Source organism: Mesorhizobium sp. WSM4845 (assembly GCF_055811455.1).
Genome location: NZ_JBVVQA010000033.1, coordinates 1 through 53,754, shown reverse-complemented (window position 1 = coordinate 53,754; position 53,754 = coordinate 1). Strand labels below are relative to the sequence as shown.

General features: G+C 63.3%; 56 protein-coding genes, 1 tRNA gene, 3 pseudogenes and 1 riboswitch (1 of these 61 only partly in view). Of the genes and pseudogenes, 28 read left to right on the top strand and 32 right to left on the bottom strand.

The features are described 5' to 3' along the window. A protein-coding gene (gene lysA, locus AC0L2C_RS28330; protein WP_473524965.1) for a diaminopimelate decarboxylase crosses the window boundary here: on the top strand, positions 1–276 show its final stretch. It extends 993 nt beyond the left edge of the window; 276 of the gene's 1,269 nt are visible here — the last part of the coding sequence; the start codon falls outside the window, past its left edge; its stop codon occupies positions 274–276. A 75-nt stretch (positions 277–351) separates the two neighbouring features. Here the strand turns inward: lysA and AC0L2C_RS28325 are convergent, their stop codons facing one another. Continuing rightward, positions 352–654 carry an ArsR/SmtB family transcription factor gene (locus tag AC0L2C_RS28325; RefSeq protein WP_128176068.1) on the bottom strand — a complete coding sequence of 101 codons (303 nt, stop codon included), beginning with the start codon at positions 652–654 and terminating at the stop codon, positions 352–354. A gap of 50 nt (positions 655–704) precedes the next feature. Here AC0L2C_RS28325 and AC0L2C_RS28320 point away from each other — a divergent pair, with 50 nt between their 5' ends. After that, positions 705–1,646 carry a threonine/serine dehydratase gene (locus AC0L2C_RS28320; protein ID WP_128176070.1) on the top strand — a complete coding sequence of 314 codons (942 nt, stop codon included), beginning with the start codon at positions 705–707 and terminating at the stop codon, positions 1,644–1,646. A gap of 173 nt (positions 1,647–1,819) precedes the next feature. Next, complete coding sequence (locus tag AC0L2C_RS28315) at positions 1,820–4,468, top strand: TIGR02302 family protein (RefSeq protein WP_473524964.1); 2,649 nt, start codon at positions 1,820–1,822, stop codon at positions 4,466–4,468. Between the two features lie 12 nt (positions 4,469–4,480). Here AC0L2C_RS28315 and AC0L2C_RS28310 read toward each other — a convergent pair whose 3' ends face one another. Further along, positions 4,481–5,338, bottom strand: a complete 858-nt coding sequence (locus tag AC0L2C_RS28310) for a LysR family transcriptional regulator (RefSeq protein ID WP_091593075.1) — start codon at positions 5,336–5,338, stop codon at positions 4,481–4,483. 311 nt (positions 5,339–5,649) lie between these two features. Here AC0L2C_RS28310 and AC0L2C_RS28305 point away from each other — a divergent pair, with 311 nt between their 5' ends. Further along, on the top strand, positions 5,650–6,600 hold the full coding sequence (locus tag AC0L2C_RS28305; protein ID WP_023797216.1) for a DMT family transporter: 951 nt from the start codon (positions 5,650–5,652) through the stop codon (positions 6,598–6,600). Positions 6,601–6,612: 12 nt separating this feature from the next. Here AC0L2C_RS28305 and AC0L2C_RS28300 read toward each other — a convergent pair whose 3' ends face one another. The 3 genes from AC0L2C_RS28300 to AC0L2C_RS28290 all read right to left on the bottom strand — a co-directional run bounded on the left by AC0L2C_RS28300 (position 6,613) and on the right by AC0L2C_RS28290 (position 8,263). After that, positions 6,613–6,984 carry a response regulator gene (locus AC0L2C_RS28300; RefSeq protein WP_287238194.1) on the bottom strand — a complete coding sequence of 124 codons (372 nt, stop codon included), beginning with the start codon at positions 6,982–6,984 and terminating at the stop codon, positions 6,613–6,615. A 61-nt stretch (positions 6,985–7,045) separates the two neighbouring features. Further along, positions 7,046–7,588 (bottom strand): hypoxanthine phosphoribosyltransferase, encoded by a 543-nt coding sequence (gene hpt, locus AC0L2C_RS28295; protein WP_023797214.1) that lies wholly within the window; start codon positions 7,586–7,588, stop codon positions 7,046–7,048. 27 nt (positions 7,589–7,615) lie between these two features. Further along, positions 7,616–8,263: a hypothetical protein gene (locus AC0L2C_RS28290; RefSeq protein WP_128168725.1), complete on the bottom strand. Its 648-nt coding sequence runs from the start codon at positions 8,261–8,263 to the stop codon at positions 7,616–7,618. 194 nt (positions 8,264–8,457) lie between these two features. On the opposite strand from AC0L2C_RS28290, the gene ftsE reads away from it, so the two are divergent. From ftsE to AC0L2C_RS28275, 3 genes are all read left to right on the top strand, one after another. Further along, a complete protein-coding gene (gene ftsE / locus AC0L2C_RS28285; RefSeq protein ID WP_023797212.1) occupies positions 8,458–9,117 on the top strand; it encodes a cell division ATP-binding protein FtsE in 660 nt (219 codons plus the stop codon). Beyond that, positions 9,110–10,096, top strand: coding sequence for a cell division protein FtsX (locus tag AC0L2C_RS28280; protein ID WP_473524963.1), 987 nt, complete (start codon positions 9,110–9,112; stop codon positions 10,094–10,096). The genes ftsE and AC0L2C_RS28280 overlap by 8 nt, the downstream gene beginning before the upstream one ends. Positions 10,097–10,177: 81 nt before the next feature. Then, entirely contained in the window at positions 10,178–10,897 is a 720-nt protein-coding gene (locus AC0L2C_RS28275) for a YdcF family protein (protein ID WP_128246093.1), read from the top strand. Positions 10,898–10,921: 24 nt separating this feature from the next. On the opposite strand, the gene AC0L2C_RS28270 is transcribed toward AC0L2C_RS28275, so the two are convergent. The 3 genes and pseudogenes from AC0L2C_RS28270 to AC0L2C_RS28260 form a co-directional block, all read right to left on the bottom strand. Further along, the gene (locus AC0L2C_RS28270) at positions 10,922–11,554 is read right to left on the bottom strand and encodes a pyridoxamine 5'-phosphate oxidase family protein (protein ID WP_473524962.1); all 633 of its coding nucleotides are present in this window, start codon (positions 11,552–11,554) and stop codon (positions 10,922–10,924) included. A gap of 12 nt (positions 11,555–11,566) precedes the next feature. Continuing rightward, positions 11,567–12,037, bottom strand: a pseudogene (locus AC0L2C_RS28265) (nuclear transport factor 2 family protein). Between the two features lie 20 nt (positions 12,038–12,057). Then, on the bottom strand, positions 12,058–12,609 hold the full coding sequence (locus AC0L2C_RS28260) for a carboxymuconolactone decarboxylase family protein (RefSeq protein WP_473524961.1): 552 nt from the start codon (positions 12,607–12,609) through the stop codon (positions 12,058–12,060). Positions 12,610–12,715: 106 nt separating this feature from the next. Here AC0L2C_RS28260 and AC0L2C_RS28255 point away from each other — a divergent pair, with 106 nt between their 5' ends. Both AC0L2C_RS28255 and AC0L2C_RS28250 read left to right on the top strand, forming a co-directional pair. After that, complete coding sequence (locus AC0L2C_RS28255) at positions 12,716–13,627, top strand: LysR family transcriptional regulator (protein WP_473524960.1); 912 nt, start codon at positions 12,716–12,718, stop codon at positions 13,625–13,627. A gap of 111 nt (positions 13,628–13,738) precedes the next feature. After that, on the top strand, positions 13,739–14,533 hold the full coding sequence (locus AC0L2C_RS28250) for a lysophospholipid acyltransferase family protein (protein WP_023797205.1): 795 nt from the start codon (positions 13,739–13,741) through the stop codon (positions 14,531–14,533). A gap of 25 nt (positions 14,534–14,558) precedes the next feature. Here the strand turns inward: AC0L2C_RS28250 and AC0L2C_RS28245 are convergent. From AC0L2C_RS28245 to AC0L2C_RS28235, 3 genes and pseudogenes are all read right to left on the bottom strand, one after another. Then, a pseudogene (locus tag AC0L2C_RS28245) lies at positions 14,559–15,175 on the bottom strand (LysE family translocator). A 147-nt stretch (positions 15,176–15,322) separates the two neighbouring features. After that, positions 15,323–16,270, bottom strand: a complete 948-nt coding sequence (locus AC0L2C_RS28240; RefSeq protein WP_128168732.1) for an aldo/keto reductase — start codon at positions 16,268–16,270, stop codon at positions 15,323–15,325. Between the two features lie 115 nt (positions 16,271–16,385). After that, positions 16,386–16,964, bottom strand: coding sequence for a gamma-glutamylcyclotransferase (locus AC0L2C_RS28235; protein ID WP_023797202.1), 579 nt, complete (start codon positions 16,962–16,964; stop codon positions 16,386–16,388). Between the two features lie 120 nt (positions 16,965–17,084). On the opposite strand from AC0L2C_RS28235, the gene AC0L2C_RS28230 reads away from it, so the two are divergent. Together AC0L2C_RS28230 and AC0L2C_RS28225 are read left to right on the top strand one after the other, a co-directional pair. Next, entirely contained in the window at positions 17,085–18,083 is a 999-nt protein-coding gene (locus tag AC0L2C_RS28230) for a DUF2125 domain-containing protein (protein ID WP_473524959.1), read from the top strand. Positions 18,084–18,136: 53 nt separating this feature from the next. Further along, positions 18,137–19,060 carry a sugar kinase gene (locus AC0L2C_RS28225; protein ID WP_287238201.1) on the top strand — a complete coding sequence of 308 codons (924 nt, stop codon included), beginning with the start codon at positions 18,137–18,139 and terminating at the stop codon, positions 19,058–19,060. 91 nt (positions 19,061–19,151) lie between these two features. Here the strand turns inward: AC0L2C_RS28225 and AC0L2C_RS28220 are convergent, their stop codons facing one another. Continuing rightward, the gene (locus AC0L2C_RS28220; protein ID WP_473524958.1) at positions 19,152–20,087 is read right to left on the bottom strand and encodes a prephenate/arogenate dehydrogenase family protein; all 936 of its coding nucleotides are present in this window, start codon (positions 20,085–20,087) and stop codon (positions 19,152–19,154) included. A gap of 6 nt (positions 20,088–20,093) precedes the next feature. Further along, positions 20,094–21,203: a histidinol-phosphate transaminase gene (gene hisC / locus AC0L2C_RS28215; RefSeq protein ID WP_287238203.1), complete on the bottom strand. Its 1,110-nt coding sequence runs from the start codon at positions 21,201–21,203 to the stop codon at positions 20,094–20,096. Positions 21,204–21,426: 223 nt separating this feature from the next. Further along, positions 21,427–21,504, top strand: a riboswitch (SAM riboswitch). Between the two features lie 119 nt (positions 21,505–21,623). Here hisC and metX point away from each other — a divergent pair. Both metX and metW read left to right on the top strand, forming a co-directional pair. Then, positions 21,624–22,793 carry a homoserine O-acetyltransferase MetX gene (gene metX, locus AC0L2C_RS28210; protein WP_077372941.1) on the top strand — a complete coding sequence of 390 codons (1,170 nt, stop codon included), beginning with the start codon at positions 21,624–21,626 and terminating at the stop codon, positions 22,791–22,793. A 58-nt stretch (positions 22,794–22,851) separates the two neighbouring features. Then, a complete protein-coding gene (gene metW / locus AC0L2C_RS28205; RefSeq protein WP_023797197.1) occupies positions 22,852–23,466 on the top strand; it encodes a methionine biosynthesis protein MetW in 615 nt (204 codons plus the stop codon). 71 nt (positions 23,467–23,537) lie between these two features. On the opposite strand, the gene AC0L2C_RS28200 is transcribed toward metW, so the two are convergent. The 3 genes from AC0L2C_RS28200 to AC0L2C_RS28190 form a co-directional block, all read right to left on the bottom strand. Then, on the bottom strand, positions 23,538–24,308 hold the full coding sequence (locus AC0L2C_RS28200) for a DUF1194 domain-containing protein (RefSeq protein WP_245277581.1): 771 nt from the start codon (positions 24,306–24,308) through the stop codon (positions 23,538–23,540). Between the two features lie 194 nt (positions 24,309–24,502). Further along, positions 24,503–26,329: an ABC transporter ATP-binding protein/permease gene (locus AC0L2C_RS28195; RefSeq protein ID WP_473524957.1), complete on the bottom strand. Its 1,827-nt coding sequence runs from the start codon at positions 26,327–26,329 to the stop codon at positions 24,503–24,505. Positions 26,330–26,444: 115 nt separating this feature from the next. After that, a complete protein-coding gene (locus AC0L2C_RS28190) occupies positions 26,445–27,221 on the bottom strand; it encodes a class I SAM-dependent methyltransferase (protein WP_287238307.1) in 777 nt (258 codons plus the stop codon). 340 nt (positions 27,222–27,561) lie between these two features. Here AC0L2C_RS28190 and gloB point away from each other — a divergent pair, with 340 nt between their 5' ends. Beyond that, entirely contained in the window at positions 27,562–28,329 is a 768-nt protein-coding gene (gene gloB / locus AC0L2C_RS28185) for a hydroxyacylglutathione hydrolase (RefSeq protein ID WP_473524956.1), read from the top strand. Positions 28,330–28,369: 40 nt separating this feature from the next. Further along, positions 28,370–28,810 carry a cupin domain-containing protein gene (locus tag AC0L2C_RS28180; protein ID WP_473524955.1) on the top strand — a complete coding sequence of 147 codons (441 nt, stop codon included), beginning with the start codon at positions 28,370–28,372 and terminating at the stop codon, positions 28,808–28,810. On the opposite strand, the gene AC0L2C_RS28175 is transcribed toward AC0L2C_RS28180, so the two are convergent. From AC0L2C_RS28175 to AC0L2C_RS28165, 3 genes are read right to left on the bottom strand one after another with little or no spacing between them, the layout of a single operon-like run. Beyond that, complete coding sequence (locus tag AC0L2C_RS28175) at positions 28,785–29,453, bottom strand: lysoplasmalogenase family protein (RefSeq protein ID WP_473524954.1); 669 nt, start codon at positions 29,451–29,453, stop codon at positions 28,785–28,787. The genes AC0L2C_RS28180 and AC0L2C_RS28175 overlap by 26 nt on opposite strands. Next, positions 29,453–30,340 (bottom strand): aromatic amino acid exporter YddG, encoded by an 888-nt coding sequence (gene yddG, locus AC0L2C_RS28170; protein ID WP_473524953.1) that lies wholly within the window; start codon positions 30,338–30,340, stop codon positions 29,453–29,455. Before yddG ends, AC0L2C_RS28175 begins: the two co-directional genes overlap by 1 nt. Before the next feature lie 28 nt (positions 30,341–30,368). Further along, entirely contained in the window at positions 30,369–31,157 is a 789-nt protein-coding gene (locus AC0L2C_RS28165; protein ID WP_091593506.1) for a DUF3108 domain-containing protein, read from the bottom strand. 254 nt (positions 31,158–31,411) lie between these two features. Here AC0L2C_RS28165 and rpmB point away from each other — a divergent pair, with 254 nt between their 5' ends. From rpmB to AC0L2C_RS28150, 3 genes are all read left to right on the top strand, one after another. Beyond that, positions 31,412–31,708, top strand: coding sequence for a 50S ribosomal protein L28 (gene rpmB / locus AC0L2C_RS28160; protein ID WP_023797188.1), 297 nt, complete (start codon positions 31,412–31,414; stop codon positions 31,706–31,708). A gap of 137 nt (positions 31,709–31,845) precedes the next feature. Further along, entirely contained in the window at positions 31,846–32,526 is a 681-nt protein-coding gene (locus AC0L2C_RS28155) for a queuosine precursor transporter (RefSeq protein WP_473524952.1), read from the top strand. A gap of 30 nt (positions 32,527–32,556) precedes the next feature. After that, positions 32,557–33,258: a spermidine synthase gene (locus AC0L2C_RS28150; protein WP_473524951.1), complete on the top strand. Its 702-nt coding sequence runs from the start codon at positions 32,557–32,559 to the stop codon at positions 33,256–33,258. Between the two features lie 32 nt (positions 33,259–33,290). On the opposite strand, the gene AC0L2C_RS28145 is transcribed toward AC0L2C_RS28150, so the two are convergent. From AC0L2C_RS28145 to AC0L2C_RS28130, 4 genes are all read right to left on the bottom strand, one after another. Beyond that, complete coding sequence (locus AC0L2C_RS28145) at positions 33,291–34,322, bottom strand: esterase-like activity of phytase family protein (RefSeq protein WP_473524950.1); 1,032 nt, start codon at positions 34,320–34,322, stop codon at positions 33,291–33,293. Then, positions 34,319–36,217 carry a cobaltochelatase subunit CobT gene (cobT, locus tag AC0L2C_RS28140; RefSeq protein ID WP_473524949.1) on the bottom strand — a complete coding sequence of 633 codons (1,899 nt, stop codon included), beginning with the start codon at positions 36,215–36,217 and terminating at the stop codon, positions 34,319–34,321. Before cobT ends, AC0L2C_RS28145 begins: the two co-directional genes overlap by 4 nt. 47 nt (positions 36,218–36,264) lie before the next feature. Next, positions 36,265–37,251 (bottom strand): cobaltochelatase subunit CobS, encoded by a 987-nt coding sequence (gene cobS / locus AC0L2C_RS28135; protein WP_128246076.1) that lies wholly within the window; start codon positions 37,249–37,251, stop codon positions 36,265–36,267. Between the two features lie 117 nt (positions 37,252–37,368). Then, entirely contained in the window at positions 37,369–37,998 is a 630-nt protein-coding gene (locus AC0L2C_RS28130) for a J domain-containing protein (protein WP_127211936.1), read from the bottom strand. Positions 37,999–38,189: 191 nt separating this feature from the next. Between AC0L2C_RS28130 and AC0L2C_RS28125 the strand changes: the two genes are divergently transcribed. Next, on the top strand, positions 38,190–38,492 hold the full coding sequence (locus tag AC0L2C_RS28125; protein WP_077372975.1) for a BolA family protein: 303 nt from the start codon (positions 38,190–38,192) through the stop codon (positions 38,490–38,492). Positions 38,493–38,621: 129 nt separating this feature from the next. Here AC0L2C_RS28125 and AC0L2C_RS28120 read toward each other — a convergent pair whose 3' ends face one another. The 4 genes from AC0L2C_RS28120 to AC0L2C_RS28105 all read right to left on the bottom strand — a co-directional run bounded on the left by AC0L2C_RS28120 (position 38,622) and on the right by AC0L2C_RS28105 (position 42,208). Next, the gene (locus AC0L2C_RS28120) at positions 38,622–39,425 is read right to left on the bottom strand and encodes an alpha/beta hydrolase (protein WP_473524948.1); all 804 of its coding nucleotides are present in this window, start codon (positions 39,423–39,425) and stop codon (positions 38,622–38,624) included. 85 nt (positions 39,426–39,510) lie between these two features. Further along, the gene (locus AC0L2C_RS28115; RefSeq protein WP_473524947.1) at positions 39,511–40,404 is read right to left on the bottom strand and encodes an HlyC/CorC family transporter; all 894 of its coding nucleotides are present in this window, start codon (positions 40,402–40,404) and stop codon (positions 39,511–39,513) included. After that, complete coding sequence (gene aroB, locus AC0L2C_RS28110) at positions 40,401–41,606, bottom strand: 3-dehydroquinate synthase (protein WP_473524946.1); 1,206 nt, start codon at positions 41,604–41,606, stop codon at positions 40,401–40,403. Before aroB ends, AC0L2C_RS28115 begins: the two co-directional genes overlap by 4 nt. Then, the gene (locus AC0L2C_RS28105; protein WP_473524945.1) at positions 41,603–42,208 is read right to left on the bottom strand and encodes a shikimate kinase; all 606 of its coding nucleotides are present in this window, start codon (positions 42,206–42,208) and stop codon (positions 41,603–41,605) included. The genes aroB and AC0L2C_RS28105 overlap by 4 nt, the downstream gene beginning before the upstream one ends. Positions 42,209–42,482: 274 nt before the next feature. Here AC0L2C_RS28105 and AC0L2C_RS28100 point away from each other — a divergent pair, with 274 nt between their 5' ends. From AC0L2C_RS28100 to AC0L2C_RS28080, 5 genes are all read left to right on the top strand, one after another. Then, positions 42,483–42,635, top strand: a complete 153-nt coding sequence (locus AC0L2C_RS28100; protein ID WP_091593135.1) for a histidine kinase — start codon at positions 42,483–42,485, stop codon at positions 42,633–42,635. 5 nt (positions 42,636–42,640) lie between these two features. Continuing rightward, positions 42,641–43,558: a site-specific tyrosine recombinase XerD gene (locus AC0L2C_RS28095; RefSeq protein ID WP_473524944.1), complete on the top strand. Its 918-nt coding sequence runs from the start codon at positions 42,641–42,643 to the stop codon at positions 43,556–43,558. A gap of 117 nt (positions 43,559–43,675) precedes the next feature. Continuing rightward, positions 43,676–44,626 (top strand): acetyl-CoA carboxylase carboxyltransferase subunit alpha, encoded by a 951-nt coding sequence (locus AC0L2C_RS28090; protein ID WP_023797175.1) that lies wholly within the window; start codon positions 43,676–43,678, stop codon positions 44,624–44,626. 293 nt (positions 44,627–44,919) lie between these two features. Next, positions 44,920–46,248, top strand: a complete 1,329-nt coding sequence (locus AC0L2C_RS28085; protein WP_473524943.1) for a L,D-transpeptidase family protein — start codon at positions 44,920–44,922, stop codon at positions 46,246–46,248. Between the two features lie 5 nt (positions 46,249–46,253). Then, a complete protein-coding gene (locus AC0L2C_RS28080) occupies positions 46,254–46,532 on the top strand; it encodes a sulfurtransferase TusA family protein (protein ID WP_023797173.1) in 279 nt (92 codons plus the stop codon). A gap of 161 nt (positions 46,533–46,693) precedes the next feature. On the opposite strand, the gene AC0L2C_RS28075 is transcribed toward AC0L2C_RS28080, so the two are convergent. After that, positions 46,694–47,803, bottom strand: coding sequence for a CobW family GTP-binding protein (locus tag AC0L2C_RS28075; RefSeq protein WP_128246069.1), 1,110 nt, complete (start codon positions 47,801–47,803; stop codon positions 46,694–46,696). Between the two features lie 4 nt (positions 47,804–47,807). Continuing rightward, the gene (locus AC0L2C_RS28070) at positions 47,808–48,971 is read right to left on the bottom strand and encodes a D-alanyl-D-alanine carboxypeptidase family protein (protein ID WP_473524942.1); all 1,164 of its coding nucleotides are present in this window, start codon (positions 48,969–48,971) and stop codon (positions 47,808–47,810) included. A 230-nt stretch (positions 48,972–49,201) separates the two neighbouring features. Here AC0L2C_RS28070 and AC0L2C_RS28065 point away from each other — a divergent pair, with 230 nt between their 5' ends. Further along, positions 49,202–50,365, top strand: coding sequence for a M20 aminoacylase family protein (locus AC0L2C_RS28065; protein ID WP_473524941.1), 1,164 nt, complete (start codon positions 49,202–49,204; stop codon positions 50,363–50,365). Positions 50,366–50,468: 103 nt separating this feature from the next. Here the strand turns inward: AC0L2C_RS28065 and AC0L2C_RS28060 are convergent, their stop codons facing one another. Both AC0L2C_RS28060 and AC0L2C_RS28055 read right to left on the bottom strand, forming a co-directional pair. Next, positions 50,469–50,609 (bottom strand): glycine zipper domain-containing protein, encoded by a 141-nt coding sequence (locus tag AC0L2C_RS28060; protein ID WP_287238213.1) that lies wholly within the window; start codon positions 50,607–50,609, stop codon positions 50,469–50,471. A 79-nt stretch (positions 50,610–50,688) separates the two neighbouring features. Further along, the gene (locus AC0L2C_RS28055; RefSeq protein ID WP_023797167.1) at positions 50,689–50,988 is read right to left on the bottom strand and encodes a DUF768 domain-containing protein; all 300 of its coding nucleotides are present in this window, start codon (positions 50,986–50,988) and stop codon (positions 50,689–50,691) included. 234 nt (positions 50,989–51,222) lie between these two features. Here AC0L2C_RS28055 and AC0L2C_RS28050 point away from each other — a divergent pair. The 3 genes from AC0L2C_RS28050 (at position 51,223) to AC0L2C_RS28040 (ending at position 53,435) form a co-directional block, all read left to right on the top strand. Beyond that, a tRNA-Arg gene (locus tag AC0L2C_RS28050) sits at positions 51,223–51,299 on the top strand. Positions 51,300–52,628: 1,329 nt separating this feature from the next. After that, the gene (locus tag AC0L2C_RS28045) at positions 52,629–52,919 is read left to right on the top strand and encodes a hypothetical protein (RefSeq protein WP_473524940.1); all 291 of its coding nucleotides are present in this window, start codon (positions 52,629–52,631) and stop codon (positions 52,917–52,919) included. Between the two features lie 132 nt (positions 52,920–53,051). Further along, positions 53,052–53,435 carry a hypothetical protein gene (locus AC0L2C_RS28040; protein ID WP_473524939.1) on the top strand — a complete coding sequence of 128 codons (384 nt, stop codon included), beginning with the start codon at positions 53,052–53,054 and terminating at the stop codon, positions 53,433–53,435. Between the two features lie 46 nt (positions 53,436–53,481). On the opposite strand, the pseudogene AC0L2C_RS28035 reads toward AC0L2C_RS28040, so the two are convergent. Continuing rightward, positions 53,482–53,754, bottom strand: a pseudogene (locus AC0L2C_RS28035) (hypothetical protein); the annotation flags it as partial.

The window sequence follows — 53,754 nt, the reverse complement described above, 5'->3', positions numbered from 1 at the left end:
GCCGCGGCGCCGCGCATGACGGTCGACGTGGTCGGCCCAGTCTGCGAGACCGGCGATTATCTCGGCCTCGACCGCGATCTGCCGCGGCTGAAGGCCGGCGACCTGATCGCCGTCGCCACCGCCGGCGCCTATGGCGCGGTGCAGGCCGGCACCTACAACACCAGGCCGCTGGTGCCTGAAGTGCTGGTCGACGGCGACCGTTTCCATGTCGTGCGCCGGCGCCAGACCTATGACGAGCTGATCGGCCTGGATTCGCTGCCCGATTGGCTTGAATAGACCCATGATCCCGAAAAAGTGAGAACCGGTTTTCGGAAAGGATCATGGTCAAACAAGAATAGATCGTTTGCGGCGCTACAGCCGGTGCTGGAGGAGCGCCCTGGTCTCGGCGATCCTGCCTTCGTCGCGGCGATAGAACGTCCACTGCTTGATACGCTTGCTGCGCAGAAGGCCGGCCTGGGTCAGCACCCGCATATGCTCGCTGAGCGTCGCCTGGGTGATGCCAAGCTTTTCCGCAATCAGCAGCGCGCAGACGCCGTCCTCGACCAGATCGCCATCGGTCTGCGGCGGAAAATGCGCGCGCGGATCCTTCAGCCAATCGAGGATTTGCAGCCTGCGCTCGTTGGCGATCGCCTTGAAGACATCAACCTCTTGCATTTAGCCATTTTGCTAAGTTACTAAGTGATGTCAACCCTTGGGAGCAGACCATGCTGAACGGCAATAGCATCACCCGCGAACGCATCGCCGCAATGGAGCCGCGCATCCGGCCCTTCGTGCGCCACACGCCGGTGCTGCGCGTCGACATGGCCGATTTCGGCCGTCCGCCTCTTGGCGTCGACCTGAAGCTCGAATGCCTGCAGCATTCCGGCTCGTTCAAGGCGCGCGGCGCCTTCACCAATCTTCTCGAGCGGCTGGTTCCCAAGGCTGGCGTCGTCGCCGCATCGGGCGGCAATCATGGTGCCGCGGTCGCCTACGCTGCCATGCGGCTCGGCCACAAGGCGACCATCTTCGTTCCCGAAGTCAGCCCGCCGGCCAAGCTGGAACGCATCCGCGGCTATGGCGCCGAGCTGGTCGTCGGTGGCGCACGCTATGCCGAAGCGCTGGCCGCCAGCGAAGACTTTGCCGAAAGGTCCGGCGCGCTGCAGATCCATGCGTTCAACCAGGAGGAAACGCTGATCGGGCAAGGCACGCTCGGCCTTGAGATCGAGACCGACCTGCCTGAACTCGACACGCTGCTGGTCGCCGTCGGCGGCGGCGGCCTGATCGGCGGCATCGCCGCCTGGTTTGCCGGCCGCATCAGGATCATCGCCGTCGAGCCGGAGGGCGCGCCGACGCTTCATCGCGCCTTCGAGGCCGGCCGGCCTGTCGATGCGCCGACTGAGGGCATCGCCGCCGATTCGCTGGCGCCGAAGCGCGTCGGCGAAATGATGTTTCCGATCGCCGAGGCCTTCGTCGAGCGTTCCATACTGGTCAGCGACGACGAGATCATCGCCGCACAGACGGCGCTTTGGGACCGGGTGCGAATCATCTCCGAGCCGGGCGGCGCCGCGGCCTTCGCGGCGATCCTGTCGGGCCGCTACGCGCCGGCTGCGGGCGAGCGTGTCGCCGTGCTGGTCTGCGGTGCAAACGCCAATCCGGGTAAATTCTGACGATAGCGGGGGCAGTCCTGTTCACGTTTTAGGGAACTGCCTCGCCTTCGCCGTGTTTCTTGGTATGTTTGGAGCGACGTGCATCTAAGACTTTGAGTCCTTCGCATCCGATTTTCGGGCCGGTGCGATAGATTTGTGAGGTTCGGGTTATCCCGCCCGAACAGGAAGGGCCGATGACGCAACGACCCACCTTCACCAGCGATCGCAGCCTGGCCGGGCGCCTTGCCCTGAGCCGGCTGGCAACGCGGGTCTCGATGACGGTCGAGCGTGGCTGGCCGTTGCTGCTTCCACTCGTCATCGTCGCCAGCCTGTTCCTCAGCGTCTCGTGGCTCGGCCTCTTCCTTCTGCTTCCCGACATGGCGCGTATCGGTCTTGTGGCTGTGTTCGCCATCGCAGCCCTTGTCGCGCTCTATCCCCTGCGTTTCTTCCGGGTGCCGTCCAATGCCGAGATCGATCGGCGAATCGAGGCGGCCAACTTATTGCTGCACAGCCCGGTGCTGGTGCAGACGGACCGGCCGAGCGGCAGGGAAAGCATTTTTTCGCAAGCGCTGTGGCGCGAGCACCAGAAACGCATGGCCGAAAAACTCGGCAACCTCGGTGGCGACCTGCCACGCACCCGGGTGCCGGAGCGCGACCCGTGGGGGCTGCGCGCCGTGGCGGCGCTTGTGTTGGTCACCGCTTTCGCCTTCTCGTTCGGACCGTCGGGCGGCCGCATCGCGGACGGGTTCAGTGCCCACGCGGCGCGCGACGCCGTGCCGCCGCGCATCGACGCTTGGGTGACGCCGCCGGCCTACACCGGCAGGGCACCGGTCTTCCTCACTTCCCCAGCCCTCGCCAACCCGGCCCTCGCCAGCAATGCCAATCGGGCGCCATCCACCTTCACTGTTCCGGAAGGCAGCGATGTTTCGCTGCGCGTCACCGGCGGCTCGGGCGAGGAAACGCTGAGCTATGCCGACGCCGACGGCAACGCCCGCACCATCGAGCCGGCCGGTCAGCAGGCCGACGCGGCCAAGCCGGCGGCGGCAACGCCCTCCACGGCAACGCCCTCCACGGTGCGCCAGTTCACCGGCAAGCTGACGGCCAACGGCACGCTGACACTGAACTCGGGCGGCGACGAACTCGGCAGCTGGGCCTTCGCGGTGATCCCGGACAAGCCGCCGCAGATCCGCTTCGTCGGCGAGCCGAAACGCGCCGTCAACGGCTCCTTCGAGCTCAATTACCAGATCGACGACGACTATGGCGCGGCCTCCGCCAAGGCGGATTTCGTATTGGCCGACCCACCGGCGCCGAATGCGCATCCGCTCTATGGCCCGCCCGAAATGCCGCTGACGCTGCCGCGCCGCGGCGTCAAGGGGAATGCCGCCAAGACCACGAAGGACCTGACCGAGCATGTCTGGGCCGGCGGCGACATCAAGCTCAGGCTTGTCGCCACCGACGATGCCGGCCATACGGCAACCAGCGAAACCAGGACCCTGGTGATGCCGGAGCGGCCATTCTCCAATCCGCTGGCCAGGGCCGTGATCGAGCAGCGCCGCGCGCTGGCGCTCGACGCCAACGCCAAGAGCCGCGTGCTCGACCTGATGGATGCGATCACGCTCAGGCCCGAAGACACGTTCGACAATATAGCGCACTACCTCGCCATCATGAGCGCCCGCACCCGGCTGAAGATGGCCGACAGCGACGACAAATTGCGCGACGAGGTCGCCTATCTCTGGGAGATCGCGCTCGGCATCGAGGAAGGCAATCTTTCGGATGCCGAGCGGCGGCTGCGCCAAGCGCAGCAGGCGTTGCAGGACGCGATCAAGAACGGCGCCAGCGACGAGGAAATCGACAAGGCGATGAAGGAACTGCGCGAGGCGATGAACCAGTTCCTGCAGGAATTCGCCCAGCGTGCGCAGCAGAATCCGAACGCTCCGCAGATGCAGCAGAACGGCCAGGAGCTGCGCCAGAGTGATATCGAACGGATGATGGACCAGATCGAGAATCTGGCGAAGTCCGGCGATCGCGACAGCGCGCAGCAATTGCTTTCGCAACTGCAGGACATGATGAACAACCTGCAGGCCGGACGTCAGCAGCAGGGCGGCCAGCAGAACAGCGAAATGCGCCAGCAGATGGACAAGCTCGGCGAGATCATGCGGCGCCAGCAGGAGATGATGAACGAAACCTTCCGCATGGACCAGATGCAGCGCGGCCAGCAACAGCGTGGGCAGAACCGAGACGAGCAGCTCGGCGAGAACGGCGAGCAGGGCCAAATGGGCGAACAGGGCGAGCAGCCCGGCCCAGGCGAAGACCGCGATCCGCTCGGCCGGCCGAAGCCGATGACGCCGGAGGAATTCGCCGACGCGCTGAAGCAGTTGCAGGAAGGCCAGGGCAAACTGCAAAGCGAGCTCGACCAGTTGAGAAAGGGTCTCGAAGGTATGGGGCTCGAGCCCAATGAGGGATTTGGCGAGGCCGGCAAATCCATGGGCGATGCCGAACAGGCGCTTGGCGACAGCGATGGCGATCAGGCGGTCGGTCACCAGGGCCGCGCGCTGGAGGCGTTGCGCAAGGGCGCCAAGGACATGATGAAGCAATTGCAGGCCATGCAGGGCGACGAGGGCGACGGCCAGCGCGGCGGCCGCCAGCAGAATGCCGACCGCGATCCGCTCGGCCGGCCACGCGCCACCGAGGGTCCAGATTTCGGCGATTCGGTGAAGGTGCCGGACGAGATCGACGTGCAGCGCGCCCGCCAGATCCTCGACGCGATCCGCAAGCGGCTCGGCAACGCGCTCAGCCCCGATATCGAGCGCAGCTATCTGGAGCGGCTGCTGGAGTTGAAGTAAAGCCGGCCTGCTCTAACGGTTGGTGAACGCCTCGCGGATCGCCTCTTCCATGCTGACGATGGCCTCGCCGGAAGCGTTCGGATTGCGCCGCAGCACCACGTTCGAGGAATCGATGTCGCCGAATCCGTCGGCGGCGGTAAGCTCGCGGCAGCCGGCCGGGATGTTGCTGCGCGAGATCGGCGCAATCGCCAGCCCGGAGGTGACGGCAAGCCGCAGGCCGCCATTGGTATCGCTGGTATAGGCGACACGATAGGCGAGACCACGCTGTTCCAGCGACTTGATCGCAAAATCCTTGCACCAGCCGGCGCGATTGTAGAGCGCGATCGGCACCGGCCGCTCCTCATGCATATGGTGCAGCTCCGACGTCACCCACACGGTGGGATCATGCATCAGCACCTCACCGCCGGAGAGGTCCTGCCATTCGAACACCACCGCCAGATCGAGCTCGCCGGCGGCGAGCGCCGCGATCTGCGCACCGGAATGCGCGTAGCGGACGGTGATGTCGACCTGAGGATGGCGCTTGGCAAAGGCGCCGAGAGCGCGCGACAGGATCGCGTGGCCATATTCCTCCGGAATGCCGATGCGCACCGGTCCGCCAAGCGGCGTCGCGACCATCGATGCCGCCGTCTCGTCCAGCAGCGACACGATGCGGCGGGCGTTGACGATGAGTTCGCCGCCGCGGCGCGTCAGCGCCACACCCCGCGAGCCGCGCTCGAACAGGCTGTCGCCGACCATATCCTCGAGCTTCTTCATCTGCATCGAAACCGCCGACTGGGTACGGCCGGCCTGCACCGCAGCCTTGGTGAAATTGCCGGCGTCGGCGACCGCGACGAAGGTGCGCAGCAGATCGCTGTCGAGCGTGGGCTTCATTTGTCCGCCATAAGAAAATCTGATCGCTGGCATCATTCCAATTCGTTTGCAACATGTCAAACGGCGGATAATAGTCGCTTCACCCATTGGATATGCGGCTGCGAAAACGGCTGCGGACCAAAAAGTCCTCACTCGTACCCGCTGCCCGAAATGGTGGCGGGTTCTTTTTGATGCAGGTCGCCCAAAAGCATGTCCTCGGGCCTGACCCTGGACCTGACCCGAGGGTGCGAAGCGGTTTTGGGCGATATGCATAAAACAAAGTTACGCGGGCCCGGCTCTCGGGCCGCGCACGCAAGGAGCCGTCGAACGACATGCAGAACCGGATCGTCCTCGGCATGGCAAGCCTTTGCCTCGGCGTTCTGGTGTTCTCGCTCCAGGATCCGCTGATCAAGGCCGTATCGGGCACCTATCCGGTGACCGAGGTGATGGCGATCCGCTCGATCGTCGCCCTGCCCATTCTTCTCGTGCTGGTTCATGCCGATGTCGGGCTCAGGGCGATCTTTTCGAAGCGGTTTCGCATGCTGACGATGCGCGCCTTGATCCTGTTCACCTCCTACACGCTCTACTACCTGGCGATCGCCGCCCTGCCGCTTGCCGACGCGGTGGCGCTCTATTTCATGGCACCGCTGTTCATCATGGCGCTTGCCGGCCCCTATCTCGGCGAACGGGTAGCGGGGCAGACGCTGGTCACCGTCATGGTCGGCATGCTCGGCGTGCTGGTGATGCTGCGACCCGGCGCCGGGCTGTTCGACTGGGCGGCGCTGCTGTCGCTGGCCTCGGCGGTGCTGTACGGTTTTTCGCAGTTGATGGCCCGCAAGATCGGCGACACCGAATCATCCACGGTCATGGCGTTCTATCAAAACGGCGTCTATCTCCTGGGCGCTGCAGCGGTCGCCGGGCTGTTCTGGCTGGCAGGAATAGCTCATGCCACGCATCCGAGCCTCGAATTCCTGGTCAGGCCATGGATCTGGCCGACGTCAATCGACTTCCTGACGATGGCCGCCTGCGGCGTCGTGGCTTCGGCCGGGATGATCTTGTTGTCGCAGGCCTACCGGCTGGCGCCGGCCAACGGCGTCGCCACCTTCGAATACACCGGCATCATCTGGTCGCCGCTGTGGGGCTTCCTGTTCTTTGCGGAAGTGCCGCGATCGACCACCGTCATCGGCGCCGCCCTCATCATCGGCGCCGGTCTGTTCGCGCTCAACGCCAGCCGGCGCCGGAGCAGCGCGCCGGCAATCGCAGCGACCTGCGATCCGGCCTGACCGCGCGGAATCTTAAGCAAAACAGGCGAGCGCCTGTTCGACGCGCACGCGGATTTCGGCCAGCGTGAACGGCTTCTGCACGACGTCCACAATGACGCCGTTCAATTCCTCGGCGCGCTCGCGCTGGTCGGCATAGCCGGTCATCAGCAAGATCTTCATCGCCGGGAAAAGCGATGCAGCCGCCTTGGCCATTTGGATGCCGTCCATCTCCGGCATCCGGATATCCGAGACGACAAGGTCGTAGCCGCCACGTGCAGCGCGGATCAGGGCAAGCCCTTGCGCGCCGTCGGCGGCGATGTCGATCATATGCCCGGCGCGTTCGAGCGCGCGAGCGGCGAGGGTGCGGACGGATTCATCGTCCTCGACGATCAGGAGCTTTGCCATAGCGGAATTTTGGCGTGGAAAAGTTGACTTTTCCTGAACCGCAACCGCATCGAAGATAAATCTAGGCGTCGCCCTTTACGACGCCGACAAACGGCAGTTCGCGAAAGGCGTGGGCCACATCCATGCCGTAGCCGACGACGAAATAGTCGGGGCAGTCGAAGCCGACATAGTCGGCGTTGAGCGTGGTCTGGCGGCGCATGCGCTTGTCGAGCAGCACGGCGATGGCGCAGCTTTTGGCGCCGCGCGACAGCATCAGGTCGCGGGTGAAGGACAGCGTCTTGCCGGATTCGAGGATGTCGTCGATCAACAGCACGTCTCGGCCGGCGACCTCATTGTCGATGTCGCGCAGCACCCTCACCTCGCCGCTGGTGGTGCCGGCGCCGTAGCTGGAGATGAAGATGAACTCGACCTCCGGCGACAGGCCGACATCGTGCATGGCGCGGATGAGGTCGGCGGCGAAGATGAACGATCCCTTCAGCACCGAAATCACCAGAAGGTCGTGATAGTCGTGCCCGGCGATCTCCTTGGCGAGCTCCAGATTGCGGCGGGCGATCGCCGACGCCGAAAACAGGACCTCGATATCCTTGCCGCGCACAATTGGCATTGGCTGCCCTTCCAGAAATGATCGCCGCTAATTGGCGAAGGTGACCGAGACGGTCTTGACCCCGTTTCTAGGCACGTCGAGCCGGCTGGAAAAGCCAAATCTTTCGCCGGGCGCCAGCGAACGGTTGAATGTCGCCAGCCTATAACGGGTTGTGCGCCTGTCATTGCCGGTGACCCGGACTTCCAGCGGTGGCAATGGCGACGGGCTGGCGCCGTCATTCGCGGCCTCGCCACCGACGAACAGGACAGGTTGCGGCCCGGACGCATCGATACGCGACGTAACGCCTGAAATGGTCAGGGCAGCGCCCGCTTGTCGCGCCGCCAGAAGAAGCGGCGTCTGGCGCACCAGCGCGTGCCCGCCCGAGATCCAGAAGGCTGCAAACGCGGCACTGAGGCCGGCGATCCAGAAGATCGGCCCGCCGCGCGACGCCCGCAGCCGTTCCATCGCCGCTACCGGCTTGCGCAGCATGTCCATGCCTTTGATCGATGGCGTGGTGATCACGCGCAAAAGCGGCGGTGAAACGCCCGTGCTGGCGGTTAAACGCGGCAGCACCTCGTAGTCGGCGTCGACGATGTCACCAGGCGGATCACGCATGATGCGTTCCGGCGCAGGATTTGCGGCCGTATCGGTCATGATTTCGCCGGAAACCGGGCGCGCGGTTCGATCGTCAGCCATCGCGGCCTCAGCACTTCGCACTTGTTCGCTCTTCGTTTCTTATGCGTAAACGGAAATGGTTAACGTTTCCCCCGGAAACCCCTTGTGACGCGCCCAAAAAACCCCAAAATTAACCGCCGGTTAACCATGCCGGCCGATGGTCTTTTCTCAGAGAAGGCTGCCTCGTCGCCGCCGCAAGTTTCAGGTCGTCGAACGTGATCCGCTTCGAAAATGTCGGCCTCCGCTATGGCATGGGTCCGGAAATCCTCCGCGACATTTCCTTGCACATACCGGAGCGCTCCTTCCAGTTCCTGAGCGGCCCTTCGGGCGCCGGCAAGACGACGCTGCTGCGGCTTTTGTTCATGTCGCTCAAGCCGACGCGTGGGCTGATCACCATCTTCGGCAAAGACCGCTCGCGCATCTCGCGCGCCGAGCTGCCGCATCTGCGGCGGCGCATCGGCGTGGTGTTCCAGGACTTTCGCCTGCTCGACCACATGACGACCTATGAGAATGTGGCCTTGCCGCTGCGCGTGCGCGGGCGCGAGGAGGCCAGCTACCGCACCGATGTGACCGAGCTCTTGAAATGGGTCGGTCTTGGCGAGCGCATGCATGTGCTGCCGCCGGTGCTGTCGGGTGGCGAGAAGCAGCGCGCCGCAATCGCCAGGGCGCTGATCGAGCAGCCCGAAATCCTGCTTGCCGATGAGCCAACCGGGAATGTCGACCCGCCGCTGGCGCGACGCCTGTTGCGGCTGTTCATCGAACTCAACCGGCTGGGCACCGCCGTGGTGATCGCAACGCACGACCTCGGCCTGATGGAACAGGTCGACGCACGCCGCATGATCCTGTCCGGCGGAAGGCTGGATATCTATGACTGACCTTTCCGCTCGCCATGTCGAAGACCAACACGCTGACAGGGCTGGGACGCAGCGCGTTCAGCGCAAGATGGCGCCGATCGTGCCCGCCCAGAACATCGCCGGCCGGGCGCTGGTCCTGGTGATCGCCATCATGACATTCCTCTCCTGCCTGACCTTCGGCGCGGTGACGCTGGTGCGCGACACCGCCTCGGTCTGGGAGAACCAGATCTCACGCGAGGCGACGATCCAGATCAAGCCGATGGACGGCCTCGACATCGAGGCAGCACTTGCCCAGGCCTCGCAGATCGCCGGCGAATTCCCTGGCGTGAAGAGCGCCAGGATCGTCGACCGCGATGCCACGGCGCGGCTTTTGGAACCCTGGCTGGGTTCGGGTCTCAACATCGACGAGCTGCCGGTGCCGCGTCTGATCATCGTCACCATAGACGAGACCAACCCTCCCGATTTCGCCGCAATGCGCGCCGCGATCACGCCGAAACTGCCCAGTGCCTCGCTTGACGACCATCGCACCTGGGTCGACCGGCTGGTCGCCATGGCCCGCACCACGGTGACCATCGGCATCGCCGTGTTGGCGCTGATGCTGGCGGCAACCGTGCTGACCGTGGTGTTCGCGACGCGCGGCGCCATGGCCGGCAACGGCCACATCATCGAGGTGCTGCATTTCGTCGGCGCCGAAGCGCGCTTTATCGCGCGCGAATTCCGCCACCACTTTCTCGTCACCGGCATGAAGGGCGCCGCCGCCGGGGGTGCGGCGGCGGTGTTCGTCTTCATCGTCTTCTCGTGGTGGTCGTCGCGAAACATGGCGACGCCGCAGGCCGATCAGGCGACCGCCCTGTTCGGCAATTTCGCCATCGGTTCGGCGGGCTATCTCGGCGTTGTTCTCATGGTGCTGGTCATCGGTGCGCTGACGGCGGCAACCTCCCATGTCACCGTCGTCACCTATCTCAGCGACATCGATGTCCGCCAGCCGGAAGCAGGGTGATCACGAATAGAGAATTAGCGTAACGAAATTTGTGCTTTCCGACCTACTAAACGCCGTATTTCAGAGTTAACGATAAGGACGATGGACGCGCGCGACTCGACCGGAATGGCTGGACAGTTGCCCTTGGTGATCACGCGTTCTAGCGAGCGCGTCAAGCCCCGCCGATTGGCGAGCGCGCTACGCATCTCAGCTTTCTTTCTGCTCGTGCTGGCAACGTTGTTTGCCGGCGGCTTTGGCTGGTTCGCCAGCACCGTCAGCCGTCTCGCGACGCCCGCCAATCCGGCAAGGGCCGATGCCATCATCGTGCTGACCGGCGGCCATTCGCGTCTCGACGCGGCCATGGGCCTGCTGGCGTCCGGCAAGGGCGAGCGGCTGCTGATCAGTGGCGTGCATCCTTCCGCCAGCCGCCGCCAGCTTCAGGTCGCGACCCGCGGCGACAAGGAATTGTTTTCCTGCTGCGTCGACATCGACCGTGCCGCGCTCGACACGATCGGCAATGCCGAGGAAAGTGCCAAGTGGGTGGAAGACCACGCCTATGGCACCGTGATTCTCGTCACCAACAACTATCACATGCCGCGCAGCCTGCTGGAAATGGGCCGGCTGCTGCACAAGGCCAAGCTCGAGCCCTATCCGGTGGTCAACAGCAATCTTGGCAATGGCGGCTGGCTGACCAAGCCGAGAGCCTTGCGCGTGCTGTTCACCGAATACAACAAATATCTGCTTGCGCTGGCGCGCGGCATCGTGCCGGTCAAGCCAACGCCAACCGGAATCGCGCTGGCCGAGGCTGTTGCGCCGAACTGAGCCGATCTGGAACCGGCAGCGCTATCATTCCTTGAGCGTGGCGCTTGAGACGCTGCGCAGCCGCGCGATCTCGTGTTCGAGACGTTCGATACGCTTGTCCCGCTCAGCCAGCGCCGCCGCCACATCGGCCGCTTCGAAACGCTGTGGAATGTGCTGCGGGCAATTGGAATCCCAGGCCGAAACCGTGAACAGGATGATCTGCTCCGGGCGCGCCTTGTAGCCTTCCGGCATCAGCTTCGCCATCAGTTCGGCGTCCTGCTCGACGACCCGCGCGGTGCCCCAAATCTTGATGCGCTGCCGATGCGCATAGTCGATCAGGAACAGGAAAGCGCGCGGGTTGTCGTCCAGATTGCCCTGGGTGATGAATTGCCTGTTGCCAGAGAAATTGACGAAGCCGATCGTCCGCTCGTCAAGCACCTTGAGGAAGCCGGCCGGCCCGCCGCGATGCTGGATGTAGGGCTGGCCCTCACCATTGGCCGTCGACAGGAAGACGCTGGTCTGCGCCTCGATGAAGGCGGCGAGATCGGGCGTGATATCAGCTTGCCAACTGCCGCGCTGTTCGACGCGGGCATAGGCCTCGCGTGAGCCTTTGCGGGCCTGGATCGCCTTGACGGTTGGCGTAAAGGCGACATCGCTGGTGAAGACTTGAGCATTCATCGAAAGCCTCCTTCAAAGGCCGAGTTCCGATAGAGAGGGATGACCGTCCGGCCGGCGGCCAAGCGGCCAATGATATTTGCGGTCGGCCTCGAGGATCGGCAGGTCGTTGATGCTGGCGATGCGCAGGCGCATCAATCCAAGCTCATCGAACTCCCAGTTCTCATTGCCGTAGCTGCGAAACCACGAGCTTCTGTGGTCGTGCCATTCATAAGCGAAACGCACGGCGATACGGTTGTCGCGGAAGGCCCAGACCTCCTTGATGAGCCGGTAGTCGCGTTCGCGACCCTATTTGCGTGTGAGGAATGTCTGGATAGCCTCGCGCCCTTGCAGGAACTCGGCCCGGTTGCGCCAGCGGCTGTCGATTGTGTAGGCAAGCGCGACCCGTGCCGGATCACGGGAGTTCCAGGCATCCTCAGCCATGCGTGCCTTCTGTGCGGCGGTCTCGGCGGTGAATGGCGGGAGCGGCGGGCGGCTTTCAGACATGGGAACTCCTTGCGACTGACTCAGGCTGCCCTGCGGGCAGAAACGACCGGAAAGTCGATTTCCGTCCTGGCGACCTCATTGACATAGTTGGTCCAGACATTGAGAGCGACATGCTGGACGATCTCGATGATCTGCGCATCGTCGTAGCCTGCGAGCCTGACGGCGCTGAGATCCTCGTCACCGATATGGCCGCGGTCGCGCGCAATCTTGGTGGCGAAACGCACGGCTGCGGCGGCCTTGGGATCGTTGGAACTGCCCGCGCGATTGGCGACCATTTCGGCATCATCAAGCTTGGCGAGAGTCTTGCCGAGATAGGTGTGAGCGGAAAGGCAGTAGTTGCAGCCATTGACCTCGGCAACCGCCAGAGCAATGCGCTCGCGCGTCGGCGCGGGCAGTCGGCCTTTGGCAAGCGCTCCAGACAGGCTGAGATAGCCTTCAAGCGCAGCCGGGCTATTGGAAACAAGCCTGAAGAGGTTAGGCACGACGCCGAGTTGCTTCTCGACGGCATGTAACATCGGCTGCGACGCAGCAGGCGCGGCCTCTATGGACGCTGGTGTAGGGATGCGGGGCATCGGCATTCCTTCTCGTTGATCAGCTCGCCGCCAAAACATGGCCCCTTCCATCGCTCGGATGTAGATGCCATATTTGCAACCTATCCTTCCATTTTCCGGGAGAAATATGGATCGCCTCGAGGCCATGTCGCTTTTTGTCGCCGCGGCGGAGGCCGGCAGCCTTTCGGCCGCTGGACGCCGTTTCGGCATCCCGCTTGCAACGGTCAGCCGCAAGGTCTCCGACCTGGAGCGGCATCTGAAGACGCGTCTTCTGAATCGCTCGACGCGGCAGCTGACGCTGACCGACACAGGTCACGCCTACCTCGCTGCCTGCCGTCGCATTCTCGACGAGGTGGGCGAGGCCGAGCGGACTGCCGCCGGCGAATACAGCGCCCCGACGGGCGAACTGATCATCACCGCACCGATCGTCTTTGGCCGCCTGCATGTGCTGCCGGTCGTCACCGGCTTTCTCGCTGCCTACCCCGACGTGGCTATTCGGCTGATGCTTGCGGACCGGATAACCCAGTTGACCGAGGAGCACATCGATCTCGCCGTCCGCATCGGCCAGCTTCCCGACTCCAGCCTTGTGGCCACCCGCATCGGCTCGATCCGGCGCGTTGTTTGCGCAAGCCCGGCCTATCTGGCCGAGCACGGCACGCCGGAGGCGCCGAAAGACCTCGCAGCACACAACTGCGTCACCTTCGAGGGGCTCACCGCTCCCGCCGCATGGACTTTTGCCACGGGCAAGACCGACCTCACCGTTCCGATCCGCTCACGACTTCGGGTCAACACCGCGGAAGCGGCGATCGATGCCGCGATTGCCGGCATCGGGTTAACAAGGGTGCTTTCCTACCAGATCGCAGCTGCAGTGCGGTCGGGCACCCTCTGCACCATGCTGGAGGCATTCGAGCCGCAGCCATGGCCGGTCAGCCTGGTGCATGCCGGCAATGGCCTGCTGCCGGTGAAACTGCGTGCGTTTCTCGATTTCGCCGCCCCACGCCTGAAGAAACGGCTGGTGCAAGAGACGTGGCAGGCCTGACGAACGGGCCGCGGCTTCATCAAGGCGGATCGATCTCCGGCCATCGCACGGTTTCCTTTTTGCCCGCGCTTGGTGTAACCAACGCACACCTCCTCACCGGGCTCTTCCTGCATGCTTTATGTCCGCTCGCTGGCGTTCAACTTCGTCTTCTACGTCAATCTGATCGTCCAGATGATCCTCTGGACCCCGTACTATTTCCTGTCTCCGCGCCACCGTGCCTGGTTCGTGCCGAAATTCTGGTCACACACCAGCATGTGGCTCTATGACAAGATCGCCGGCACCAAAAGCGAGATCACCGGCCAGGAAAACCTGCCCGAGGGTTCCTTCATCCTGGCGCCGAAGCACCAGTCCTTCTGGGACGCGATCGCCTTTTTCCCGTTCCTGCAGGATCCGATCTACATCCTCAAGCGGGAACTGACCTGGATCCCGTTCTTCGGCTGGTACATCCTGAAAATGCGGATGATCCCGGTCGACCGCGGCAGCCGCTCGAAGGCGCTGAAAGCGGTGGTCGCCGCGACCAGGCAGGAGCTGGCGCGCAATCCCCGCCAGCTGATCATCTATCCCGAGGGCACGCGCCGGGCGCCGGGCGACGAGCCGGCCTATAAATACGGCATCGTCGAGCTCTATACCCAGCTTGGCATTCCGGTGGTGCCGGTCGCCCATGTCGCCGGCCTCTACTGGCCGCGGCGGAAATTCCTGCGCTATCCCGGCACGATCAAGGCCCGCTTCCTGCCGCCGATCCCGGCGGGTTTGGGCAAGCAAGAATTCATGGAACGGCTGATCGGCGAGACGGAAGCCGCCTGCGACCAGCTGCTCATCGAGGCGTCCCAGGCGCCAAACCCGCCGCCAATGCCGCCGACGGCGGTAAAGCGGCTGGGGGAACTTGGCTCCGATACCCCGACCTGACCATCTAAGCTTGCGGCACTGTCCCCTAGCGAATCACAGCCAGCGCCGTGGTCAACACCAGTGTTGCCGCGAACGTCAGATTAATGATCCGCGAGGCTAGCGGCTTGCGCAAGAACCGCGCAACGCTGCCCCGGCGAGAAGCCACAGGACATGGATGGCGACGATCATCGAAGCGAGGACCGCCAACCTTATTCCTGCATCGAGCTCACCGGCGGACGACGTGCCGGCAAATACGGCGGCAATCGCCACATAGGCTTTCGTGTTGGCGACGGCCAGAAGAAACCCGCCGAGGAATGTGGGACGCGCCGCCCCGCCGCTACGCACGGCCAGAGGCGGGGCCGTTGCTATCTTGAAGGCGAGATAGAGGATGTAGGCTGCGGATGCCACTGCCAGGAGCGGTGTGAGCGTCGGCACAGAGGCGAGCATGGTCGTAATGCCCGTCGCCACGACCAAAAGCACGGCGACCGTACCAAGAATGATGCCCGAGGCATAGCGGAGCGAATCGCGCAGGCCGAAGGCGGCGCCGACGGCGGTGACGCTTATCGTCGCCGGCCCCGGACTGCCCATCACGACCGCGGATGCCAGCACAAGCGCGAGCAATTGCTGCCATAGTTCCGGATGGGAAAAGACCTGTTCGGCCATCTGTATACCAGTATCCAGGCGCGATGCCGGCAAGGGTATGGCAGGGCACACCAGGGCGTCTTGAACGATCGTGCAGGGAGCCTTCCGGCGCAGGCCACGCAGGATTCTTGGCTGCTGTTTGATCAAGCCGCCGCTTCGCGCTGGCGTCTATGCGCTCGCGCTGTCGAGCTCGGCGATATCGTCCGGGCTGAGCTCCAATGATGCGGCGCGGACGAGGCTGTCGACCTGGTCCAGCGTCGTGGCGCTGGCGATCGGCGCAGCTACGCCGGGCCGCGCGATCACCCAGGCGAGCGCCACTTCCGCCGGCTTGGCCGAGTGACGCGCCGACACAGCGTCGAGTGCCGCCAGGACGCGCATGCCGCGCGCGTTGAGATAGTTCTTCACGTCGTCGCCACGCGCGCTTTTGCCGAGATCGGCTTCGCTGCGGTACTTGCCACTCAAAAACCCCTTGGCGAGGCTGAAATAGGTGATGACGCCGATATCCTCGGCCATGCACAGATCGCGCAGCGGTCCATCGAAAGAGGCGCGATCGTAGAGATTGTATTCCGGCTGCAGCACCGAATAGCGCGGCAGGCCCCGCAAGCTTGCCACGTCGAGCGCGGCGCGCATCTGGCCGGCATCGAGATTGGAGGCGCCGACGTGGCGGATCTTGCCCTTGTCGAGCAGCTTCTGATAGGCGCCAAGCGTTTCCTCGTAAGGGGTGGCCGGGTCCGGCCAGTGCGACAGATAGAGATCGACGACATCGGTCTGCAGCCGCTTCAGCGACGCATCGATGGCCTTTTCGATATAGGCTGCGGAGAGGTCTTTCCTGCCCTGCCCCATGTCCGACCCGACCTTGGTGATCACCACAACCTTGTCGCGATTGCCGCGGCTTTTCATCCATTTGCCGATGATCGTTTCGGATTCGCCGCCCTTGTTGCCGGGAACCCAGCGCGAATAGGCATCGGCGGTGTCGATGGCGTTGAGGCCGGCGCCGACGAACCGGTCGAGCAGGTCGAAAGAGGTTTTCTCGTCGGCGGTCCAGCCGAAGACGTTGCCACCCAGAACCAGCGGCGCGATGGACAGGTCGGTTTGACCGAGACGACGTTTCTGCAAGACTGATCTCCGTGGGGAATGGAAAGAAGCGGGCGAAAAGCCCCGTGACCGGCTTAACCTATGGCGGGCCGCACCAACGTCAAAGGGCCGGCCGACTTTTCCACCGACCAGCGCTTCACAAAGGCGCGATCCGTTTCGCCACCTCTTCCAGCCAATGGTCGCGGATCCCCAGCGCCTCGAGGTGCTCCAGCGTGCTGGACACGTAGTCCTCATTCTTTCCCGACTGGCCGACGGCGCCGCGAACGACGCTCGCCGCATCGGCCGCATCGAGCGCACCGGCATATTGCTCGTGGGTACGGTCGACGACATAGGCGACAGCCTCGACCGTCTCGCCTCCGTCCGTCTCGCCGCCATTCTCGCCCCAACCCTTGTCGGCCTCACGCGTGCCCCCCTTGTCGAGGCGAATGCTAAGCATGCGCTCGAGATAGACATTGGTGACCAGTTCGCGCTCGCGCAGATAGGTGATGACCTCGTTGCGCAGATCGCCGGGGACGCGGAAAGCCAGCCCGATGCAGGAGCCGCCACGGTCGAGGCCGAGCACCAGGCCGGGCCGTTCGCGCGTGCCGCGATGCACGAAGGAGTAGACGCACAGCGAGCGGCGATAGCCATGGAGGCGGGCCCGCCGCGTCTCGACATGCGCAAATCCCGGCCGCCAGATCAGCGAGCCGTAGCCAAAAACCCAAAAATCGCCCATATCGCCAAGCCTGGTTGCAGCACCGCACTGGAATCGGTGTTTTTTCAATCCGTCTCCGTCTACCCGATCTTGCCGGAAACGACAGTCTCCTCTGCAACACGCGCCAACGAGAGCCGCAGCATGACGTCAAATGACGAACGCCCGCCGAATTTTCTCCGCCGGCTGTTCTGGCTCGGCGTTTTCATCGTCGTGCTGTTTGGCCTCTACAGCGCCGGCTGGTTCTACCTGGCAGACAGGGTCAAGAGCGAAGCCGGCAAAGCGGTGGCCGAGTTCAACGGCAATGGCATCGAGGCGGACTGCGTCAATCTCACGGTCAGCGGCTACCCCTTAAGCTTCGCCGTTACCTGCGACAGCCTGGCTTATCAGGACGACAGCAGGAACGTCGCCGCCTCGCTCGGCAGCCTCAAAGCAGTCACACACGTCACCCAGATCCTGTCCCCTGGCGCCGACCTGCAGGGGCCGCTCAGGACCTCCGTGCCGGGGATGGCGCCGCTGTGGATCGACTGGGATAATCTGCGAGCGAACGTCAAACTGTCCTGGCCCCTGCCCCGGCGCGTTTCACTGGAGGCAGAGGCTCTGTCAGCCCAGACCGATCCCGCCGATGGCACAGACCCGGTCGAGCTGTTCAGCGCTGGGACAGCGGTCGGAGAATTGCGTCCGAACGGCCAGGACATCGACTATGCCGGGAGTTTTACCGATCTCGAAATCGATCCGGGCGCGATCGATGGCCGCGTGCTGCCGCCGCTCGACGGCAGCGGCGACGTGACGCTGAAGAACGGCGTGGCGCTGATCAAGAAACAAACGGAGAGCCTGCGCGGCCAGGCGGTGGATATCGGCAAGCTCGATCTGTCGTCGGGAAGCGCGCGCGTCACCGTTTCCGGGCCGGTCTCGGTCGATGCCGACGGGCTGATCGACGCCGATTTGATGATCAGGCTCAGCGATCCGAAGGCGGTGGCGGAAATCCTCGGCAAAGCCATTCCCGAGCAGAAGAGCCAGATCAAAACCGGCTTTGCCGGGCTGGCGCTGCTTGGCAACGAACCGTCGATGCCGCTCAAGATCGTCAAGGGCAAGGCCTCGCTCGGTTTTATCCCTCTGGGCAGCATCAAGCCGGTCGATTAGGCGATGATTGCGAACCTCCAGTTCGAAAAGACCATGGCCAAGCAGGAAGATAGATGAACCGCCCGGTGAAGCTCCTGAGTGTTGGCGCGCTGACGCTCGATACGATCCTTCGCGTCGACACGCTTCCGGCGCGTCAGGGCAAGTTCATCGCGTCCGACGGCGTCCAGATCGCCTCGGGCATGGCTTCGAGCGCGGCCTGCGCCGCACGCCGCCTGGGCGCGGAGGTATCGCTGTGGGCGAGCGCGGGAGACGACCTCGTCGGCGATCAGCTGGTCGCAGGCATTGAGGCCGAAGGCGTCGATTGCAGCTTTGTCCGGCGCGTCGCCGGGGCGCGGTCGGCACTGTCGGCCATCCTGGTCGACACGCATGGCGAGCGCATTATTGTTCCGTTCTATAACAAGCTCGCCCAGGCCGACCCCGAAGCGCTCCCCATTCAGGATCTCACCGCATTCGACGCCGTCCTGGTCGACGTGCGCTGGCCGGGCGCGGCAGCTCTGGCCCTGACGGCGGCGCGCGCAAACGGCCGTCCAGCCATACTCGATGCCGACACCGCGCCACGGGCCGTGCTGGAACGGCTGTTTCCGCTCGCCTCGCACATCGTCGCGTCGGAGCCGGCGGCGTTCATCCTCTGCGGCGAGGAGCAAGGCCCGCAGGAGGCCTGTGAAGCGCTGGCCAGACGCACCGATGCATTCGTAGCGGTGACCTGCGGCGCAGCGGGAAGCTGGTGGTTCGACCGTTCGGTGGCGTCGGTGCGCCACGTCGCCGCGCCAAGGATCAAGGCAGTGGATACGCTTGCCGCCGGCGACGTGTTTCACGGCGCCTTTGCCGTCGGGCTGGCCGAGGCCATGCCGATCGAACGGACATTGCGCTTTGCCAGCGCCGCCGCCGCGCTCAAATGCCTGCGCTTCGGCGGCAGGCTGGGCGCGCCGGACAGGGCCGAGACACTGGCGATGATGGCGGCTCACTGGCCGGATTGAGCGCGAGGCGGCCTTCAAATCGGATGGTACCGCCGCTCTATCTTTTGCTTGAGCATCGGATTTCACATAAAACCGGTACGGGTCCGATGCTCTATCCCTTGGCCGGATGCTCGACTGCCTGCCGGCCAAAGTCCGGCACGTCGATGTCCTGGCCGGCCTCGATGATCGAGCGGCGCACGGCGCGGGTGCGGGTGAACAGGTTGAACAGCTTTTCGCCGTCGCCCCAGCGGATCGCCCGCTGCAGCGAGGCCAGATCCTCCGAGAACCGCGCCAGCATTTCGAGGATGGCATCCTTGTTGTGCAGGCAGACGTCCCGCCACATCGTCGGGTCGGACGCGGCAAGGCGCGTGAAGTCGCGAAAGCCGGAGGCCGAATATTTTATGACCTCGGACTTGGTCACCGACTCCAGATCGTCGGCGGTGCCGACGATGTTATAGGCGATGATGTGCGGCAGGTGCGAGACGATGGCCAATGTCATGTCGTGATGCTGGGGATCCATCGTGTCGATGTTGGAGCCGCAGCGGCGCCAGAATTCCGAGAGCCTTTCCAGCGCCTCGGGATCGGTGCCGGGTAGCGGCGTGAAGATGCACCAGCGGTTTTCGAACAATTCGGCAAAGCCGGCGTCCGGGCCCGATTTTTCAGTGCCGGCCAGTGGATGGCCGGGAATGAAATGCACGCCGGCAGGCACATGCGGCTGCATCTGCGCGATGACCGACGCCTTGGTCGAGCCGACATCGGTGAGGATCGCGCCCGGCTTCAGCGCCGGCGCGATTTCCTCGGCGACCTCGCCCGAAGAACCGACCGGCACCGAAACGATGACCAGGTCGGCATCGCCGACCGCCTCTTTCGCATCCGACGTGTAGGAGGAGCCGAGGCCGAGTTGTTTCGCCCGCGCCAGCGTCGTTTCGCTGCGCGTCGAGATGGCGACATGACCGGCAAGGCCTTCGCGATGGATTACGCGGGCCAGCGACGAGCCGATCAGGCCGATGCCGACCAGCGCGATCTTTTCGAACATCGGTGATGTCATGGTGTTCTAGCTTTTCAGAAATGTCGCGAGGGCGGCGACCACGCCGCGATTGGCCTCTTCGGTGCCGATGCTCATGCGCAGCGCATTCGGGAAACCGTAGCCGGAAACGCGCCGCAATATGTAGCCGCGCGCACAGAGGTAATCGTCCGCAGCTGCCGCCGAATGTTTTTTGTCTTCGGGAAAGTGGATGAGGACGAAATTGCCGACGCTCGGCGTCACCCGCAGTCCGAGCCTGGTCAACTCCTCGCTCACCCAGGTCAGCCAGGTCTCGTTATGCGCCACGCTGCGCTCGACATGGGCACGGTCGCGGATCGCGGCAATGCCGGCCTCGATCGCCGTCGCGTTGACGTTGAAGGGACCCCGCACCCGGTTGATCGCATCGATGACATGCATCGGCGCGTACATCCAGCCGATCCGCGCGCCGCCGAGGCCGAGCTTGGAGAAGGTGCGGGTCATGACCACGTTTTCCGCGCCAGCCACCAGTTCGACGCCGGCTTCATAGTCGTTGCGGCGGACATATTCGGCATAGGCTGCATCCAGCACCAGAAGCACGTTTCGAGGCAGGCCGGCATGCAGGCGGCGCACCTCCTGGAACGGCAAATAGGTGCCGGTCGGGTTGTTGGGATTGGCAAGGAAGATGATCCGCGTACGCGGCGTTACGGTGGCAAGGATCGCATCGACGTCGGCACGCTCATTGGTTTCCTTGACCGACACCGGGACAGCACCTGCCGACTGGATGTAGATCTTGTAGACCATGAAGCCGTGTTCGGTGATCACAGCTTCATCGCCGGGTGCGAGATAGGTCTGCGCAAGCAGGCCCAGAATCTCGTCGGAACCGTTGGAACAGACGATGTTCGCCGGGTTGAGGCCATGCACCTCGGCGATCGCCTCCCGCAGGCGCCTGGCGGTGCCGTCGGGATATATGTCGAGCTTGGCCGCGACGTCGCGCGCTGCTTCTATCGCCTTCTGCGAGGGGCCGAGCGGGTTCTCGTTCGACGACAATTTGTGGACCTTGGTAACGCCGGCCGGCGCCGTGCTTTTGCCCGGCACATAGGCTTCGATGTCCATGATCCCCGCGCGGGGCGTTGGACGTGCCTGATCCGATGCCTGGTTCATATTGCAAAAATCCGTCGAGAACGCTTCCACCTAGTGTGGTGGATTTGAAGTTCCTGCCATTTTGGTGGCAACGGCGCTCAGGAACTTCAAATCCAGCACACTAGAAGCCGCAGCGGAAATACAAGTCGTGGCCTGGAATGTCGAGAGGCGGCGATCATGGGTGAGCGACTGGCATGGGTAAACGACTGGCCGTTGACGCCGAGGCGCGCCGGTCCTAAAGAAAGGCGAATCCCGTGGTGATTTGGCCGGTCGGCTTGCAGCCACGTTAAACAACTCGCTAAAGGGCCGTTTGCATCTTGTAACCGGCTTTGCGAAGGCAATGCCGGTTTTTTGTTGTCCGCAGCCGGCCGGACAGTCGCATCGACCCGAAAATCGCAATCGACTTTCGGAAAACACGATGGGTTAATGTAAGAGGATGCGATGGTCGCGCTGCGCACGAAAAGGACCAACAACGAGGCCGACGAGCCGTCGAGCCCGGTGTTGCGTTTCGGTGCCGACAAGCCGCTCAAGCTCGATGCCGGCACGCTGCTGTCACCGTTCCAGATCGCCTACAAGACTTACGGCACGCTCAACGACGCCCGCTCCAACGCCATCCTCGTCTGCCATGCACTGACCGGCGACCAGCATGTCGCCAGCACCAATCCAGTGACCGGCAAGCCGGGCTGGTGGGAAGTGCTGATCGGCCCCGGCAAGATCATCGACACCAGCCGCTTCTTCGTCATCTGCTCGAACGTCATCGGCGGCTGCCTCGGCTCGACCGGCCCCGCCTCGACCAATCCCGCCACCGGCAAGCCGTACGGGCTCGACCTGCCGATCATCACCATCCGCGACATGGTGCGGGCGCAGTTGATGCTGGTCGACCATTTCGGCATCGAAAAGCTGTTCTCGGTGCTCGGCGGCTCGATGGGCGGCATGCAGGTGCTGCAATGGGCGTCGAGCTATCCGGAGCGCGTTTTCTCGGCGCTGCCGATCGCCACCGGCGCGCGTCATTCCTCGCAGAACATCGCCTTCCATGAGGTCGGCCGGCAGGCGGTGATGGCCGATCCCGACTGGCATGGCGGCAAATATTTCGAGCAGGGCAAGCGTCCAGAAAAGGGGCTGGCCGTGGCGCGGATGGCCGCTCACATCACCTATCTGTCGGAGGCGGCCCTGCACCGGAAGTTTGGCCGCAACCTGCAGGATCGTGAAGCACTCACCTTCGGTTTCGACGCCGATTTCCAGATCGAGAGCTATCTGCGCCATCAGGGCATGACCTTCGTCGACCGCTTCGACGCCAACTCCTATCTCTACATGACCAGGGCGATGGACTATTTCGACCTTGCCGCCGACCATGGCGGCCGGCTCGCCGACGCCTTTGCCGGCACCAAGACCCGTTTCTGCCTGGTCTCCTTCACCAGCGACTGGCTGTTCCCCACCGAGGAGAGCCGCTCGGTCGTTCATGCGCTGAACGCGGCCGGCGCCTCGGTGTCTTTCGTCGAGATCGAGACCGATCGCGGCCACGACGCCTTCCTGCTCGACGAGCCGGAGCTGTTCGCGGCCATCAACGGCTTCATCGCGTCGGCGGCCCGCGCCAGGGGGCTCAGCGCATGACCCCGAAAAGTTGCAGACTTTTCGGATCAAGGTCATGCGCCAGTCAAGAGGCACGATCATGAGTGTCAACCACGCCCAGCGCGTCGACCTCGAAGTCGTCGCCGATCTCATCCCGCCGCAGTCGCGGGTGCTGGACGTCGGCTCCGGTGATGGCCTGCTGCTCGAATTGCTGCAGGCAACGAAGCAGGTCGACGGCCGTGGAATGGAACTGTCGCAGCGCGGCGTCAACGAATGCGTGGCACGCGGCCTGTCCGTCATCCAGGGCGACGCCGACAAGGACCTCAAATTCTATCCCGACAAAGGTTTTGATTTCGTCGTCCTGTCGCAGACCTTGCAGGCGACCCGCAACCCGAAGCTGGTGCTCGACGAGTTGCTCAGGATCGGCAAGCACGCCATCGTCTCCTTCCCCAATTTCGGCCACTGGCGGGTACGCCTTTCGCTGTTCGTCGAAGGGCGGATGCCGGTGACCAAGGACCTGCCCTATTCCTGGTACGACACGCCCAACATCCATTTCTGCACCATCCGCGACTTCGTCAATCTCTGCGAAGAGCTTGGCGCAACGGTGGAAAAGGCAACCGCGCTCGACGCCAATGGCCAGAAAATCGGCCTGTCGATGCCATGGTGGTTCTGGAATTTCTTTGGCCAGCAGGCGGTGTTCCTGCTGAAGCGATAACGGCGACCCGTCGCTTCGGCCAGCCGGCCCGAGTCCGGAGACATCTGGGACTGATCGCCATTCGTCGAGGTCTAACGATCAAGTTCCGGAAAATACGGATCGGAGAAAAACCGCCGACCGCGCTCGCCTTGCAAACAGTCGACCGGTGCTGCCGCGTCGACCGGGACGGACCCGGGATCGGCCCCGGGACCGGCATTAGGATCGGTAACACCGCTGACCTCGAGGACCAGCTTGCGGCGTATGGCGGTCACGAATTCCGAAGCGGCATAGACCGGCAGCACGAAGGAGCCTGGCCCGCCTGTGACGCACTCGGCATAGTATTGGTCGAGATGGCTGAAGCTGGGCGACGGGCTGATCAGGATCGGCAGGCCATTGATGACGATGCCCTTTGCTATCGCGGCGTCGCGTGTCGTGGCGACGGGCATCCCGATATTGTTGGGGCCATCGCCTGAGATGTCGATGACGCTGCGCGTCGCGTCGAAGGCGGCTCCATCCAAAAGCTTGGCGCCGAAGGCGAGCGCACTGGAAATCGAGGTGCCGCGAAAGCTCCTGAACGGGCGCGCCTCGATCTTGCCGGCGAATACCTCGGCGCTCTCGGCATCGTCGATGACCTGCCAGGCAATGACGGCGTCGTCGCGGACGGTGCCTGCCCATTCGAAATAGGCCAGCGCAATGCGGCCGTTCACGCCCGAACGCACCGCATTGATGAAGTCGGGGTGGCGCAGCGCCTTGACATAGCCGGCGCGCTGCAGGGCGAATTCCTTTTCGTCCATCGAGTGCGAGATGTCGACCGCCAGCACCAGTTCGACGTCCACGGCAATGGTGTCGGCAGGCGCGGCCAAAGGTGCTGCCTGGGCACGGGCAAGGCAGGCAAGCAGGCTGACGCAGGTCGCCCAAAAGCGCGCAGCGGTTTTGGGGTAACGACAAGCATCGAAGCAAAGACTCAAAGCGTGTCGCATGAATCCAACGCCGCAGGCTTCCGAACGATGCCGGCAATCTTTCGACGCGATCACGGCAAAATAAAGCTTACGGCCGGCTATGCCTGTTGGCGGGCTTTGGCGACGGCCGGGGGTGGTTCGATCGCGCCGGCCCTGACACGGACTGGCTTGAGAGGCGGTCGCTCGAAATCTTTCACGATCGCCAATGAGCGCGGGAAGAATTCAATGTTGTGCTGGCCACGGCCGATATTGAGGATCGCGGCGTCGGCAAGACGCGCCTCCAGCATCGACAGCACCCGCCGCAGCGTCGCGCCGTCGAACGTGTCCAAAGCCTCGTCGATGATCACCCATTTCGGCTGCCGCAAGACCAGCCGGGCAAAGGCAAGCAGGCGCTGCTCGTCATCGCTCAATTCGCGCTCCCAGCGCGCCGACCGGTCGAGCGAGGATGACAGCCGCCCGAGACCGACCTCGGCAAGCACCGCCGAGATCTCGGCGTCGCTGACCGCGGCATCGGCGTGGTCGAGCACCTCGCGCAGCGTGCCGAGCGGGAAATAGGGTTTTCGGGGAACGAAGGCCGGCACCTCTCCGGCCGGCATGCCGATCCGCCCGCTTCCCCACGGCCACAGACCGGCAATGGCGCGGAAGAACAGCGTCTTGCCGGCGCGCGGATCTCCCGTGATCATGACGCGCTCGCCGGCGCGGATCTCGACATGGGACTCGGCGAGCTTGGTGCATCCATCCCGCGACGCAATTTCGAGCTTGTCGAATGTCAGCCTGCCGTCCAGATTTTCGCCGAACTCGATGCGCCTCTCGCTGTGGTGGAGCACATCCGTTTCAGCAAGCGCGATGCGGAAATCGGCGACGCGCATCAGCGTGGCGCGCCAATCGGCGATGCCGCCGATATTGTTGATGAACCAGCGCAACGAGGAATGCACCTGGTTGAAGGCGCCGACAGCCATCATCAGCCCGCCGAAGCTGATGTCACCGGCGAAATAGACCGGCGCGGCGACGAGGATCGGCGCGACGACAGTGATCCAGCCATAGGTGTCGGTCACCCAGGAAAGATTGATCTGGGCGCTGTAGATGCGCCGTATCGCGCCCAGCACCGTGCCGAGGTCGAGCTCAAGCCGCCGTCGCGCGTCGGCCTCGCCGTGCGCAAGCGCGATGGCATCGACATTCTCGTTGACGCGGACCACCGAGGAGCGCAGCTCCGCCTCGCGCGTATAGCGGTCGCTGTTGAAGCGGATGAGCGGCCGTCCGACCAGCCAGCTCAGCCAGGAGGCGGTGCCGGCATAGAGGATTGCGGCCCACACCATGTAGCCCGGAATCGCCAGCGAATAGCCGCCGACATGGAAGACGAAGCCGGAAGACAGCGACCAAAGGACGCCGACGAACGAAACAAGCAGAATGAACGACTGCAATAGCCCTATGCCGAGACCTGTCGAAAGATCGGAGAGATGCCCGGCATCCTGCTGCAGGCGCTGGTCGGGGTTGACGCCGATGGCGCCGGCGTTGGCGAGCCGGAAAGCCCGCGCCGGCCGCATCCATTCACCGATCAGATCGACGGTCAACGCCTCACGCAGCTTCAGCCGGATCGTCTGGTCGAGCCAGGTCTGGCCGACATTGAGCACCACAAGCCCGCCGGCGATGGCGGAAAACACCAGAAGCTGGTGCAGGAAACCCTGCATGTCGCGCCGAGCCAGCGCGTCGTAAAAGGGCTCGTTCCAGCGATTGAGCAGAACCTGCCCGATCGAGGTTGCCACAATGACGGCGACTATGCCGAGGCAGGCCCAGAGCAGTCGTTTGCGGATCGGCGACTTCGCCAGCGCCAGCCCGATTGTCGCCAGCTGGTCGCGCAGGCTGCTAGCTTCGACCGACGCGGCAATCGGCTTGGCGCTGGCCTCGAAATCCGGATGATCAGCCATTGATGAAGACCCTTCGCAAGCGGTGCTGAAACCGGTGAGCAAGTCGAATCAATCGGGTAGCAAACCCGCCCACGACAGATAGGTGGGAAAAAGCGTGATTCCGATCACGAAAACGTCATCGACGGCGAGGCGACGGCGCGTTCCCGCTCGGCGATATCCGGCCGAGCCTTGTGGCGCCATGCGGCGAGAAAACCGGCACGAAGACGCGGCGAGAGGCGCGCTGGACGACCGGCACACCCTGATAGAGCCGCTTCTGCGCCTCGACGACGATGACGCCGGAAAAGATCGGCCAGAACCTGCGGCCGGCGCGCTCCAGCACATTGTGGAACCGCATCATGAAGCGTCGCCGCGATGGCGGGAAGAACAGGGCGTCGGACCAGGCCGCGGGCGTGAAATTCGCTTCGCGCAGCAATTCGGTGAGCTGGCCGCGCGAGAAAGGCCGGCCGCTGCCGAACGGCGTATGCTCGAAACGGGCCCAGACACCGCGCCGGTTGGGCACGACGATGACGACGCGGCCTGCGGGCGACAGCACCCGCCAGATTTCGTTCAGCGTCTCGCGCGGGTTCTCGGCATGTTCGAGTGAATGGACGAGCAGCATGCGGTCGATGGAGGCATCGACCAGCGGCAATTCCTCATCGAAGACCAGCGCGGTCGCGGTCGGCCCGGTGGCCGGCCAGACCACCGCGCCTTGTGTCGCCGGCATGAAGGCAAAGACACGTTCGGCATCGGTGCCGAACCGTTCCAGCCACGGCAAGGTGTAGCCGAGGCCGACCAGCCGCTCATTGGGCACGACAGCCCATATCGAGGACAACGCCATGGTGATCGAGCGTTCGGCCAATCGCCCGAGCGTGGTGGAATAAAAGGAGCGAAGGTCGACGATATCGGAATGCATGCGCGGCACGCTATCTTCGATGCTGTCCAAGTTCAACAAAGGCGCCCAGTTCTACAAAGACGCCAAGTTCTACAAAGATGGATGACATGTGCGGGCAAGCGCCCTATGTCTGCGGCGACTGCTGCATCGGCAAGAAATTGGTTTCGATTTCGGAAAGCACGATGCAGCAGATAAAAAGTGTTAGAGCGTCGTTTGTGCGTCCAACTGGACGCGCGGCGCACTAGAGCAATTCCAGGAAAAGTGTGAAACGGTTTTCCGTCCGGAATTGCGCAAAAACAAGGAGAGAGAGAGCCGTTCGGCGTTTCCGTGAAACGATGAACCGCTCTCGTGGAGAGATGCGATGCCGGTTGAAATCGAACAATTCATGTGCCGCAGCGACAATTTCGGTGTGCTGGTGCATGACCCGAAAAGCGGCCAGACCGCGATCATCGACGCGCCCGAGGAGGCGTCGATTCTGGCCGCGATCGAGCGTACCGGCTGGACGCCGACGATGATCCTGACCACCCATCACCATGTCGACCATGTCGAGGCCAATCTGGCGCTGAAGGAGCGCTTCAAGCTGCGCATCGTCGGACCGGAAGCGGAAAAGGCAAAAATCCCCGGCATCGACGAAACCGTCGAGCAGGGTTCGGTCATCCACCTCGGCGAGGAGAGGATAGACGTGATCGCCACGCCCGGCCACACGGCGGGCCATGTCTCCTATCATCTGCCGGCGTCGAAAGTGGCGTTCACCGCCGACACGCTGTTCGCACTTGGCTGCGGCCGGCTGTTCGAATGCAAGCCGCCGGTGATGTACGATTCGTTGAAGAAGCTCGCGGCGCTTCCGGCCGAGACGGTCGTCTATTGCGGCCATGAATACACGCTTTCCAACGCCCGCTTCGCGCTGACCGTCGACCCGACCAATTCGGCATTGAAGGAGCGCGCCGCGAAAATCGAAGCGCTGCGCGCCGACGGCAAGCCGACGCTGCCGACCACGATCGGTGAGGAACTGTCGACCAATCCGTTCCTGCGCTGGCACGATCCGGCAATCCGCAAGCATCTCGGCATGGAGAACGCCTCCGACGCCGACGTGTTCGCCGAAATACGCAAGCGCAAGGATAATTTCTGAGCACCGTTGATGATCTGGCATCCATGAAGTTTTGGGGAAAATGACCAGTTCCGCCGAAATCATCGCGGCGCTCGGCCTGAAACCGCATCCGGAAGGCGGCTGGTATGCCGAGACCTTTCGCGATGGCGCGGAAGGCGCTCGCGGCCATTCGACCGCGATCTATTTCCTTTTGGAGCAGGAGCAAGTGTCGGCCTGGCACCGCGTCAAGGACGCCGCCGAGGTCTGGCATTTCTATGCCGGCGCCCCGCTGGCACTGTCGATGAATCGGGAAAACGGGCCGCTGATCGAGCAGGTGCTCGGCACGGCATTGGCGGCGGGCGAGCGGCCGCAGATCGTTGTGCCGGCAGGCTGGTGGCAGTCGGCGCGCAGCCTGGGCGAGTGGACGCTGGCCGGCTGCACCGTGGCGCCGGGGTTCGATTTCGCCGCCTTCGAGCTGGCCGAACCAGGCTGGAGTCCTAGCCCAGCAGGAAACCCATCGTGATCGCCAGCTGGGCGGCATAATACAGCGCCCAGACCGCGCGGCGCGTCCAGTCGCGGTGCGGCGAGATGGCGCTCAGCAGGAACTTTTCCGAGGCGAGCAGCCCGTCGGACGCCATGAACAGCACGGCGCCGACGACGACCCAGAAATTGCTCAGGGTCAGCGCCGAAATGCCCATGGCAAAAATTGTCGCGATATAGACGCTGATGGGAAGGCGCAGGGCGGGGCCGACACGGCGCCAGAGCGCAAAAAGCATGGCGAGCGCCAACACGGCCATTGCCACGGCAATCGCCGCGCGCCACGGCTCGGCCGAGAGCAGCCCGACCCCCTCGCCGGAGCGCAGGAACAGCGCGATGTAAAGCCCAAGCGCCACGAGAAAACTGGCCAGCCCGCCGACAAAAGCCTTTTCACCGTCGCGCGACAGCAATGCGTCGCCGACGGCGCTGAGCGCCAGCGCCGCGATGAGCAGCCACGGACCGCCCTGCAGCGATGCCAGCACGGTGAGCATCGCCACGGCCAGCGTCTTGACCGCGGAACGCGCAAGCGTCTGTGGCATGTCGATGGTGAAGGCGTAGATCACCGCGGCGGCCAGCGAAAACAGCAGCGTCGCATTGGCGTCGGCGTCGATGCCGCCCGGAAACGGCATCACGCCCCTGCCTCGCTCGCAGCCCTCTTGCGCAAGAACAGCGATTTCGCCGCAAGCGCTGCGCCGCCGGTGATCAGCACGCAGGCGGCGAGGATGCGCAGGGACGGTTCGGCGAAACCGGCTGATATCAGCACCAGCGTCGACAGCAGCGGCGCGGCATAGCTTGCCGCGCCCAGCACCTGGATGTTGCCGCGCTTGACGCCGATATCCCAGGCGTAGAAGGCCGCGCCCACCGGCATCAGGCCGAGGCCGAGCACGGCCAGCCACTGGCCGGCGCCGACAGGCAGCACCGTTTCTTCCAGCATCAGATGGCAGACAAGCGAAAGCGCTGCCGTGGCCGCACAGAACCAGGTGACGATGCTGGTCGGCACCGACGGAAAGCGGCGCGACAACAGCGAATAGGACGACCACAGCACGGCGCAGATGCCGGCCATCGCATAGCCGAAGGCATAGCGCGCGTCGAAGGCAATCCCGCCGGCCTTGGTGACGATCAGAAAAGTGCCGGCAAGGCCAAGCAGTGCGCCGACGACATGGTTCCAGGCCAGGCGCTCGCCCGGCATCAGCGCCGATCCGAGCACGATCAGCAGCGGCCACAGATAGGCGATGAGGCTCGCCTCCACCGCCGGTGCGTTGCGCAGCGCAGTGAAATAGAAGAAGTGATAGCCGAACAGGCCGGCAATGCCGATCAGCCACACTTGCGGCGGTATTTTCCCGCTCCCGGCGGTGGCCGGCATGAACAGCCGCGCGACGAGCCCGACGCCAGTGCCGATCGTGAAGGTGATCGCCGAGAGCAGGAATGGCGGCACCTTGCCGGAAGCGTCCGTAAGCAGCGCCAGCAGCGCCCACATGGCGACCGCCGAGAAGCCGATCAGTGTTGCGCGCCCCATGTCCGTCTCCGGCGGCGCGCGATCGCGCCTAATCTGTCGCTTCGAACCGCTCCGCGCTGACGGTAAGGGTGCCGATTTTCGTGCCGACCGTGGCGTGGATCGGCGCATATACGCCGGTTTGGCCGACCGGTGCAAACGTCACCATGATGCGGCTGCGCTTTCTCAGGTAATCCAGGGATTTGCGGTTCTTGCGATAACCCGCCACCGGCTCAAAATCCAGCCGGCAAGTGACGGTATCGCCCTCGTAGCCGCGCACCGAGGTCGAGCCTTTCGACTCGTAGGTCAGCGTCAGATCGGCGCGCATCTCGCCGTCATAGAGCTTCACCGTGCGCCCGCAGACCTTGTCGAGACTATCGGCATGGATGACGGTGGCGGCCATTGGATCGAGCACCGAGGCGAGATGGCTGGCGGCCAGCGGTATCCATTTCTTGGAATTGCGCTTCTTCGGCGCAGGCACGACCTTGGTCGCGGTAACAGTGCCGTTGGCGAACTGGATATCGATCATCGATGCCTTGTCGCCCGATTTGTAGTCGGCGCGGAACGCCTGCGGCTGCAATTGCTTGCCCAAAATCTTGCCCTTCGACGAGACCGTGCCACGCGTGTCGTCGAATATTGTGGCGAGGCCGGCGCTGGAGACGCTGCCTTCGATCGAATAGGTATCGCCTTCGTAACTGCTGGAAAAGCTTGCCTTGGCCACCGAGAAGCCGTGGACCGAAACCGTATACTCGCCCTTGAAGGATTGTTGCGTGGCGGCAGAAATTGCCGTCGGCAGCGCCACGGCGAGCGATGCAAGGAGAGCATGAGACGAACGAAGCATGGCGGGATCGATCCTCGATTTCAGCAGAAGCGCGCAACTCCAGCCTGGCATCTCCTTGTGCGACCGCTTATAGACTGAATTTCGGCCTTTATGTGAAAGACGTCGTCACACCCGGGCGCAAGCCGGAGCTTGACGCATCGCCGAAATGCAACTATGGAACGCCAACTTTTTCCATAAGGCCGCCTGACCGAAACCGCGCGCCACCCGGCGCGGGTTGAATGTTTGGCCAGACCGAGAACTGAAGGTTTAGAACCATGTCCCGCACCTGCGAACTCACTGCCAAGGCAGTCATGTCCGGCAACAATGTGAGCCACGCCAACAACAAGAGCAAGCGTCGCTTCCTGCCCAATCTCGTCAATGTGACGCTGATCTCGGAAGCGTTGAACCAGAATGTGCGCCTGCGCATTTCGGCCAACGCGCTGCGTTCGGTCGAACATCGCGGCGGCCTTGATGCGTTCCTGGCCAAGGCCGACGCCAAGGAGCTGTCGCAGCGCGCGCGGCTGCTGAAGAAGCAGATCGCCAAGAAGCTCGCCGAACAGCCGGCCGCTTGATTTTTCAGGCAACCGCCTTCGGCATCGGACCGAAAAGTGCGAAGCGGTTATCGGAGAAATCCGATGGCCAAACAGCAATGGAGTGTCGTCCGAACTCGGCATGACACCCCGCTGGTTCCATTACCCAGGATAAAAAAATGAGCTTTTTCTCCCGATACCTGCCCTTCGTTGCGGCCATGGCGCTTGTCGTGGTGGCGTCGAACGTCCTCGTGCAGTTCCCGCTGCAGGGTGCAATCGGTGGCCTGTCGCTGGCCGACATTCTAACCTGGGGCGCCTTCACCTACCCGTTCTCCTTCCTGGTCACCGACCTTGCCAATCGCCGCTACGGCCCGGCTGTGGCGCGCCGGATCGTGTTTGTCGGCTTCACGGCGGCAGTGATCTGCTCGGTCGTCATCCCGCCCTTGCTGTTCCGCTGCGGCCTGATCGAATTCGAAACGGCTGCCGACCGGCTGGTGCGCATTGCAGCGGCTTCCGGCACCGCGTTCCTGATCGCGCAGCTGCTCGACGTGACCGTGTTCAACCGGTTGCGCGGGCAGAGCTGGTGGCGGGCGCCGATCGTCGGCACGCTGGTCGGCTCGGTGTTCGACACCGCGGTGTTCTTCACGATCGCCTTTTCGGCGGCTTTCGCCTTCGTTGGCCCGAACGATGGCTTTGCGCTCGAAACCGCGCCGCTGATCGGCGTGCTGCCGGTCGAGGCCATGCGCTGGGTGTCATGGGCGCTCGGCGACCTCGGCGTGAAGCTGATCATAGCAGTGGTGGCGCTGATTCCCTACCGGCTGCTTGCCGCCCGCTGGAGCCAGCCGGCACTGGCGGCATAGAGAAAAGATCATGCCCACAGGTTCTCGAGCATGATCCCTTGGGTCCAACTCGATACCGCGAAAACGCCTGACGGCGACCATGAGCTGCGCCTGAAACAACGCGGCGCCGAATTCTCGATCATGCTCGGCTCGAACGAGCTGATGAATAGCCGCCTCAGCGGTTCTGAGGAAGCGCTGGCGAGGCTGTCCTGCCAAAGGATTGCCGGCCGCAGGCAGCCGAAAATCCTGATCGGCGGGCTGGGCATGGGTTTCACGCTGCGCGCCGCGATTGCCGAGCTTGGCGCCGATGCCGGCATCGTTGTCGCCGAGTTGGTGCCCGCCGTGGTGGCGTGGGCGCGCGGCCCGATGGCCTCGCTGTTCGGCGGCTGTCTCGACGATCCGCGCGTGACCATTCGCGAGGCGGATGTCGGGCAGATCATACGATCGGAAGCCTCGGCCTGGGATGCCATCCTGCTCGACGTCGACAATGGGCCGGAAGGGATCGTCCACAGGGCCAACGATGCCCTTTACAGTGTAGCCGGGCTGATCAGCGCGAGAGCAGCGCTTAAGCCCGGCGGCGTGCTGGCGGTCTGGTCGCAGGGACCCGACAGCGGCTTTACCCGCCGGCTCAAGCAGGCAGGCTTCGCGGTCGAGGAGGCCAAGGTGCGAGCCAATGGCAAGCGCGGCGCACGCCAAATCATCTGGATCGCGACCAACGGACCCGGGCCTGCCGCAACTAGCGCCAAGCTGTAGCTTGTTATCGGCCGTCCTTTGCCGACCGCCTCTCAATCCTCGTGCAGAACAAATTCCAGATACAGATTACGCTGTAGCATCGAGTGGTTGTCGTCCGAGACCAGCGACACCATCAGCGCGCCGTCGTCGCGGGTCCAGACGTCGAGCCCTTCCATATTGTCGATCTGGTAGCCCATGTCGGCTTCCATCAGCACCGGCCCGTCGGCAACCGCGCCCTTCTCGACGCTTTCGCCATAGATGCGCCGCAGCCGCATCTTGACGCCGCCGGCCATCGAAAAGCTGCGCTCCAAAAGCAAGAGGTCGCCGTCCGGCAGGAAGGCGCCGTCGGCAATGTCGAAATTGCCGTTGCGCTTGACGGTGAAGACGCCCTTGTGCGGCCCTTCGATAACGGCCGCATAGATGTTGCCTGCCTTGTCGAGGCTCTTTTCCGAGACCACGACCAGCCCGCCTTGGTGCTGGCCGTCAGGATTGGCGTGGGTGACGGTCTCAAAGCCGCGATTGCGGCGAAGCTCCCAGGCTGGAATCAGGAAGTCGAGTTGCCTGAACGGCGGCTTCATGTCGCCCGGTTCGATCTTGAACTGTGCAATGCGGTGATCGCGCTCGAAGCCGACTGTGGCAATGCCGTCCTTGAGCGCAAGGCCTTCGGCGTCGACCTCCCATTTCTCGGCGATCAGCTGGCCTGCCTCGTCGGCCATCTGCTGCATACGGAAATTCCGGATGCCGGATGGGCGCTTGTCGGCATCATGGGTGACGGTGCCGAAGAACCAGAAACCGGTGTCGGCGACGCCGATGAAATCACTGCCGGGCTTGCGGAAACGAAACGCCGACAGCGCGCCGAAATCGCGTGACGGCGAGGTCATTTCCAGCCCGCCGACGAATTCGAGCGGGCCGAACCGCTTTTCGTCACCGCCGATATGAAACCGGTCTATCAGCCGTGCCGAGATTTCGATCGGCTCGACCGCAACGGTGCCGGCAGCGACGGGAGCCGACAAGGCGATGCCGGCAACGAACAGGGCTGTGGCGGCGAAAAGCGTCTGCCGAAAGCCGCCCCGCGAAAAAATCATCCGGCGCGCCGCATGCCGCCGCGTCGCGTGTCGCGCATGCTTTCCTCGCCAAACAGCGAGGCCAGTTGCTCGGTCATGGCGCCGGCCAGTTCCTCGGCATCGACGATGGTGACGGCGCGGCGATAGTAGCGGGTCACGTCGTGGCCGATGCCGATGGCCAGGAGCTCGACCGGCGAGCGCGTCTCGATCAATTCGATCACCGCGCGCAGATGCCGTTCGAGATAGTTGCCCGGATTGACCGACAGCGTCGAATCGTCGACCGGCGCGCCGTCCGAGATCATCATCAGGATCTTGCGCTGCTCCGGCCGGGCGATCAGGCGGTTGTGGGCCCACAGCAACGCCTCGCCGTCGATGTTTTCCTTGAGCAGGCCCTCGCGCATCATCAGGCCGAGATTGCGCCGCGCCCGCCGCCACGGATGGTCGGCGGATTTGTAGATGATGTGGCGCAGATCGTTGAGCCGCCCAGGATTGGGCGGCTTGCCTTCCTTCAGCCATTTCTCGCGTGCCTGCCCGCCCTTCCAGGCGCGGGTGGTGAAGCCGAGGATCTCGACCGAGACGCCGCAGCGTTCCAGCGTGCGCGCCAGAATATCGGCGCAGGTGGCGGCGACGGTGATCGGCCGGCCGCGCATCGAGCCCGAATTGTCGAGCACCAGCGTCACCACCGTGTCGCGGAATTTGGTGTCGCGCTCCTGCTTGAAGGACAGCGGCTGCATCGGGTCGATGACGACGCGCACCAGCCGCGCCGGGTCGAGATAACCCTCTTCGAGATCGAAATCCCAGGACCGGTTCTGCTGCGCCATCAGCCGGCGCTGCAGCCGGTTGGCCAGCCGGCCAACGACGCCGGACAGGTTGGCAAGCTGCTTGTCGAGGAAGGCGCGCAGCCGATCCAGCTCTTCCTCTTCGCACAGATCCTCCGCACCCACCGTCTCGTCGAAGGCGGTGGTGAAGATCTTGTAGTCGATCTCCTTCGACAGATTGGTGAAGGGATTGTCGTTGCGGCGCGCCTCGCCGGGCGTCTCGGCATCGGCGTCGTCATCGTCGGACAGGTCGTCGGCGGTAGCATCGGATGCCTCCGTCTCGGCCGATTGCTCGTCGTCGGACGACGCCTCGGTGTCGTCCGACTGCGACTGCTCGGAGCCGGAATCGTCCTCGCCGCCCTCTTCGCTCTGGTCCTCGCCTTGCGGCTGGTTTTCGTCGTTGTCTTCGGAGTCTTCGGTCTCCTGGTCGTCACCGAGTTCCTCGGCCATTTCCATGGAAGCCAGCATCTCGCGCACGACGCGGGCGAAGGCCTGCTGGTCGTCGAGCTTTGCCGACAGTCCGTCGAGATCGGCACTTGCCTTCTCCTCGACCCAAGGGCGCCAGAGGTCGACCAGCCGCTCGCCGCTCTTCGGCACGGCGCGGCCGGTCAGCTTTTCGCGCACCATCAGGGCCAGCGCCTCCTCGATCGGCGCATCGGCCTTGTCCTTGACATCGATGAGGTTGGCCCTGGTGTATTTGTCCTCGAGCATCGAGCCGATATTGTCGGCGACACCCTGCATGGCGCGGGAGCCGATCGCCTCGACGCGGGCCTGCTCGACCGCATCGTAGATGGCGCGGGCCTGTTTGCCCTCCGGCGCCAGCCTGGTGTGGATGCGCGTGTCGTGGCAGGCGCGCTTCAGCGCCATGGAATCGCCGAGCCCGCGGGTGATGGCGATGTCGGCCTTCGAGGCTTTCTTCGGCAGTTCAGGCAGCCGGGCGCGGCTGCCGGCGAGCGCCGGCCGATCCTTGGCGAAACCGACCTCGAGCTCCTTGTCGCCGGCAATCGCGCGCATGCAGACGGTGACGGCGCGCTTGAAGCTGTCGGCTTCAGACCCCGTCTTCGACTTGTTGCGCGTGTTGTCGCCTGGACCCGCCATCGATCATTCCTTGGAGCATGACCCCGAAAATCGGAATCGAGCCATGCTTACCCCAGCACCACGTTGGCGGCGCTCTCCGGCAGGTCCTGGCCGAAGGCGCGCTGGTAGAACTCGGCGACCAGCGAGCGTTCCAGCTCGTCGCACTTGTTGAGGAAGGTCAGCCTGAACGCCATGCCGATATCGCCGAAGATCTCGGCATTTTCGGCCCAGGTGATGACCGTGCGCGGGCTCATGACGGTCGACAGGTCGCCATTGATGAAGGCCGAACGCGTCATATCGGCGACACGCACCATCTTGCTGACGATCTCCTTGCCCTTGGCATCGCGATAGTGCTTGGCCTTGGCCAGCACGATGTTCACCTCATTGTCGTGCGGCAGATAGTTCAGCGTGGTGACGATCGACCAGCGGTCCATCTGCGCCTGATTGATCTGCTGGGTGCCGTGATAGAGGCCGGTGGTATCGCCGAGACCGACGGTGTTGGCGGTCGAGAACAGCCGGAACGCCGGATGCGGGCGGATGACCCGGCTCTGGTCGAGCAGCGTCAGCCGTCCCGACGATTCCAGCACGCGCTGGATGACGAACATCACGTCCGGACGGCCGGCATCGTACTCGTCGAAGCACAGCGCGACATTGTGCTGGTAGGCCCAGGGCAGGATGCCGTCGCGGAATTCGGTGATCTGCAGCCCTTCCTTGACGACGATGGCGTCCTTGCCGACCAGGTCGATGCGGCTGACATGACTGTCGAGATTGACACGCACCATGGGCCAGTTGAGGCGGGCGGCGACCTGCTCGATATGTGTCGACTTGCCGGTGCCGTGATAGCCCGACACCATGACGCGGCGGTTGTAGGCAAAGCCTGCGAGGATCGCCATCGTTGTGTTCTTGTCGAACAGATAGTCCGGATCGATGTCTGGCACATGCTCGCTCGTCACGGAATAGGCCGGCACCACCATCTTGGACTCGAAGCCGAATTTCTCCTTCACCGGCACGGTGGTGTCGGGCAGGTTGGCGATGTCGCGATCGACCTTGTTCATCTTTATCAACGTCTCCACGGGCGAAGCGCCTGATTTCGCCGGCAATCGATTTTGTCCGGGGGCGGTCTTAGAGCCTTTTCCAACCTTATGAAAGTTGGAAAACGACACGGAGGTCGCTCAGCACAATCCTGCCTGCTTGAGCACGCGATAGGCCTGGAGCACATCGCGGAACCGGTCTTCCGAACCTCTGTCGCCGCCATTCGCATCCGGATGGTGGCGTTTCACCAGTTCCTTATAACGCGCCTTGATGTCCTTGCCAGTCGCCTTTGTATCAAGGCCAAGCGTTTCCAGCGCCTTGGCCTCAAGCGGCTTGGCCTTGCGCTCACGCGCCTCGCGCGGATCTTTTGGGCCTTTGAACAGGTCGAACGGATCGCGCATGCGGTTGTAGTAGCCGGCGCGGCCGGAACGCTGCTGCGCGAAATCGGGCGAGGAGCGCGTCGAGGCGCCGTTGACGCCCATCTTCCATGTCGGCCGGTGGCCGGTCATCGCTTCCTTCTGGAAGCGGGCGATCTCGGTGTCGGGGACACCGGAGAAATAATTGAAGCCCTTGTTGTACTCGCGCACATGATCGAAGCAGAACTGAAAATATTCGCCCTCCTTCATGCGCCCGACCGGCGCGCGATGGGTGCCGGCCTCCTTGCAACCGTCCCACTGGCAGATCGGCGAACGAGACTTCAGCTCCGCATCCTTTTCCGGGCGGATGCGGATTTTCTCGAAATATTTGGGGTACGGTTTCATCTTACCCATTTATGGGCTGTTCGCCGGTGCGAAACAAGAATTGACATTTTCGCGATGATCGCCCTAACCGCTGAATCGCGGCATAAAGCGGGCGATCGGCGAATTTTGTCGCGACGGCGGCGCCGCGCGTCGTTCCGGACGCGCAAAGGCCGCCGATTTTCGGGGGTTGCGCCCGCCATATGTGGTGAAGGGAAGTACGAATGTCCATACAGTCGACGATGGAAGGCAAGTTGAAGAAGGCGTTTTCGCCGGAGCGGCTGGTCATCATCAACGAAAGCCATCTCCATGCCGGCCATCACCATCAGGACTCCGACCATCACGGCACCTATGACGGCACCGGTGAGACGCATTTCCGCGTCCGCATCGTCTCCTCAGCCTTTGCCGGCATGAGCCGCATCGAGCGCCATCGCGCGGTCAACGCATTGCTGGCCGACGAATTGAAGGCTGGTGTCCACGCGTTGGCGATCGAGCCGGCCGCGCCGGACGAAAAGACCAGGTGGTAGGCCTCAGAGCAATTCCAGGAAAAGTGTGAAACGGTTTTCCCGGGAAAAGCGCATAGCGCTTTCCCTAGGGAATTGCGCAAAAACAAAGAGATAGAGCGGTTCGGCGTTTCCGTGAAACGATGAACCGCTCTATCCGAGCGCTGCCTTCAGGAAAATCATCACCGCACCGGTCAAGGCGTCGCCTTCGTCGCCGAAATCGCGATTGATCGACATGTGCGAATAGGCGCTGCCATCGAACAGTGTCACCTCCGTTCCAGTCGCCCGCAGGCGCTCGGCGAAGGCCCGTGAGGCTGCCGCACGACCCGCTGCGCGCGAATAGGCGATGAAGGTCGCCGGATGTTTGCGGCTCCCGACATGGGTGGCCGGCGACAGCGTTCGCCACTGCGCCGCGTCGGGAAAGGCCTTTGCATAGGCCCGTGTCATGCCGCCGCTCCTCGCAAGCGCCTCCAGGTCATAAGCCCTGGTATCGTTCAGAACCAGCGCCGCGACGCCGGGCAGACCGCCGCGCAGCCCGGTCAGTGCGGCGAGATGGCTGCCGGCCGAATGGCCCATCACCGCAATCCGGTTCGGATCGCCGCCGTATCTGGCGATGTTGGCGCGCACGTAGCGATAGGCCTGCTCGACATCGTTGGCCTGGGTGGCGACATCAGCCTCAGGCAGCATCCGGTAGTCGATCGAGACGAAGCAGAAGCCATTGTCGAGCAGGAAGTCCGGCTTGACGTCGACGTTGGTGCGATTGCCGGCTCGCCAGGCACCGCCATGGATGAAAACGATCACAGGCAGGGAGTTGGCGCCGGCGCGCGCGTAGATGTCGAGCCTGGCCGGACCGTAGTCGATAGTTTGCGGAGATGGCGAAAGCCGGCGCGACGCCGCCGAAGCGCTGGCCGTCGACAAAGCCATCGACATCAAAAGCAGGGTTCGCCGATCGATCACCGTCACCTCCAGACAGCCCGGTCGAAAGTGCACGCCGGCGCGGCGAGCGTCCAGGATTGATTAGCCGCGAAAGAACCTATCAGAACTAAATCTCGCCGGCCGGCCTGATCCTCAGCCTTGCAATCCGGTTCTTGTCGCGCTTCATGACGACGAAGCGCTTGCCGTGAAAGGTGAAAGCCTGCTTCTCGTCCGGGATCAATTGCGTCTCGTGAATGACGAGACCGGCAATGGTGGTGGCTTCTTCGTCCGGCAGGTCCCAGTCGAGCGCCCGGTTCAGGTCGCGGATCGACACAGTGCCATCGACGACGACGGAGCCGTCGGCTTCCTGCTTGACGCCCTGCATGTCGATATCGTGCTCGTCGGCGATCTCGCCGACGATCTCCTCGATGATGTCCTCCAGCGTCACAAGCCCCTCGACCTCGCCATACTCGTCGACGACGATAGCGAAATGCGCCTTGCGCCGCAGGAAGGCGTTGAGCTGCTCCTGCAGCGTCGTGGTATCGGGCACGAACCACGGTTTTGAAGCGATCTTCATCACGTCGATCTTGGAAAAGTCGTTGCCGACATCGTTCAGCGCGCGCAGCAGGTCCTTGGCGTGCAGCACGCCGACGATGTTGTCGAGCGAGCCCTTCCACAAGGGCATGCGGGTATGCGGGCTCTGCAGGATCTCGCGCACCACCGCCTCCGGCCCATTGTCAGCATTGACCGAGCGCATGTTGGTGCGATGGACCATGACATCGGACACTTCGAGCTCATCGAGATCGGACAGGCGACCGATGCGGGCGCGATCCTCGCGCACCACCTGTCCGTCGCGACGAAAATCGTCGATGGCGCTGCGCGATTCGTCATGCTTCGAATGCTGCGGCTCGATGCGCTGCAATTCATAGCCGAAGGCGGCGAGCAGACGCGCGCGAAAGGCAAAGGCGAGCAGGCCGAGCCCGGCAAGGACAGCAGCGACAATCCAGCCGGCCTCGCTCATCCCGGTCGGCCTCTCGGCTGACCCGGTCGGCTGTTCTGCTGACCCGGTCGGCCTCTCGGCTGACCCGATCGGCTGTTCTGCTGACCCGGATGGTTCTCCCTCAGAAACGACAGCACTTCCGACGCCGGCACGTCCTTGGCGATGAAGGCCTGGCCGATGCCGCGCGTCAGGATGAAGGTCAGCGCGCCGCGCGACACCTTCTTGTCCTGGGTGATGAAGGCAAGCAGCGCTTCGGCGTCAGGCAATTCACCCGGAATATCGGCCATGCGCCAGGGTAGGCCAACGGCGCGAAGATGCGCCTCGACGCGCGCCGCATCGTCGGGACTTGCCAGGTTGAGGCGTGACGAAAAGCGATAAGCCAGCGCCATGCCGATGGCGACGCCCTCGCCGTGGACGAGACGGGCGCTGTCATATTGGGTGGCGCCCTCGAGCGCGTGGCCGAACGTGTGGCCGAGATTGAGCAGCGCGCGGTCGCCGGTCTCGAACTCGTCGCGGCCGACGACATCGGCCTTGGCGCGGCAGGCCTCGGCGATGGCCTCGGCCCGCTGCGGGCCGCCGGAGAACACCTTGCCCCAGTTTTCCTCCAGCCAGGCGAAGAAGTCGGGGCGATCGATGAGCCCGTATTTGGCGAGTTCGGCGTAACCCGCCCGGAATTCCCGGATCGGCAGCGTGTCGAGCACTTCGGTGTCGGCCAGCACCAGTTTCGGCTGATGGAAGACGCCGACGAGATTCTTGCCGCGCGCACTGTTGATGCCGGTCTTGCCGCCGACGGAAGAGTCGACCTGCGCCAGCAGCGAAGTCGGGACCTGCACGAAATTCATGCCGCGGCGCACGATGCCGGCGGCGAAGCCGGCCAGATCGCCGATGACACCGCCACCGAGCGCGACGACGACGTCGCCGCGTTCCAGTCTCGCGGCGAGCACGCCGTCCACCACCTCTTCGAGATGCGCGAAACTCTTGGTCTTTTCTCCCGCCGGCAAAGTAATGACCGCAGGCTGGATGCCGCCCTTTTCGAGGCCGGCCTTCAACGTCTCGAGGTGGGCGGCGGCGACATTGACGTCGGTGACCACCGCGGCGCGCGTGCCGGGCAGGCGGCGCGAAATCTCGGTGCCGGCGCGCGACAGCAGGCCAGAGCCGATCAATATGTCATAGGCGCGATCGCCGAGCCCAACTTCGACGGTGACTGTCGCATTGCTTTTCACGAGCCTACCTCGCCTGTCGCGGCTGCCACGCCGAAATACCCGCAAAGCGCGTTCACCACCTCGGCGGCGATGACCTCCTTGCGATCGTCGCGGGTCGGCACGGTAACATCGGCGGTGGCGTAGACCGGATAGCGCTCGGCCATCAACCGCTCGATCACGGCACGGGGATCGGCGCTTTTCAGGAGCGGCCGGTTCTGCTTCTTGGAAACGCGGTCCATCAACAGGTCGATCTCGGCCTTCAGCCATACCGACACGCCATGGCCGGCAATGGCCTCCCGCGTCGGTGCGCTCATGAAGGCGCCGCCGCCCGTCGACAGCACCTGCGGGCCGTGTTCCAATATGCGCAGGATGACGCGCTGCTCCAGCGCCCGGAACTCGGGCTCGCCATAGCGTTCGAACAGTTCCGGGACGCTCATCCGCGACACGCTTTCGATCTCCTGATCACTGTCCATGAAAGGCAGTCCCAGTATCCCCGCCACCTTGCGGCCGATTGCCGTCTTGCCGGCGCCCATCAGGCCGACAAAGACAATGGAACGGCTGCCCAGCCGGCCGAGCAGCGCGGCATGGCTCTCATCGGGAGGATTGGCTGGCAACGCGTTCATGACACCATGATGTTTCTAAGCAGGTTCCGCAAAGCTATCCCAGGTTTTGCGACAGAACCTGCGACAAGCCAAAGAATCCAGGCAGGCATTTTCGGGCTAGCCCACGAATGCCTGCTTAGACCCCTCTTTGCCGGCGTATCGACATCAAAAGCCTGATTGCGTCAAGCGTGGCGCCGCCGCACGTCGTCCGCGCTTCGCCCTTGAATTGGCCGGATTGGCGTCTCATAAGGGCACTGGGTTTGGAAACGCAGAACAACAAGACTGGCGAAAATTGATGCCGACACTGTTCCGCTTTGTCGTGACGCTCACGATTCTGGCCGGCATTGTCTATGGCGCGATGTTCGCTCTGGCGATGTTCGTCGAGCCGAGAAAGGCCGAAATGAGCGTGCGCATCCCTCCCGAAAAGCTCATTCCCAAGAAAAACTGAGAGACATGAACAGCGCGGCCCGCATCGAAGCCTTTCTGGAAATGATGAGCGCCGAGCGCGGCGCTGCCGAAAACACGCTTTCCAGCTATCGCCGCGACCTCGAAGACGCGTCAGCCGAGATCGACGGCGGGCTCGCTGGTGCCGCCGCTGCCGATATCCGCAACTATCTCGACGAGATAGCCGCACGCGGTTTTGCCGCCACCTCGCAGGCACGCAAGCTGTCGGCGATGCGCCAGTTTTTCAAGTTCCTCTACGCCGAGGGTCTGCGCGGCGACGACCCGACCGGCACCCTGGACAGTCCGAAGAAGGGCCGGCCGCTGCCGAAGACGATGAGCGAGGCCGACACCGGCCGGCTGATCGACCGTGCGGCGCAGGAGGCAGCTGGCGCCTCGCTGAACGATGGCGACGGCCTGGCGGCGCTGCGCCTGCATGCGCTGGTCGAGGTGCTCTACGCCACCGGCCTGCGGGTTTCCGAACTGGTCGGCCTGCCGGTGACGGTGGCGTTGCGCGACGATCGTTTCTTCATGGTGCGCGGCAAGGGTGACAAGGAACGCATGGTGCCGCTATCGGCAAAGGCGCGCGTGGCCATGCGGGCCTGGCTCGCTGCCCGGGCAACGGTGCCGGCTTTGGCGGATAGCCCGTTCCTGTTTCCGGCGGCAAGCGACAGCGGCTATCTCTCCAGGCAGGTCTTCGCCCGCGACCTGAAGGGCCTTGCCGCGCGGGCCGGCATCGCCTCGGCGAAAATATCGCCGCACGTGCTGCGCCATGCTTTTGCCAGCCATCTCCTGCAGAACGGCGCCGATCTCAGGGCGGTGCAGCAGTTGCTTGGCCATGCCGATATTTCAACGACGCAGATTTACACACATGTTCTGGAGGAGCGGCTGGTGCGGCTGGTCAACGATCATCATCCGCTTGCCGACTAGGCGTCATATCGCTATGTGAGGACCACGTTCCACCGCCCGGAGCCTCTATTTCCCAGGTTCCGCCAGTCATTGCCTCCCGGCTTGTCATTGCCTCCCGGCTTATCGGTCCGCTCAAGAATGTACAATTACCTCGATTTCGAAAAGCCGGTCGCCGATCTCGAAGGCAAGATCATCGAGTTGAAGAAGCTCGCCGAGAATGGCGAGGCGGTCGATGTCGGCGATGAGATCAGCCGGCTCGAGAAACGCGTGCGCGACGCATTGCGCGACACTTACAAGGCACTGACCCCGTGGCAGAAGGTGCAGGTGGCGCGCCATCCGGACAGGCCGCATTGCGTCGACTACATCAAGGGGCTGTTCAACGATTTCACGCCGCTTGCCGGCGATCGCAATTTTGGCGAGGACCAGGCGATCGTCGGCGGCTTCGCCCGCTTCCGCGGCGAGCCGGTGGCGATCATCGGCCAGGAAAAGGGCTCGGACACGGCCAGCCGGCTGAGGCATAATTTCGGCTCGGTGCGGCCGGAGGGCTATCGCAAGGCGGTGCGGCTGATGGAACTCGCCGACCGCTTCAATATCCCGTTGCTGACGCTGGTCGACACGGCCGGCGCCTATCCGGGCGTCAATGCCGAGGAGCGCGGCCAGGCCGAAGCCATCGCCCGCTCGACCTCGGCCTGTCTTCGCCTGAAGGTACCGTCGATCTCGGTGGTCATCGGCGAAGGCGGCTCCGGCGGTGCCATCGCAATCGCCACCGCCAACCGCGTCTACATGCTCGAGCACGCCATCTATTCGGTGATCTCGCCGGAGGGCGCTGCCTCGATCCTGTGGCGCGACACCACCCGCTCGAAGGATGCGGCGACCAACATGAAGATCACCGCTCAGGATCTGCTGGAGCTGAAGATCATCGACGCCATCGTTCCCGAACCGCTCGGCGGCGCCCATCGTGGCCCGGATACGGTGATTGCCGCCACCGGCGATCTCATTGCCAAAACGATGAAGGAATTCTCCGGCGCCAACACCGATTTTCGTGAGCAGCGCCGCGAGAAATATCTGGCTATGGGGCGAAACCTCTAGACTATGATCCCGAACCGAGACTCAGCGCAGCAAAAAGTGGGTACCGGTTTTCGCAAAAGGCGTGGTCGAACAAGAGGATTCAGGCCGGCCGATTTCAGTCGGACGGACCGCCGGACGGTTTCGACGCCGCAATGTGGCGAGATTTAGCACCTTCGCCACAAAAATGCCGCTGCGCTCGTTTCAATCGGATTGCCGTAAGGCCCGGTGCTGCGGTAAGGAATTTTCAAGGTTAACGGGCTTAGGGTTGGGTCTGTCGGCCCTGATGCCTGCGGTCCGAAAGAAAAGACATAGCCATGTTTGCCAAGCTTGCCCGCACCGCACTTGTGATTGCCGCGATAGGCGTCGCTGGCTGCAACGATTCTTCGATGAAGGATTTTGCCCCCCACGCCAACAAGCCGTTGCCCGAAAAAATCCTGGCCAGCATGAAGGCCAAGGGCATGACCCGCACCTCGCCGGTGATGGCCCGCATCTTCAAGGAAGAGGGCAAGCTCGAAATCTGGAAGGCCAAGACCAACGGTCGCTATGACTTGGTCGCCAGCTACGACATCTGCAAATGGTCGGGCAAGCTGGGCCCCAAATACACCGAAGGCGACCGCCAGGCGCCGGAGGGCTTCTATACGGTCCGTCCGGCGCAGATGAATCCGCGGTCGAGCTACCACCTTGCCTTCAACATCGGCTATCCCAACGTCTACGACCGCGCCAATGGCCGCACCGGTTCCCATCTGATGGTCCATGGCGCCTGCTCGTCGTCGGGCTGTTATTCGATGACCGACGCGCAGATCGAGCAGATCTACGCCTTCGGCCGCGACGCTTTCCAGGGCGGGCAGACCGAGTTCCAGATCCAGGCCTTTCCGTTCCGCATGACCGCCGCCAACATGGCGCGCTATCACAAAGATCCGAACTACGAATTCTGGAAGATGCTGAAGGTCGGCTACGACAATTTCGAGATCACGAAAGTGCCGCCGAAGGTCGATGTCTGCGAGAAGCGCTATGTCTTCAACCAGGTCGCGCCTGACGGCGAGACCTTCGATCCGACCGGCGCCTGCCCCGCGACGACGCAGCCGGATTCGCTGAAGAGCGCCTTCAATGCCTACCAGAGCACCTACGAGGCGGCTTTCAATGGCGCGGTCAAGGCCAGCGTGCCGGCTCCCAAGCCGACCATCGGCGGGATCAAGGAAGCCAGCATCGTCTCCGAGTGGTCGAAGAAACGCGCCCGTGGCGAACGCGTGCCGATCGATCCGCCGTCGTTCAACGCCGACGGCTCGGTGACGGCGACGGCGCGCATGGGCCGCATCGATTCGCCGGCGGGCCGCAAGATGGCCGCGCTCGACGCCGAGAAGGCCGCCAAGCAGAAGGCCGAGGAGCAAAGGCTTGCCGCGATAGAAGCGGCCAAGGCCGCGAAAGAGGCGGCCAGGGCTCAGGCTCTGGCCGAAAAGCAAACGGCCAGGATCAATTCGCTGGCCGAAGAGGAGGAGGCCAGGGCCGCAGCCGAAGCGCCTGTCGCTACCGCGACAATCGCGTCTTCCCCCGATGCCGCCCCGGCCGCAACGCAGGCGGCGAATGCCGGTGAAAGCAGGACGACAAGGCTGAAGAAGAAGCTGCTCGGCATGTTCGGCGGCTGAGCTTCATGCCTGAACACGGAGATGGGGGCCAGGAAGACAGGCCCTCAACCAGCCCCGCCCCCGCCCCTGTCTACGACCTCAAAGGCCTGAACTGCCCGTTGCCCGTGCTCAAGGCAAAAAAGCGGTTGGCCACAATGCGGCCGGGCAGCCGCCTATGGCTCGAAACCACTGACCCCCTCGCCGTCATCGACATTCCCGCCTTCTGCGCCGAGAGCGGCCATCGATTGATCGAAACGGCAGCGGTTTCCGGCGGCCATCGCTTTCTGGTCGAGCGCGGCGGCTGAGAGCAATCTCCCCCCTCGAGGGGGAGATGGCCGGCAGGCCAGAGGGGGTTGCCTCGCGTGAAGCGCCAACCTTGATCTGCCGCAGGAGGCCGCGTCCGGTCGCGCCGACCCCCTCTGTCGCCTTCGGCGAATCTCCCCCTCGAGGGGGGAGATCAGCCGCTTCACCGCCCGGCGATGGCCAGCGGGTTGTTTTCCAGCGCTGCGCGGTCCGGTGAGTCGATCGACGGCCGGTTGGTGAAGGCGGCAAACAGCCGGCGGACGTAATCTTCCGGCATGTCGAGCGTGATCAGCACCAGCCTTGTGCCGCGTTGGCCGTCCGGCCAGGACGGCAGCCGCGCCGGCGGATGCAGGATCTTCTGGACGCCGTGGACGACCAGTGGCCGCGACGGGTCTTCCAGCAATTCGATGACGCCCTTCATGCGCAACAGGCGCTCGCCATGTGCTGATCGCAACAGGTCGAGGAACATCTCGATCGCCGAAAACGGCACCGGCCCGTCATGAACGAGCGAGTAGGAGCGCACCCGGGAATCGTGCCGATGGTCATGATCGTGGTCATGGTCGCCGTGGTCACCATGGTGGTGGTAGTGACTATGGGCGGCTTCCTCGCCCAGCCAGCGCCGCACGTCGGCGGACTTGGTGGTTGGGTTGTAGAGGCCGCAATCGAACAGCGCCGCTGCATCGGTCCTTCTGTCACCCGCATCGAGCAGCTCGGCACCCGGATTGATCTGCCGCAGCCGCGCCCGCAAGGCCTCGACGTCGCGCGGATCGGTGGCCAGATCGGCTTTCGTCAGCACGATGCGGTCGGCGACCGCCGCCTGCTTCACTGCCTCGACATGGGCGTCAAGCGTGGCATCGCCGTTGACCGCGTCGACCAGCGTGATGACGCCGTCGAGCCGGAAGGCCTCGACCAGCGCCGGATGGGCCATGATCGACTGCAGCACCGGCGCCGGATCGGCGAGGCCGGTGGTTTCGATGACGACGCGGGCAAGCCGGGCGATGCGGCCGGTCTGCAGCCGGTCGACGAGATCGGCCAGCGTGTCGACCAGTTCGCCGCGCACCGTGCAGCAGAGACAGCCGTCGGAAAGCTGGATGATCCCGTCGGAGGCCTGTTCGACCAGGAGATGGTCGATCGCCACCTCGCCGAACTCGTTGATGATGACCGCGGTGTCGGCGAGCGCGGGATCCCTGAGCAGCCGGTTGAGCAGCGTCGTCTTGCCGGCGCCGAGAAAACCGGTCAGCACCGAGACGGCGATGGGAAAGCCGCTGCTCATCAGACTAGTTCACGGCCTTGGCGGGCTCCTGGGCCGCCGTGGCGGACCCGATCACTGCCGGCTCGGCGCCGGGCGGCGGCGGCAGGTCGGGCCGCCAGCTCGGCAGCGGCACGTCGGCATATTCCTGGCCCGATGCATCGAGCATGGCTTTCGGTATCGGCCCGGTGGCGCCGCCAAGGCCGACTGCGACCAATGTCGGCGCGTGATCGAGTTTTGTTCGATAGGGAGATTTTGCCGCATTCTTATCGCCGACGGGGGGAGCTTCCGACTGCTCCTTAGCCGGCTTCTTCCTGCAAATCTCGTCATTCAGGTTGTTGATCGATGTGGTGTCGCCATAGGAAGGCAGCGCGGCCACCGTCAGCCAGCCCGGTGTCGGCGTGGCAAAGCCGTGGTCGAGCAGCCTGGCGACGGTCTCGGCGCGGGTGATGGCCGACTTCTCGCCAAGCACCACCGCCACCAGCGTGCGCCCGTCGCGTGTTGCCGAGCCGATCATGTTGAAGCCCGAGGGACAGACGAAACCGGTCTTCATGCCGTCGGCGCCGGGATAGCGGCCGATCAGGAGATTGTAATTCGAGATCTGCTTCTTGCCGACGGCCAGGCCCTCGATCGAGAACCATGGGGCATATTGTGGAAATTCCGTGCGGATCGCCATCACCAGCAAGCCGAGATCACGCGCAGTCGTATACTGGTCCGGCGAAAACAGCCCGTTCGGGTTGACGAAATGCGTTCCGGTCATGCCGAGCCGGCGCGCCTCGGCGTTCATGCGTTCGGCGAAAGCGGCCTGCGAACCGCCGATGTTCTCGCCGACGGCCATGGCGACGTCATTGGCCGATTTGACCAGCATCATCTTCAGCGCGTTATCGAGTCGCATGACCGAGCCCGGCTTGAAGCCCATCTTGCTCGGCGGCTCGCTGGCGGAACGCTTGGTGACCTTGATCGGCGAATCGACCTGGACCTCGCCGGCGGCAATCGCACGAAACGCCACATAGGCGGTCATCAGCTTGGTCAGCGAGGCAGGATACCAGCGCTTGAATGCCTCCTGGTGCTGGAGGATCTTGCCATTCTCCAGGTCGAACACGATCGTCGGATTGGCGAGAGCCGGGCCGGCCAGCGCCGCAAGCGCCACGGCGCCCGCGAGCAACAATTTGAGGAAACGCCTGTACCGCATGGTGGAATCCGAAATCGCCTCTTGCCGCAGTCGCCTCTGGCTCCGTAAGATTTGTTACGCGATCGCCAGCATGGTGATCCGGTCCCTCGATCCGGATCACTATCTTGCGGTGCTATTTAGCCTATGTGACGTCAAGATGGCAAAGTGCCTGAATGACAATTCGAAAACAGCAGGCACAATTGCAAAGCAGCAGGCTGAATCCGTCTGCTCCAACAGCGAGATGGAACATCATGCCGATCCTGAACCGCGCCGCCGAAATGCAAGACGAGGTCGCCGGCTGGCGCCGCCATCTGCACCAGACGCCAGAGCTGAATTTCGACGTCTTCGAGACCGCCGGCTTCGTCACCGAGAAGCTGCAGGCCTTCGGTTGCGACGACGTGGTGACCGGGCTCGGCAAGACCGGTGTCGTCGGCATCATCCGCGGCCGCCTCGGCGAAGGCACGAGCATCGGCCTGCGCGCCGACATGGATGCGCTGCCGCTCAACGAGATCACCGGGAAACCCTACGCCTCGACCATTCCGGGCAAGATGCACGCCTGCGGCCATGACGGCCACACCGCGATGCTGCTCGGTGCCGCCAAATATCTTGCCGAGACGCGCAATTTCGCCGGCTCCGTCGCAGTGATCTTCCAGCCGGCCGAAGAAGGCGGCGGCGGCGGCAACGAGATGGTCAAGGACGGCATGATGGAGCGCTTCGGCATCTCCAAGGTGTTCGGCATGCACAACATGCCGGGCCTGCCAGTCGGACAATTCGCCATCAAGCCGGGCCCGATCATGGCGGCGACAGCCGAATTCACCATCACCGTCAAGGGCAAGGGCGGGCATGCGGCGATGCCGCACGGCACCATCGACCCGATCGTCATCAGCAGCCAGCTCGTCGGCGCTCTGCAGACGATCGCCTCGCGCAGCACCGATCCGGTCGAGGCTGTCGTGGTGTCGGTGACGAAATTCCACGCCGGCGACGCCTACAATGTCATTCCCGAAAGCGCCGAGATCGCAGGCACCGTGCGCACGCTGAAGAAGGAGGTCGCCAGGAAGGCTGAGCAGCGTGTGCGCGCCATCTGCGAGGGCGTGGGCGCGGCCTTCGGCGCAACGATCGAGGTCGATTACAAAGCCAATTATCCCGTCACCTTCAACCATCCGGAGGAGACGGTCTTTGCCAGCGATGTCGCCGCTGAAATCGCCGGCGAGGCACAGGTGCAACGCGCCATCCAGCCGGTGATGGGCGGCGAGGATTTCTCCTACATGCTGGAAGCGCGGCCGGGCGCCTTCATCTTCATCGGCAATGGCGACACCGCCGGTCTTCACAACCCTGCCTACGACTTCAACGACGAGGTCATCCCGCACGGCATGAGCTATTGGGTGAAGCTCGCGGAGACGGCGCTGGCCGCTTGATGCGTCGGCCATAAAACCGCCCTGCGGCTTGATCCGAGAGGTGCGCCGTGATTTGGGATGGCTACAAGGCGGTCGGGCCCGGGACGTGGCGATGCTCCGATCGTCACTTCCGACCGGACCGCCTCCGCGCAAGACCCAGGGCAATGCCCAGGGCGATACCGATTCCGATACCCGCAATAATATTGTCCAATGCGACGCCGATAGCCACGCCGATCACGACGCCGAGTGTGATGGTGTTTGGCATCTATCATGCCGGGTCATGTAGAGTGGAAGGGGAGAGCCGCAACCGCTGGTCGGCTGCCATCCGATGTTGCCTGGGACCGCTACGGCCCGCTCTTCGGGTCGTCGACCTCCAGCGCCTCCATGACGGGCGCCAGATCACTCTCTTCGGCCGGATCGGCAGCCGGCGGCTGTTCGCCTGTCCTGGCCTTGCTCAGAGCTTTCTCAATGGCCTCTTCGATGTCGCCGATCTCGTCTTGGCGCACCTCGTGACCATAGCCGGCCGCGTCGGCATCCTGCTCGAATTGCTGAACCAGGACGGCCACGCTCACTTCGCTTTCCGCGGGCAGGTTACCGACGTTCTCCTGCAGCCAGGTTTCAAAGAACTCTTTCGTAGCACTCATGCGGCATCTCCTTCGGCACACTAAAGCGCGGCGGTGGTCCGAAGTTCCGCTGTTTCCGGCTCATCTTTGCGGTCCACACTCGTGGTTCAATCGTAGGCTGACGAGGATGCAATTTCGAATTGTGAGCAGAAGCCTCTCGACGGCTATGCTTCATCGGCCATTGTCGAAACCGATTGATTGGGTACAGAGCGCCTCTTGGCGAAACGATCCGAAGCGGTTATGTGTCGGCCGCGTGGTCCCGTAGCTCAGTAGGATAGAGCGGCAGATTCCTAATCTGTAGGTCACAGGTTCGATTCCTGTCGGGATCACCAATAAAATCAAAGGCTTAGCTACTTCTGCCAGACAATTTCATGCGCCACTGATTTACCAGAATTGCCGCGCATTTCCGGGCTTTTCCAAGGGTTAGCCGGGATTCGCTGGCGCATGAATGGCGCACGGCGGCACATGAAAAACCCCACCGAAGCGGGGCTTTGTCGTTGCTGTGCGCAGAAGGCGGTCAGGCGGCGCAGCCATCGTAGACCGCGAACTTCTCGGTCGGACGCTCCACGGACATGTAATTGGCGAACATATCCGCGGCCCATCGGCTGGGCGCTCGCCACCATTCGACCGGCCGATCCCGCTCATCTAAGCGAGCCACCATCGATCCCAAATAGCTGCGGTCTGCATTAACTGTCCTGGTGCTCACTGCTCTGCTCCTCGTTGCTTGTTGATGTTAGCATTGGTATAACGATGCAAGCAGGGCTGTCAACTAACATCTGCTAACAATCGCAAACAGGAGCTAGGCATGGCGCGTACGGCACCCCTTGGATTAAGAATTGAACCGGCCGTGAAAGAGGCACTCGAGCGCGCGGCTAAGGCTGACCGCCGCACAGTCGCATCCTACGTGGAAATCCTCCTAATCGCCGATCTAGAGGCGAAGGGCTTCTTGCCCAAGAATGCGGCCTGAATAGGAAAGCGCCGCCCCTATTACCAAATTCAGGGCGGCGCGCTGACGTCGAAGCGTCAACGTCGGTTCTCGCGTACCAGCGCATCCGATCCGATGCGCCATCTGCAGAATAAACTCGTTTTTAGACGGAGCGCAACCAGCACTGTTAGAATTCCTCAAGGCGCTTTGGCCTTACGTCTCAAGGTAGATTATGCGAAAGCGCCTATTTATACTCCAGCCACATTGCAGCTGGACTCCAAATCTCTTCTGTGGAATCCATGGTCTTAAGACATATATAGGAGGATTGGTCCATGCATGGCGCGCTTATCTTCGATGACATTTCCAAAATAATTGCTCAACCTCGCAGGGACTGGCGCAGGCTAGCCCACGCCGCGGCATTGGATGTTGGCGGTAAACTCGCCACTGGATTGACGATAGGCATAGGCATTGCCGTCGGCATGGGCCTAGCTGGCTGAACGGTAACTTAACGAGCGAGCCGATTTATTCCGACGCACATGACGTTGCGTCACGACTCAGCTATCGCTAGTGCCGCGGCGGGTCTGATTCCCGCTTGGGCCGGCGCCGTTCAGGCAACCTCCCCTCTGGCGCCGGCCATCTTCTTTCCCGCTGAAATCGTCAAGGAGCCCTTGCCGGGGCCAAGCTTGTGTTTGCCTACCACCTGCGCGATTGTAGCTGTGAAGCCGAGGGTGGGGTCATGCTCGTCGCTATCTATCTTGGTCTCTGTTTCATCGTCGGCATTGCCGCTCAGAACTATCGCGGGCGCCGAGGAACTCCATGGTTCTTGCTATCCCTGATCATCTCCCCACTCCTTGCTGGACTTCTTCTGCTGGCATCCAAAGATAAGCGTCTGGCTGCTGTGTCGTTAGTAACCATCAGCGAAGAGCGACCAACCAATGGTCCGATATTCGTGAAGACGTGTCCTGAGTGCGCGGAACAGGTGAAGGTCGAGGCAAAAATCTGCCGGTTCTGCCGGCATGAGTTTTGACCGCCCAACGAATGTCGTACGTCGCCAGGCCCCGGTGAACTAGACCCTTTTGGGATAGGCGAACTATTTTTATGTTATGGTGATCGTCGCCGACGTTCAGAATAGCGCCGCGCCGCCATGGGAGGTTGGAGGATGCTTCGACATATTTGTCTAATTATCCCGTCCATGGCAGCTTTCGGTGCCGGCATCGGGCCGCTCTTTTCGGAGGAAGGTCCATTAACGCGAGCAAAGGCCCAACAGCATCTTTGGGAGCTGGAACGTCCACAACCGCCGGGCATGTCCGTATCGAAGACCGCAAGTAGTACAGTGCTCATAGATCTGCGCCTAGCGATGCAATCGTTTTCCGATATGCAAACGTTCGACGTATTCCAAAAGTGCTTGGAGGCGGGCTCTACACCGGACGGTCGACCTTGTGAGTTGACCGGCATGAGTGAGCATTTCACTGACCTTTACCTCTATGACAAGGAAGCAGAGGGGCGTCTAGTTCGCTTTCTCAAATCAGAACAAGGGCGGTAGTCTAGTCAATCCGCCAAACCGGAGCCGTCGTCCGACGAACTCTGATTTAATCGCCGTCCCAAAAATCCTGCAGCGACGCGTGGCGCAGGTCTTCCTCGCCCCGTAGGTGCTTCACACGACCGATTAGGCCCGGCTTGACCCATTGCGTCGCCGGCCGCTTCATGCCCTTTGGCGGCTGTCCGGGGGGCTCCTGAACGCGTTTCCATAGCCGCTCGCGCATTTCACGATTGGCGTTGATGAACGTGACCTGCCATTGAATTTTCATCCGGCTGCAGTTAGAGCCTCGGCGGGTTTTACGCCGTATGGCGCGGGTTGAGCA

What these genes read in the sequence shown, in the direction of transcription:
- AC0L2C_RS28325 (WP_128176068.1), bottom strand. Translation starts at nt 654, where the DNA reads ATGCAAGAGGTTGATGTCTTCAAGGCGATCGCCAACGAGCGCAGGCTG.
- AC0L2C_RS28320 (WP_128176070.1), top strand. Translation starts at nt 705, where the DNA reads ATGCTGAACGGCAATAGCATCACCCGCGAACGCATCGCCGCAATGGAG.
- AC0L2C_RS28315 (WP_473524964.1), top strand. Translation starts at nt 1,820, where the DNA reads ATGACGCAACGACCCACCTTCACCAGCGATCGCAGCCTGGCCGGGCGC.
- AC0L2C_RS28310 (WP_091593075.1), bottom strand. Translation starts at nt 5,338, where the DNA reads ATGAAGCCCACGCTCGACAGCGATCTGCTGCGCACCTTCGTCGCGGTC.
- AC0L2C_RS28305 (WP_023797216.1), top strand. Translation starts at nt 5,650, where the DNA reads ATGCAGAACCGGATCGTCCTCGGCATGGCAAGCCTTTGCCTCGGCGTT.
- AC0L2C_RS28300 (WP_287238194.1), bottom strand. Translation starts at nt 6,984, where the DNA reads ATGGCAAAGCTCCTGATCGTCGAGGACGATGAATCCGTCCGCACCCTC.
- hpt (WP_023797214.1), bottom strand. Translation starts at nt 7,588, where the DNA reads ATGCCAATTGTGCGCGGCAAGGATATCGAGGTCCTGTTTTCGGCGTCG.
- AC0L2C_RS28290 (WP_128168725.1), bottom strand. Translation starts at nt 8,263, where the DNA reads ATGGCTGACGATCGAACCGCGCGCCCGGTTTCCGGCGAAATCATGACC.
- AC0L2C_RS28280 (WP_473524963.1), top strand. Translation starts at nt 9,110, where the DNA reads ATGACTGACCTTTCCGCTCGCCATGTCGAAGACCAACACGCTGACAGG.
- AC0L2C_RS28275 (WP_128246093.1), top strand. Translation starts at nt 10,178, where the DNA reads ATGGACGCGCGCGACTCGACCGGAATGGCTGGACAGTTGCCCTTGGTG.
- AC0L2C_RS28270 (WP_473524962.1), bottom strand. Translation starts at nt 11,554, where the DNA reads ATGAATGCTCAAGTCTTCACCAGCGATGTCGCCTTTACGCCAACCGTC.
- AC0L2C_RS28260 (WP_473524961.1), bottom strand. Translation starts at nt 12,609, where the DNA reads ATGCCCCGCATCCCTACACCAGCGTCCATAGAGGCCGCGCCTGCTGCG.
- AC0L2C_RS28255 (WP_473524960.1), top strand. Translation starts at nt 12,716, where the DNA reads ATGGATCGCCTCGAGGCCATGTCGCTTTTTGTCGCCGCGGCGGAGGCC.
- AC0L2C_RS28250 (WP_023797205.1), top strand. Translation starts at nt 13,739, where the DNA reads ATGCTTTATGTCCGCTCGCTGGCGTTCAACTTCGTCTTCTACGTCAAT.
- AC0L2C_RS28235 (WP_023797202.1), bottom strand. Translation starts at nt 16,964, where the DNA reads ATGGGCGATTTTTGGGTTTTTGGCTACGGCTCGCTGATCTGGCGGCCG.
- AC0L2C_RS28230 (WP_473524959.1), top strand. Translation starts at nt 17,085, where the DNA reads ATGACGTCAAATGACGAACGCCCGCCGAATTTTCTCCGCCGGCTGTTC.
- AC0L2C_RS28225 (WP_287238201.1), top strand. Translation starts at nt 18,137, where the DNA reads ATGAACCGCCCGGTGAAGCTCCTGAGTGTTGGCGCGCTGACGCTCGAT.
- AC0L2C_RS28220 (WP_473524958.1), bottom strand. Translation starts at nt 20,087, where the DNA reads ATGACATCACCGATGTTCGAAAAGATCGCGCTGGTCGGCATCGGCCTG.
- hisC (WP_287238203.1), bottom strand. Translation starts at nt 21,203, where the DNA reads ATGAACCAGGCATCGGATCAGGCACGTCCAACGCCCCGCGCGGGGATC.
- metX (WP_077372941.1), top strand. Translation starts at nt 21,624, where the DNA reads ATGGTCGCGCTGCGCACGAAAAGGACCAACAACGAGGCCGACGAGCCG.
- metW (WP_023797197.1), top strand. Translation starts at nt 22,852, where the DNA reads ATGAGTGTCAACCACGCCCAGCGCGTCGACCTCGAAGTCGTCGCCGAT.
- AC0L2C_RS28195 (WP_473524957.1), bottom strand. Translation starts at nt 26,329, where the DNA reads ATGGCTGATCATCCGGATTTCGAGGCCAGCGCCAAGCCGATTGCCGCG.
- AC0L2C_RS28190 (WP_287238307.1), bottom strand. Translation starts at nt 27,221, where the DNA reads ATGCATTCCGATATCGTCGACCTTCGCTCCTTTTATTCCACCACGCTC.
- gloB (WP_473524956.1), top strand. Translation starts at nt 27,562, where the DNA reads ATGCCGGTTGAAATCGAACAATTCATGTGCCGCAGCGACAATTTCGGT.
- AC0L2C_RS28180 (WP_473524955.1), top strand. Translation starts at nt 28,370, where the DNA reads ATGACCAGTTCCGCCGAAATCATCGCGGCGCTCGGCCTGAAACCGCAT.
- AC0L2C_RS28175 (WP_473524954.1), bottom strand. Translation starts at nt 29,453, where the DNA reads ATGCCGTTTCCGGGCGGCATCGACGCCGACGCCAATGCGACGCTGCTG.
- yddG (WP_473524953.1), bottom strand. Translation starts at nt 30,340, where the DNA reads ATGGGGCGCGCAACACTGATCGGCTTCTCGGCGGTCGCCATGTGGGCG.
- AC0L2C_RS28165 (WP_091593506.1), bottom strand. Translation starts at nt 31,157, where the DNA reads ATGCTTCGTTCGTCTCATGCTCTCCTTGCATCGCTCGCCGTGGCGCTG.
- rpmB (WP_023797188.1), top strand. Translation starts at nt 31,412, where the DNA reads ATGTCCCGCACCTGCGAACTCACTGCCAAGGCAGTCATGTCCGGCAAC.
- AC0L2C_RS28155 (WP_473524952.1), top strand. Translation starts at nt 31,846, where the DNA reads ATGAGCTTTTTCTCCCGATACCTGCCCTTCGTTGCGGCCATGGCGCTT.
- AC0L2C_RS28150 (WP_473524951.1), top strand. Translation starts at nt 32,557, where the DNA reads ATGATCCCTTGGGTCCAACTCGATACCGCGAAAACGCCTGACGGCGAC.
- AC0L2C_RS28145 (WP_473524950.1), bottom strand. Translation starts at nt 34,322, where the DNA reads ATGATTTTTTCGCGGGGCGGCTTTCGGCAGACGCTTTTCGCCGCCACA.
- cobT (WP_473524949.1), bottom strand. Translation starts at nt 36,217, where the DNA reads ATGGCGGGTCCAGGCGACAACACGCGCAACAAGTCGAAGACGGGGTCT.
- cobS (WP_128246076.1), bottom strand. Translation starts at nt 37,251, where the DNA reads ATGAACAAGGTCGATCGCGACATCGCCAACCTGCCCGACACCACCGTG.
- AC0L2C_RS28130 (WP_127211936.1), bottom strand. Translation starts at nt 37,998, where the DNA reads ATGGGTAAGATGAAACCGTACCCCAAATATTTCGAGAAAATCCGCATC.
- AC0L2C_RS28125 (WP_077372975.1), top strand. Translation starts at nt 38,190, where the DNA reads ATGTCCATACAGTCGACGATGGAAGGCAAGTTGAAGAAGGCGTTTTCG.
- AC0L2C_RS28115 (WP_473524947.1), bottom strand. Translation starts at nt 40,404, where the DNA reads ATGAGCGAGGCCGGCTGGATTGTCGCTGCTGTCCTTGCCGGGCTCGGC.
- AC0L2C_RS28105 (WP_473524945.1), bottom strand. Translation starts at nt 42,208, where the DNA reads ATGAACGCGTTGCCAGCCAATCCTCCCGATGAGAGCCATGCCGCGCTG.
- AC0L2C_RS28100 (WP_091593135.1), top strand. Translation starts at nt 42,483, where the DNA reads ATGCCGACACTGTTCCGCTTTGTCGTGACGCTCACGATTCTGGCCGGC.
- AC0L2C_RS28095 (WP_473524944.1), top strand. Translation starts at nt 42,641, where the DNA reads ATGAACAGCGCGGCCCGCATCGAAGCCTTTCTGGAAATGATGAGCGCC.
- AC0L2C_RS28090 (WP_023797175.1), top strand. Translation starts at nt 43,676, where the DNA reads ATGTACAATTACCTCGATTTCGAAAAGCCGGTCGCCGATCTCGAAGGC.
- AC0L2C_RS28085 (WP_473524943.1), top strand. Translation starts at nt 44,920, where the DNA reads ATGTTTGCCAAGCTTGCCCGCACCGCACTTGTGATTGCCGCGATAGGC.
- AC0L2C_RS28080 (WP_023797173.1), top strand. Translation starts at nt 46,254, where the DNA reads ATGCCTGAACACGGAGATGGGGGCCAGGAAGACAGGCCCTCAACCAGC.
- AC0L2C_RS28075 (WP_128246069.1), bottom strand. Translation starts at nt 47,803, where the DNA reads ATGAGCAGCGGCTTTCCCATCGCCGTCTCGGTGCTGACCGGTTTTCTC.
- AC0L2C_RS28070 (WP_473524942.1), bottom strand. Translation starts at nt 48,971, where the DNA reads ATGCGGTACAGGCGTTTCCTCAAATTGTTGCTCGCGGGCGCCGTGGCG.
- AC0L2C_RS28065 (WP_473524941.1), top strand. Translation starts at nt 49,202, where the DNA reads ATGCCGATCCTGAACCGCGCCGCCGAAATGCAAGACGAGGTCGCCGGC.
- AC0L2C_RS28060 (WP_287238213.1), bottom strand. Translation starts at nt 50,609, where the DNA reads ATGCCAAACACCATCACACTCGGCGTCGTGATCGGCGTGGCTATCGGC.
- AC0L2C_RS28055 (WP_023797167.1), bottom strand. Translation starts at nt 50,988, where the DNA reads ATGAGTGCTACGAAAGAGTTCTTTGAAACCTGGCTGCAGGAGAACGTC.
- AC0L2C_RS28045 (WP_473524940.1), top strand. Translation starts at nt 52,629, where the DNA reads ATGCTCGTCGCTATCTATCTTGGTCTCTGTTTCATCGTCGGCATTGCC.
- AC0L2C_RS28040 (WP_473524939.1), top strand. Translation starts at nt 53,052, where the DNA reads ATGCTTCGACATATTTGTCTAATTATCCCGTCCATGGCAGCTTTCGGT.